General features: G+C 71.7%; 39 protein-coding genes, 3 tRNA genes and 1 pseudogene (1 of these 43 running past the window's edge). 19 read left to right on the forward strand and 24 right to left on the reverse strand.

What is annotated here, in order from left to right; all coding sequences use genetic code 11:
- Positions 1-565, reverse strand: the 5' portion of a protein-coding gene (locus IRY44_RS11490; RefSeq protein ID WP_194800438.1) for a transketolase family protein. The gene continues 311 nt to the left of window position 1, outside the view; the window shows 565 of its 876 coding nt (coding positions 1-565); it begins with the start codon at positions 563-565; its stop codon lies off the left edge, out of view.
- Between the two features lie 14 nt (positions 566-579).
- Complete coding sequence (locus IRY44_RS11495; RefSeq protein ID WP_194800386.1) at positions 580-1,263, reverse strand: transketolase; 684 nt, start codon at positions 1,261-1,263, stop codon at positions 580-582.
- A gap of 46 nt (positions 1,264-1,309) precedes the next feature.
- Between IRY44_RS11495 and soxR the strand changes: the two genes are divergently transcribed.
- Positions 1,310-1,762, forward strand: coding sequence for a redox-sensitive transcriptional activator SoxR (gene soxR, locus IRY44_RS11500; RefSeq protein WP_194800387.1), 453 nt, complete (start codon positions 1,310-1,312; stop codon positions 1,760-1,762).
- Positions 1,763-1,764: 2 nt separating this feature from the next.
- Here the strand turns inward: soxR and IRY44_RS11505 are convergent, their stop codons facing one another.
- Positions 1,765-2,739 (reverse strand): NAD(P)H-quinone oxidoreductase, encoded by a 975-nt coding sequence (locus IRY44_RS11505; protein ID WP_194800388.1) that lies wholly within the window; start codon positions 2,737-2,739, stop codon positions 1,765-1,767.
- Between the two features lie 183 nt (positions 2,740-2,922).
- Here IRY44_RS11505 and IRY44_RS11510 point away from each other — a divergent pair.
- The 3 genes from IRY44_RS11510 (at position 2,923) to IRY44_RS11520 (ending at position 4,713) form a co-directional block, all read left to right on the forward strand.
- A tRNA-Ser gene (locus IRY44_RS11510) sits at positions 2,923-3,012 on the forward strand.
- A gap of 437 nt (positions 3,013-3,449) precedes the next feature.
- Complete coding sequence (locus IRY44_RS11515) at positions 3,450-4,139, forward strand: DNA alkylation repair protein (protein WP_194800389.1); 690 nt, start codon at positions 3,450-3,452, stop codon at positions 4,137-4,139.
- A 40-nt stretch (positions 4,140-4,179) separates the two neighbouring features.
- On the forward strand, positions 4,180-4,713 hold the full coding sequence (locus IRY44_RS11520) for a YbhB/YbcL family Raf kinase inhibitor-like protein (protein ID WP_194800390.1): 534 nt from the start codon (positions 4,180-4,182) through the stop codon (positions 4,711-4,713).
- Between the two features lie 32 nt (positions 4,714-4,745).
- Here IRY44_RS11520 and IRY44_RS11525 read toward each other — a convergent pair whose 3' ends face one another.
- Positions 4,746-5,456 (reverse strand): class I SAM-dependent methyltransferase, encoded by a 711-nt coding sequence (locus IRY44_RS11525; protein WP_194800391.1) that lies wholly within the window; start codon positions 5,454-5,456, stop codon positions 4,746-4,748.
- A 208-nt stretch (positions 5,457-5,664) separates the two neighbouring features.
- On the opposite strand from IRY44_RS11525, the gene IRY44_RS11530 reads away from it, so the two are divergent.
- Positions 5,665-7,443 (forward strand): hypothetical protein, encoded by a 1,779-nt coding sequence (locus IRY44_RS11530; RefSeq protein ID WP_194800392.1) that lies wholly within the window; start codon positions 5,665-5,667, stop codon positions 7,441-7,443.
- 4 nt (positions 7,444-7,447) lie between these two features.
- On the opposite strand, the gene IRY44_RS11535 is transcribed toward IRY44_RS11530, so the two are convergent.
- Positions 7,448-8,230 (reverse strand): hypothetical protein, encoded by a 783-nt coding sequence (locus tag IRY44_RS11535; RefSeq protein WP_194800439.1) that lies wholly within the window; start codon positions 8,228-8,230, stop codon positions 7,448-7,450.
- 321 nt (positions 8,231-8,551) lie between these two features.
- Here IRY44_RS11535 and IRY44_RS11540 point away from each other — a divergent pair, with 321 nt between their 5' ends.
- The gene (locus IRY44_RS11540; RefSeq protein ID WP_194800393.1) at positions 8,552-10,084 is read left to right on the forward strand and encodes a peptide deformylase; all 1,533 of its coding nucleotides are present in this window, start codon (positions 8,552-8,554) and stop codon (positions 10,082-10,084) included.
- 69 nt (positions 10,085-10,153) lie between these two features.
- Here IRY44_RS11540 and IRY44_RS11545 read toward each other — a convergent pair whose 3' ends face one another.
- On the reverse strand, positions 10,154-11,275 hold the full coding sequence (locus IRY44_RS11545; protein WP_194800394.1) for a globin domain-containing protein: 1,122 nt from the start codon (positions 11,273-11,275) through the stop codon (positions 10,154-10,156).
- 122 nt (positions 11,276-11,397) lie between these two features.
- Between IRY44_RS11545 and IRY44_RS11550 the strand changes: the two genes are divergently transcribed.
- Positions 11,398-12,171, forward strand: coding sequence for a CPBP family intramembrane glutamic endopeptidase (locus IRY44_RS11550; RefSeq protein ID WP_030499361.1), 774 nt, complete (start codon positions 11,398-11,400; stop codon positions 12,169-12,171).
- Positions 12,172-12,271: 100 nt separating this feature from the next.
- Here IRY44_RS11550 and IRY44_RS11555 read toward each other — a convergent pair whose 3' ends face one another.
- Positions 12,272-12,874 carry a hypothetical protein gene (locus tag IRY44_RS11555; RefSeq protein ID WP_228531860.1) on the reverse strand — a complete coding sequence of 201 codons (603 nt, stop codon included), beginning with the start codon at positions 12,872-12,874 and terminating at the stop codon, positions 12,272-12,274.
- Between the two features lie 864 nt (positions 12,875-13,738).
- Here IRY44_RS11555 and IRY44_RS11560 point away from each other — a divergent pair.
- The 4 genes and pseudogenes from IRY44_RS11560 to IRY44_RS11575 all read left to right on the forward strand — a co-directional run bounded on the left by IRY44_RS11560 (position 13,739) and on the right by IRY44_RS11575 (position 15,457).
- Positions 13,739-13,829: transfer RNA gene (locus tag IRY44_RS11560), tRNA-Ser, on the forward strand.
- A gap of 36 nt (positions 13,830-13,865) precedes the next feature.
- Positions 13,866-13,938, forward strand: a tRNA-Arg gene (locus tag IRY44_RS11565).
- A gap of 228 nt (positions 13,939-14,166) precedes the next feature.
- Positions 14,167-14,557 (forward strand): annotated as a pseudogene (locus IRY44_RS11570) (LuxR C-terminal-related transcriptional regulator); the annotation flags it as partial.
- A 63-nt stretch (positions 14,558-14,620) separates the two neighbouring features.
- Positions 14,621-15,457, forward strand: a complete 837-nt coding sequence (locus IRY44_RS11575; RefSeq protein ID WP_194800396.1) for an LLM class flavin-dependent oxidoreductase — start codon at positions 14,621-14,623, stop codon at positions 15,455-15,457.
- A 70-nt stretch (positions 15,458-15,527) separates the two neighbouring features.
- Here IRY44_RS11575 and IRY44_RS11580 read toward each other — a convergent pair whose 3' ends face one another.
- A complete protein-coding gene (locus IRY44_RS11580) occupies positions 15,528-16,616 on the reverse strand; it encodes an alkene reductase (RefSeq protein WP_194800397.1) in 1,089 nt (362 codons plus the stop codon).
- A gap of 63 nt (positions 16,617-16,679) precedes the next feature.
- Entirely contained in the window at positions 16,680-17,612 is a 933-nt protein-coding gene (locus IRY44_RS11585) for an NADP-dependent oxidoreductase (RefSeq protein ID WP_194800398.1), read from the reverse strand.
- Positions 17,613-17,745: 133 nt separating this feature from the next.
- Here IRY44_RS11585 and IRY44_RS11590 point away from each other — a divergent pair, with 133 nt between their 5' ends.
- The 4 genes from IRY44_RS11590 to IRY44_RS11605 all read left to right on the forward strand — a co-directional run bounded on the left by IRY44_RS11590 (position 17,746) and on the right by IRY44_RS11605 (position 21,071).
- Positions 17,746-18,303 carry a MarR family winged helix-turn-helix transcriptional regulator gene (locus IRY44_RS11590; RefSeq protein WP_194800399.1) on the forward strand — a complete coding sequence of 186 codons (558 nt, stop codon included), beginning with the start codon at positions 17,746-17,748 and terminating at the stop codon, positions 18,301-18,303.
- 424 nt (positions 18,304-18,727) lie between these two features.
- A complete protein-coding gene (locus tag IRY44_RS11595) occupies positions 18,728-18,952 on the forward strand; it encodes a hypothetical protein (protein WP_194800400.1) in 225 nt (74 codons plus the stop codon).
- A gap of 164 nt (positions 18,953-19,116) precedes the next feature.
- Positions 19,117-19,551: a DUF6228 family protein gene (locus IRY44_RS11600; RefSeq protein ID WP_194800401.1), complete on the forward strand. Its 435-nt coding sequence runs from the start codon at positions 19,117-19,119 to the stop codon at positions 19,549-19,551.
- Positions 19,552-20,000: 449 nt separating this feature from the next.
- Positions 20,001-21,071, forward strand: coding sequence for a polysaccharide deacetylase family protein (locus IRY44_RS11605; protein WP_194800402.1), 1,071 nt, complete (start codon positions 20,001-20,003; stop codon positions 21,069-21,071).
- A gap of 168 nt (positions 21,072-21,239) precedes the next feature.
- On the opposite strand, the gene IRY44_RS11610 is transcribed toward IRY44_RS11605, so the two are convergent.
- The 3 genes from IRY44_RS11610 to IRY44_RS11620 form a co-directional block, all read right to left on the reverse strand.
- Positions 21,240-22,268, reverse strand: a complete 1,029-nt coding sequence (locus IRY44_RS11610) for a WD40 repeat domain-containing protein (protein ID WP_194800403.1) — start codon at positions 22,266-22,268, stop codon at positions 21,240-21,242.
- Between the two features lie 96 nt (positions 22,269-22,364).
- Positions 22,365-22,901: a hypothetical protein gene (locus tag IRY44_RS11615; RefSeq protein WP_194800404.1), complete on the reverse strand. Its 537-nt coding sequence runs from the start codon at positions 22,899-22,901 to the stop codon at positions 22,365-22,367.
- A gap of 388 nt (positions 22,902-23,289) precedes the next feature.
- Positions 23,290-23,700, reverse strand: coding sequence for a RidA family protein (locus IRY44_RS11620; RefSeq protein WP_194800405.1), 411 nt, complete (start codon positions 23,698-23,700; stop codon positions 23,290-23,292).
- Between the two features lie 78 nt (positions 23,701-23,778).
- On the opposite strand from IRY44_RS11620, the gene IRY44_RS11625 reads away from it, so the two are divergent.
- Entirely contained in the window at positions 23,779-24,156 is a 378-nt protein-coding gene (locus IRY44_RS11625) for a helix-turn-helix domain-containing protein (RefSeq protein ID WP_194800406.1), read from the forward strand.
- Between the two features lie 41 nt (positions 24,157-24,197).
- On the opposite strand, the gene IRY44_RS11630 is transcribed toward IRY44_RS11625, so the two are convergent.
- The 5 genes from IRY44_RS11630 to IRY44_RS11650 form a co-directional block, all read right to left on the reverse strand.
- Positions 24,198-24,881 carry an excalibur calcium-binding domain-containing protein gene (locus IRY44_RS11630; protein ID WP_269697821.1) on the reverse strand — a complete coding sequence of 228 codons (684 nt, stop codon included), beginning with the start codon at positions 24,879-24,881 and terminating at the stop codon, positions 24,198-24,200.
- 175 nt (positions 24,882-25,056) lie between these two features.
- Positions 25,057-26,100, reverse strand: coding sequence for a P1 family peptidase (locus IRY44_RS11635; protein WP_228531947.1), 1,044 nt, complete (start codon positions 26,098-26,100; stop codon positions 25,057-25,059).
- Complete coding sequence (locus tag IRY44_RS11640; protein WP_194800407.1) at positions 26,097-26,438, reverse strand: DUF1330 domain-containing protein; 342 nt, start codon at positions 26,436-26,438, stop codon at positions 26,097-26,099. The genes IRY44_RS11635 and IRY44_RS11640 overlap by 4 nt, the downstream gene beginning before the upstream one ends.
- Positions 26,439-26,486: 48 nt before the next feature.
- Entirely contained in the window at positions 26,487-27,017 is a 531-nt protein-coding gene (locus tag IRY44_RS11645) for a hypothetical protein (protein WP_194800408.1), read from the reverse strand.
- Positions 27,018-27,089: 72 nt separating this feature from the next.
- Positions 27,090-27,698 carry a bifunctional 2-polyprenyl-6-hydroxyphenol methylase/3-demethylubiquinol 3-O-methyltransferase UbiG gene (locus IRY44_RS11650; RefSeq protein WP_194800409.1) on the reverse strand — a complete coding sequence of 203 codons (609 nt, stop codon included), beginning with the start codon at positions 27,696-27,698 and terminating at the stop codon, positions 27,090-27,092.
- Positions 27,699-27,863: 165 nt separating this feature from the next.
- Here IRY44_RS11650 and IRY44_RS11655 point away from each other — a divergent pair, with 165 nt between their 5' ends.
- Together IRY44_RS11655 and IRY44_RS11660 are read left to right on the forward strand one after the other, a co-directional pair.
- Positions 27,864-31,277 (forward strand): NACHT domain-containing NTPase, encoded by a 3,414-nt coding sequence (locus IRY44_RS11655; RefSeq protein WP_194800410.1) that lies wholly within the window; start codon positions 27,864-27,866, stop codon positions 31,275-31,277.
- 34 nt (positions 31,278-31,311) lie between these two features.
- Positions 31,312-32,232 (forward strand): alpha/beta fold hydrolase, encoded by a 921-nt coding sequence (locus tag IRY44_RS11660; protein ID WP_194800411.1) that lies wholly within the window; start codon positions 31,312-31,314, stop codon positions 32,230-32,232.
- Here IRY44_RS11660 and fxsT read toward each other — a convergent pair.
- From fxsT to IRY44_RS11695, 7 genes are all read right to left on the reverse strand, one after another.
- Complete coding sequence (gene fxsT, locus IRY44_RS11665; RefSeq protein ID WP_194800412.1) at positions 32,210-36,145, reverse strand: FxSxx-COOH system tetratricopeptide repeat protein; 3,936 nt, start codon at positions 36,143-36,145, stop codon at positions 32,210-32,212. The two genes, IRY44_RS11660 and fxsT, sit on opposite strands and share 23 nt — an antisense overlap.
- Positions 36,142-37,332, reverse strand: coding sequence for a TIR-like protein FxsC (locus IRY44_RS11670; RefSeq protein WP_194800413.1), 1,191 nt, complete (start codon positions 37,330-37,332; stop codon positions 36,142-36,144). Before IRY44_RS11670 ends, fxsT begins: the two co-directional genes overlap by 4 nt.
- A gap of 129 nt (positions 37,333-37,461) precedes the next feature.
- Positions 37,462-38,268 (reverse strand): aminoglycoside N(3)-acetyltransferase, encoded by an 807-nt coding sequence (locus IRY44_RS11675; RefSeq protein ID WP_194800414.1) that lies wholly within the window; start codon positions 38,266-38,268, stop codon positions 37,462-37,464.
- Entirely contained in the window at positions 38,265-40,571 is a 2,307-nt protein-coding gene (locus tag IRY44_RS11680; protein ID WP_194800415.1) for an FxsB family cyclophane-forming radical SAM/SPASM peptide maturase, read from the reverse strand. The genes IRY44_RS11675 and IRY44_RS11680 overlap by 4 nt, the downstream gene beginning before the upstream one ends.
- A gap of 6 nt (positions 40,572-40,577) precedes the next feature.
- Positions 40,578-40,751, reverse strand: a complete 174-nt coding sequence (locus IRY44_RS11685; RefSeq protein WP_194800416.1) for a hypothetical protein — start codon at positions 40,749-40,751, stop codon at positions 40,578-40,580.
- A 273-nt stretch (positions 40,752-41,024) separates the two neighbouring features.
- Entirely contained in the window at positions 41,025-43,286 is a 2,262-nt protein-coding gene (locus IRY44_RS11690) for a hypothetical protein (RefSeq protein WP_194800417.1), read from the reverse strand.
- Positions 43,287-43,296: 10 nt separating this feature from the next.
- Positions 43,297-45,342 carry a hypothetical protein gene (locus IRY44_RS11695; protein WP_228531862.1) on the reverse strand — a complete coding sequence of 682 codons (2,046 nt, stop codon included), beginning with the start codon at positions 45,340-45,342 and terminating at the stop codon, positions 43,297-43,299.
- Between the two features lie 306 nt (positions 45,343-45,648).
- On the opposite strand from IRY44_RS11695, the gene IRY44_RS11700 reads away from it, so the two are divergent.
- Positions 45,649-46,380, forward strand: a 732-nt coding sequence (locus IRY44_RS11700; RefSeq protein ID WP_194800419.1) for a non-reducing end alpha-L-arabinofuranosidase family hydrolase, incomplete at its 3' end; no start/stop codon positions are given.

Below are 46,380 nucleotides of genomic sequence, written 5' to 3' on the forward strand. Positions count from 1 at the left end.
CCGGACCGACGGCCACCAGCAGCGGCGCGCCCGGCCCGGCATCGCGCACCACATGCAGGTCACCCGCCTGCGGGTACGCCTGCGCGTTGGCCTGGATGGACAGCCGCAGGTACGCCGGGTCCTGCCCGCACACGACGTCGCGCAGCAGTGGCCGGACCTCGTCCGGGTGCCCCGGCACGTGCACCGTCCAGCCGTCGAGCGTGTCCAGCAACGCCACGTCCGCCGGCCCGAGGTGGGTGCGTCCCGCCGCCGCGCGATCGTACGAGCCGCCGATGCCGACGAGCACCGCGCCGACGTCCTGGTGGTCGAGGTCCAGCTTGATCTGCTCGTACGCCCGCTCGACCAGGAACGGGGCGTAGCTGTGCACGATCGGCCGCTGGCCGGTCAGCGCCAGCCCACCCGCGACCCCGATCATCAGCTGCTCGCGGATGCCCACGTTGACGACCCGGTCCGGGTAGCGGGCGGCGGCCGGCTCGAACGCGGCGGCGGAGATGTCGGCGAGCACTACTGTCGTCCGCGGATCGGCGAGCACCTCCTCGGTGCTGGTGACGAACGCGTCCCGCATGGTGCTGCTCATTCTCACTCCCCGTCCGTGACGACCGCGACGACGACGTGCGGCCGGTGACCGTCGTGCCCGGTGAGGGCGGCGTGCAGGGCGTCGTGGTCGCGCCCGTCGACTGTTGCGGCGCTCCACCCGTTCACCGTGAACCGGCTCGCCGCGCCGCCCGGCCAGCCGTACGTGGCCGAGCGGTTGTCCACCACGATCGCGGTGAGGTTGTCCAGCCCGGTCGCGCCCGCGTACGCGATCGCCTCGTGGTTGGAGCCCTCGTCCAGTTCGGCGTCGCCGAGCAGTACGTACACCCGGGGTCCGGTGCGGCCCCGGGCCCGGAGCCCGAGCGCGGTGCCCACGCCCAGCCCGAGCCCGTGGCCCAGCGAACCGGAACCGATCTCCACACCCGGCACGAGTGTGCGGTCCGGGTGGTCGCCGAGCCGGCTCGCCGGGCCGCCCTGGTCGTCGAGCCACTCGGCCGGCAGGAAGCCGCGGGCGGCGAGCAGCGCGTAGTACCCGGCGACCGCGTGGCCCTTGGAGAGCAGGAAGCGGTCCCGGTCCGGGTCGTCCAGGGTGGCCGGGGTGATCCGGAGCACCCGGTCGTAGAGCACCTGGAGCACGTCGAGCGTCGAGTACACGTTGGCGCCGAACTCGCGGCCGGCGCGCACCCGATCCAGGAACGCGCCCAGGTCGGTGGCGGTGGTCGTCGTCATACCGATAGCCTCGGACTTGAAGCGAACTTCAACTCAAGGCCGTGTGATGCACGAAGCAACACTGACCATCGGACAGCTCGCCGACCGCAGCGGCGTCGCCGCCTCGGCGCTGCGCTACTACGAGCGGCTCGGCCTGATCCACGCCGCCCGCACCGGCGGGAACCAGCGCCGCTACGCCCGCACCGAGCTGCGCCGGGTCGCGTTCATCCGGATCTCCCAGCAGGTCGGCGTCTCGCTGGAGGAGATCCGGGCGGCGCTCGACTCGCTGCCGGCGGGGCGTACCCCCACCCCCGACGACTGGGCCGCGCTGTCCCGCGCCTGGCGGGACCGGCTCGACGAGCGGATCCGGCTGCTCGGCAAGCTCCGCGACGACCTGGACGGCTGTATCGGCTGCGGCTGCCTGTCGTTGCAGCGCTGCACGCTCTACAACCCCGGTGACTCACTCGCCGCCGAGGGCCCCGGCCCGCGCCTCATGCTCCCGCGCCCCGGCCAGGGCTGACCTCACCGGACCAGCAGCACCTTGCCCAGGTGGTCGTTCGTCTCCACCAGGCGGTGCGCGGCGGCGGCGTCGGCCATGTCCACCCGGGCGTGCACCACCGGCCGGATCCGGCCCGCCTCCACCAGGGGCCACACCTGCTCCCGTACGCCCCGGGCAATAGCCGCCTTCTGCTCGACCGGGCGGGACCGCAGCGCGGTCGCGTGCACCGCTGCGCGCTTCGCCAGCAGCATCCCCAGGTCGAGTTCGCCCTTGCGGCCGCCCTGCATGCCGATCACCACGAGCCGCCCGCCGGTCGCCAGCGCGGCCACGTTCCGGGGCAGGTAGGAGGCGCCCATGATGTCCAGGATCACGTCCGCGCCCCGGCCGTCGGTGATCCGGCGTACCTCGTCGACGAAGTCCTGCTCGCGGTAGTCGATCGTGTGCGCGGCGCCCAGCTCCCGCAGCCGGTCGTGCTTCGCCGAGCGGGCGGTCACCACCACCGTCGCGCCGAGCGCCACGCCGAGCTGGATCGCGAACGTGCCGATCCCGCTGCCGCCGCCGTGCACCAGCAGCGTGTCGCCCTCGGCCAGCCGGGCCAGGTCCACCACGTTCGACCAGACCGTGCAGGCCACCTCCGGCAGCGCCGCCGCGTCGACCAGATCCACCCCGGCCGGCACCGGCAGCAACTGCCCGGCCGGCACCGCGACCTGCTCGGCGTAGCCGCCGCCGGCGAGCAGCGCGCACACCTCCTGGCCCACCGACCAGCCGGTCACGCCGGGACCGAGGGCACGCACCGTCCCCGAGCACTCCAGACCGGGGTACGCGGACGCGCCCGGCGGCGGCGGGTAGTGCCCCTGCCGCTGCAACAGGTCGGCCCGGTTAACCGCGCTCGCCCGCACCTCCACGATCACCTCGCCGGGACCGGGCTCCGGGTCCGGCACGTGGGTCCAGACGAGCGCCTCGGGTCCGCCGGGTTCCGTGATCGTGATCGCGCGCATGACTCAGTCTTACCCGATCCGCCCGTCGCCGCGCAGGTGCACCGCCCGGGGCAGCCGCCTCGCCGGCCCTTCGGCCACTGTGGACCTGCCGGCGGCCATGATTCGGAGGTGGGACGGCGGCTTGCCCGGTACGGCGTTCGTGGCAGACTGGTCCCCGGTCGCGCACCCCTCGGGGGCGTGCCGGGAGGGTTCGCCTAGTGGCCGATGGCGCTGGTCTTGAAAACCGGTAAGGCAGCGATGTCTTCGTGGGTTCGAATCCCACACCCTCCGCCAGTAGTTGATCGCCTTTCACACAGCTCAGCCCATGCTCCAGGGGCGGAAGTAGTCGGCTGGTGGGCGGCCCCGCCGGGCGTGTCGGCTGGAGAGAAGTCATGACCTCTACGGCTTATGCCTCTCAGGCATAAATATGACCGAGAGGCATAAGCCTTAACGAGAGATGTTCTTTCTCCCGGGGCGCCGAGCATCAGACGTCGATGCTGCAACCGCGACTGCCAGCCGCCTCTTCGATCCCCCACTCCCCGATCACCCGTTACTGGGTCGTTGAGGGCAAGCGCGCATCCGTCGGTCAGCCCGGCATCACGACCAGCGCGACGGATATGGGATGCCGTGATGTGGCGACGGCACGACACGGCAGGGCGGCGGAGGGGAGAAACAGCGGGAGCGTCGCGCCGGTCGTAGGCTGCGGGTCGCGGCGACGGTGGGAGGCCGGATTGGCGGAGACGACGACGATGGCCGGGGTGACGGCCGAGCTGGCCTCGCTCGACGACCCGAAGATCCGTGCGATCAACGAGCGGCACGGCGACGACCACGGGGTCAACCTGGGCAAGCTGCGGGCGGTCGCCAAGCGGCTGAAGACGCAGCAGGAGCTGGCCCGCGAGCTGTGGGCGACCGGCGACAGCGCGGCGCGGCTGCTGGCGATGCTGATCTGCCGGCCGAAGGCGTACGGGCGGGACGAGCTGGACGCGATGCTGCGCGAGGCGCGGACGCCGAAGGTGCACGACTGGCTCGTGAACTACGTGGTGAAGAAGAGCCCGCACGCCGAGCCGCTGCGCCTGGCCTGGTCGGCCGATCCCGATCCGGTCGTGGCGAGCGCCGGCTGGGCGCTGACCACCGAGCGGGTGGCGCGGAACCCGGACGGGCTGGACCTGGCCGGTCTGCTCGACGTGATCGAGGCGGAGATGGCGGATGCGCCGGAGCGCCTCCAGTGGGCGATGAACCACTGCCTGGCGCAGATCGGGATCGAGCACGCCGCGTACCGGGACCGCGCGATCGGCATCGGTGAGCGGCTCGGGGTGCTGAAGGACTATCCGACGCCGCCCGGGTGCACGTCGCCGTACGCGCCGGTCTGGATCAACGAGATGGTGCGCCGGCAGCACGGTGGCGCGGACAACGGGGTATGAAGGGGCGCAGGACATTCGCGTACCCGGAAGGACCGTTTCGATGACCCTGGAACGACCGATCGCCCCGGACCCGTACGAGCTGCTGCCGACGGTGCCGTCGTTCGACCTCACCAGCGACGACGTGCACAACGGCGAGCCGATGGACGCGCGGTACGCGCACGGCAGCACCGGCGGCGAGAACGTCTCACCGCAGCTGTCCTGGTCGGGCTTCCCGGCCGAGACCAAGAGCTTCGTGGTCACGTGCTTCGACCCGGACGCCCCGACCGGCAGCGGCTTCTGGCACTGGGTGCTGGTGAACCTGCCCGTGTCCGTCACCGAGCTGCCCACCGGCGTGCGTGAGGCCGACCTGGACGGCGCGTTCAGCGTCCGCAACGACTACGGCGACACCGGCTACGGGGGCGCGGCGCCGCCGGCCGGGGACCGTCCGCACCGGTACGTGTTCGCGGTGCACGCGGTGGACGTGGACCGCCTCGACATCCCCGCCGGGGCCAGCCCGGCCTTCGTCGGCTTCAACCTGGCGTTCCACACCCTGGCTCGGGCGGTCATCCGCCCCACGTACCAGATCAAGGAGTGACCGGCGGCCGGGGGCCGTCGCGGCCCCCGGCCTCAGGCCGGTACGCGGGCGACAGCGAAGACGGACTGGCCGAACGGCGGCCGGACGCGCTGCTCGGCGGCCTTGGTGACCGGCAGCACGAGCGTGTCGTACACCTTGACCATCGGGCCCTCCTTCGGCATCAGCCGGAAGACCTTGGTGGCCATGAAGTAGCCGATCAGGCCGAGCGCGTTGGCGTAGTGGATCCGCTCGACGGTGAGGCCCGCCTCGGTCATCGCCGCGGCGAGCGTCTTCTTCGTGTAGCGGCGGACGTGGCCGGTGGCGATGTCGGCGGGGCTCATGGCGAACTGGAACGCCGGCACGATGATGACCACGGCGCCGCCGGGGCGGACCAGATCCCGCATGCTGCGCAGCGCGCCCACGTGGTCGTCGATGTGCTCCAGCACGTTGTAGGACACGGCCGCGCTGTAGTCACCGCGCTCGTGGTGCGGGAGCAGCATCTGCCGGACCTCGACGCCGGGGTGGTCGGACAGCCGCTCCTTGAGCTGGATCAGCCGGTCCGGGTCGGCCTCGGTGGCGGTGATCCGGGGTGCGTACGCCGCCCAGGCGGAGGCGTAGTCGCCGAGGCCACTGCCGATCTCGATCGGGTTGTCACCGAGGTAGGGCACCGCCAGTTCGACGAACCACTGCCGGTGGTTGACAGCCGTCGCCAGGCCTTCGAGCACCTCGGACTGGACGCGCTGATCCCCAGTGATTTCTGCCATGCGTCGATTCCTCACGATATGACTGACCCGCGCCTGGACCGTCAGAGTCAACCATCTGGATGGCTGAGGGGGAAATCGGGGGACGGAGGGGGGCCGAATTGTGATCCGGAGGGGTGCCTGTTCGGCGTTCGGCGAACTCGGCACATAGTACGTGATTCCCCGGAACATTGCACGTGCCCGCCATACCCTGACTACGCTCTGAAATGTCATGACTACTCCGGAAAGCGGCGCGAGTACGCCGAAATCGGGGCAGGGTAGGCGGATCGACGCGCTCGCCGTGCTCAGCTTCGTGCTGCTCGCGTTCTGGGTGACCGCTCGACTATGGGTCGATCCGCGCAATGGCATCCGGGACAACCGGACAGATCAGGCGCAATTCGAATGGATGATGGCACATGGTGCCCGCGTCGTCACTGATTTCGCCTATCCGTTCACCTCGGACCGGATGAATGTGCCGGATGTCGTCAATCTCGTGGCTAATACGTCCGTATTATCCGTTTCATTGCCGCTGACCCCGATTACGCTCTGGGCAGGTCCGCGCTGGTCCTTTCTGATTTTCCTCACTCTCGGGCTCGCCGCCACCGGCGTGTCCTGGTATTTCCTGCTCTCCCGAGTTGTCGTGAAGTCCCGCGGTCCGGCCTGGCTGGGTGCCGCCTTCTGCGCGTTCGCGCCGGCGATGATCTCGCACGCCAACTCGCACCCCAACATCGTCAGCCAGTTCGTGGTGCCGCTGATCATCTGGCGGACGCTGCGCCTGGCCGAACCCGGCCGGTGGCTGCGCAACGGCGTCCTGCTCGGCCTGGTGATCGTCTGGCAGGCGTTCCTCAACCTGGAGATCCTGCTGATGACCGCGATCGGGCTCGGCGTGGTGGTGCTCGCGCTCGCCCTCGGCCGTCCCGCGCTGCGCTCGGCGGCCCGCCCGTTCGCCGCCGGGCTCGCTGTGGCCGCGGTGGTCGCCGGGGCGCTGCTCGCGTACCCGCTCTGGGTCCAGTTCTTCGGCCCCGGCGCGTACAGCGGGCTCTCCACGCTGATCCGCGGCTACTCCACCGACCTCGCCGCGTACGTGGCCTGGTCCCGGGAGTCGGTGGCGGGCGACGCCCGGGGCAGCGAGCCGCTGGTCAAGAACGCCACCGAGGAGAACGCGTTCTTCGGCTGGCCGCTGGTGGTCCTCGTGGTCGCGCTCGTCTGGTGGCTGCGCCGCAACGCCGTGGTCCTCGGGCTGGCGGCGGTCGGGTTCGTGTTCGCGCTCTTCTCGCTCGGCCGGGAGATCCGCTACGACGGGCAGGACACCGGCATCCCCGGCCCCTGGGCCGCGCTGGAGAACCTGCCGGTCCTGCACTCGGTGGTGCCCACCCGCTGGTCGCTCGCGCTCACCCCGATCATCGGCGTGCTGCTCGCGTTCGGCGCCGAGCGGGTCCGGCAGTTGGCCGTACGGCACCCGGACACGCGCGACCAGATCCGGTTCGCCACCGTCACCGTGCTCGCCATGTCGCTGCTGCCGATCCTGCCCACCCCGCTGCCGGCGAAGCGCCTCGACCCGACCCCGGCGTTCGTCACCTCCGGCGCCTGGCGCCCCTACGTCGCCGACGGGCGGAGCATCGTCACGCTGCCGCTACCCGACACCACGTACGCGGTCCCGCTGCGCTGGTCCGCCGAGACCCGGCTGGACATGCCGCTGGCCCGCGGCTACTTCCTCTATCCGGACACCCGCCCCGGCGGGGACCGGATCGCCCTCTTCACCGCGCCGCCGCGTCCCACCAGCACGTTCTTCGAGACGGTACGGCGCACGGACGCGGTCCCGCCGATCACGCCGCAGGACCGGGTGGCCGCCGTGGACGACCTGCGCTACTGGCGGGCCGGCGCGGTGATCCTCGACCCCCGGCTGCCGCAGGCCGAGGCGCTGCGCCGGGCGATGACGGAGCTGAGCGGGATCACGCCGACGCGTACCGGCGGGGTGTGGTTGTGGGACGTCCGGCCGCTGGCCGGCTGAGCGGTCAGCCCTGGCGGACGCAGCAACCCTGGCACACCTTGGGCCGGGGCAGCGTGAACGCCAGGCAGCAGGTGCGCCGCTGCACCGTCGGCTCGCCGGCCGGGCCGGGCACCAGCTCGACCAGGTCGCTCAGGTCGAGCGCGGCGAGCAGCGTGCCGACGGCCGCCGTGGCCGAGCCGGGCAGCGCGTCCGACGCGCGCAGGACGCCGTGCGCGATGCCGGAGGCCACCGAGCCGAGCAGCGTACGGGTGCCGATCCGGACCTCGCCCTGGATGGCGCCGATCAGCGGCGCGAAGTGGGCGTCGAGCAGGGACGCGCGCAGCGCGCCGAGCAGCGCCGCCTCGTCCGGGACCACAAGTACGCCCGGAGCTCCGGCGAGAGCCAGCGGGTCGCTCGGCAGCACCGCCACCGGGGTGGAGGCGCGCAGCCCCAGCGTGAGGAGCTGGTGGTGGTCCTCGAAGTGCACGAGCACGTCGGCCGGGTCGAGCAGCGGCACCCGGCGGGCGGACGCCCAGCCGAGCACGGCGGGGAGCGCGGTCCAGTAGCTGTAGGACTTCCAGGCCAGCGCGGCACACGCGTGCGGGGTGCCGCCCCAGCGGCGCCCGGCGCGGGTCAGGAACTCGGACAGCAGCGCGCCGTCGATCAGGCGGGTGGCGGGGGACCAGCGGTCCAGCTCGTCGTGCACAAGCAGGCCGGGCGCGAGCCCGGGCAGATCGTCGGTGCCGAACATGGCGCGCAGGGTCGCTGTCACCGGGGCGAGCGGGGTGGCGGCGTCGCGCCCCGGCATCACCGCAGTCACCTGGCCGTCCCCTGTCCTGTCGCCCTGCGGTCGGCGCGTGCCGTCGACCCAAGCTAAGGCTAGCCTAACCACCCTCCCGGCGGGAGGGGAAGAGATGCCGCGGTATCGAGGGGAGGCCCCCGTCACTCCACGGCCGTCGGGTACTACCCGGCCTCGGAGACGGAAAACGCCGCCGGAGAACCGGCGGCAGACGGCATAAGGATCGATGTGTGCCGCTGAAAAGTCAAGGTGAGTGTCGAATACGAGGCAGTTTCCGTACACGTTCGGCCACTCAACGTGAAAATGGTCTTCCCGCGTACGAGGAAGCTGATGACGACCTCACCGATCGAGCGTGCCGCCGACTCGTTCGCGGCCGAACTCGCCCGGCACCGGACCGGCCGAGGGCTGTCCAAGAAGCAACTGGCCACGATGATGGGCTTCGACCCGTCCTACGTCAGCCACGTCGAAGGCCGCCGGCACCGGCCCACCGAGGACTTCGCCCGCCGGGCCGAGGCCGTCCTGGAGGCCAGCGGCGCGATCTGGCAGCGCTTCCGGGAGTACGACGAGCTGCGGCACGGCCGCACCGGCGTGGCCCACCGCGACCCGCCCGTCCCCGGCCAGTGGCTGCCCCCGGGGACCGGCCTCGTGGTGGAACGGGAGGTCGCGACGCTCACCCACACCGGTGACGGCTACCACTGCGCGATCCGGCGGGAGCTGTACAACGCGGGCACCGAACCGGTCACCCGCTACCTGGTCCGGGTCGCCGTCGACCGCTACCCCAACGACCCCGGCCGCTCCAACCGGCACCACCGGGAACACCCGCTCACCTTCGCCGAGCTGCAACTCACCGCGTACCGGGACGACGGCAACGGACGCGAGCCGATGCACTGGCGGGCCAAACACGACCGGGACGCGTTCAAGGAGATCTGGCTGCTGTTCGAGAACGACGAGGGACGCTTCCCGCTCTACCCCGGCGACCGGGTCACCATCGAGTACGCGTACCGCGTCGGCCGGGACAAGTGGGGCCCCTGGTTCCAGCGGGCCGTACGCCTGCCCACCCGGCACCTGGCGGTGCGGCTCGACCTGCCCGCGGACCTCGACCCCAAGGTGTGGGGCGCGGAGACCTCGCTGTCGGCGGAGGAGGGGCCGCTGCGTACCCCGATCCAGCGTTCGGTGGACGGCGGCCGGGTGGTCTTCGACTGGGGGACCGACGACCCGCCGCTGAACGCCCGCTACCGGATGCAGTGGCGGTTCCGCAGTCCCGAGCCGGACGCCGAACCGGACAGCGCGCCCACCGGCGGCGCCCGGGTGCGGGCCAGCGACCGGATGCGCGCGGTGGGCATCGTGCAGCGCGGCGACGACCTGCTGCGGCAGCGGGCCCGCCAGTTCGACCTGCCGGCCGACGAGGCGCACGCCCGGCAGGTGATGGACCGGCTCGCCGCGATGCTGGTCCGGCTGGACGAGCTGCACCCGTTCAGCAAGGGCGTCGGCCTCGCCGCGCCCCAGCTCGGCATCGGCTGGTCGGCGGCGCTCGTGCGCCCGGCCGACCGGGCGGCCGATCCGGTGGTGCTGCTCAACCCCCGGGTGGTCGACGCCGCCGCCGAGACCGACGAGCAGTACGAGGGTTGCCTGTCCTTCTTCGACCACCGCGGCCTGGTGCCCCGGCCGCTGCGGATCGACGTGGAACACGCCCTGTGGGACGGCAGCCGGGTGATCACGTCCTTCGAGTACGCGATGGCGCGGCTGGTCGCGCACGAGATCGACCACCTGGAGGGGCGGCTCTACGTCGACCGCATGGCGCCCGGCGTGCCGCTGGTGCCGGTGGAGGAGTACCGCGAGACCGGCACCCCCTGGCGTTACTGAGAAACGGGGGGGCCGGGTCGCGTGCCCCAGGGGGCGGGGGCACGCGACCCGGCTCGGGGGGAGCAAGGTTCAGAGGTTGCCGAACGTGTCGTACCGGATGTGGTCCGGCGGGACGTCGTCGGCGGCGAGCGCCCGCAGGGTGGCCCGGACCATCGCGGCCGAGCCGGAGACGTAGCAGTCGTGCGTGGTCCACGGGCCGTACCGGGTGACCACCTCGGAGACGTCACCGAGTTCGCCGCCGAAGTCCGGGTCCTCGCTGCACGCCGGCGTCACCGACAACCACGGGTGGGACGCGACGAGGTCCTCCAGGCCGGGCAGCCCGTACAGCTCGTCCGGGCGGCGCGCGCCGTAGAAGACGTGCACCCAGCGCGTGCGGTTGACCCGGGTCAGCTCCTCCACCAGCGCCTTGATCGGCGCCAGGCCGACACCGCCGGCCACGCAGAGCACGTCCCGGGTGGACCCCGGATCAAGCGTCATCGAGCCCATCGGCGCGGCCACCCGCAGCAGGTCACCCGGCTTGGTACGGCGTACCAGCGCGCCGGACACCCACCCGGCCGCACCCGGTGGGGTCCGCACGTGGAACTCCAGCACGTTCTCCTCGTTCGGCGCGTTCGCCACCGAGTACGTCCGCCACACCCGCGGGTGGTAGCGCGGCACCTCCACGCTCACGTACTGCCCGGCCCGCCAGGGCAGCGGATCCTGGAGCGCGCGCACTGTCAGCACCGCGGTGTCCGGGCCGTGCCGCTCGTGCGTCAGCACCTCGGCGTGCCAGTACGGCGGGTTCTCGTCCGCCTCCGCGCCGGCCAGCATCCGCTCGCTGATGCCCGCGTACGCCTCCCGCCACGCCTGGTCGTACTCCAGGTTCCAGCCGTCCCCGGCGGTGCTGCGCAGCGCGTCGAGCAGCGCGACGCCCATCGTCGCGTAGTGCTCGGCCGACACGTGGTACTTGCGGTGGTCCCGGCCCAGCGCGCGGAGGTACTCGTCGAAGCTCTCCGGGTCGCCCACCGTCTGGGTGGCTGTGACGATGGCCTCCAGGATGCGGTCCCCCTGGCCGTTCATCTGCACCGGGAAGAGCTTGCGCAGCTCCGGATCGAGGAGGAACAGCCGGGCGTAGAAGTGACCGCTGAGCCGCTCCCGGTGCTCCTCGACCAGGGTCCAGCTCTCCTTCAGCAGCCGCGCGAAGTTCTCCACAGGGGCACGCTCCTTCTCCGTACGGGCGGATCGGCCCGCATAGAATGTCCACGGAGCGTGTACGCCGGTCGCACAGGCTGTGCGACCGTCCGGCCCGGTCACCGAAGTGCTTTCATGGTCCGGTGACGGTTGACGAGCTGGCCCGTCCGGTCTCCCGCCGGATGCTGGGCACCGAGACGCTGCTCGTGCTCGGTCTGTCCCTCGGCCAGTCGGCCGTGTACGCCCTGGTGTCCCTGATCGCGAAGCTCACCGCGACCGGCGGACTGTCCAAGCAGACCGCGGCCCTGAACACCTCCGCGTCGGCCCGGCCGTACCTCGACCTCACGTACCAGCTGCTCGGGATCGTCTTCGCGCTGCTGCCGGTGCTGCTCGCCGTACACCTGCTGGCGCGCGACCCCGGCGACCCGGCACGGACGCTCGGTGTCGACTTCCGCCGGCCCGGCTCGGACCTGGCCCGGGGCGCGGGCCTGACCGCGCTCATCGGCCTGCCCGGGCTGGCGCTGTTCTGGGCGGCGGCACAGCTCGGCCTGAACGCCACGCTGGTCCCGGCCGCGCTGCCGGACCTCTGGTGGACGGTGCCGGTGCTGATCCTCGCCGCCGTGCAGAACGCCGTGCTGGAGGAGGTGATCGTGGTCGGCTACCTGATCACCCGGCTACGGCAGCTCAACTGGCGGATCGGTGCCGTGCTCGCCACGAGCGCGCTGCTGCGCGGCTCCTACCACCTCTACCAGGGCTTCGGCGCGTTCGTCGGCAACGCCGTGATGGGCGTGATCTTCGGGCTGTTCTACCTGCGCACCCGCCGGGTCGCCCCGCTGATCGTCGCGCACACGCTGCTCGACATCTTCGCGTTCGTCGGCTACGCGATGCTGCCGAAGTCCTGGTTCGACTGGCTCTGATCCGGCTGCCGGCCCGGCACGCGTTCCGTCCGCCGCCAGGTCGGGGAAGTGGCGGCATCGGGCCCCGCCTGACCACGCCAGCTCGCCGAACCGGTGTCGATCACACCCGATACCGGGCGACCGCCCGCGCGGCGAGGCGCTCCGCGGCTGCCGTACCGCCGGTCGCGGCCGCCAGCGCCGCCGCACCGGGCAGCAACCGGGCGGCCAACCGCAGCCCGAGCCAGCCACCCGCCTGCGCGGCCACCGGCGTGGCCAGCCGCCAGGCCGCCTCCGCCACCCGCCCCCACGGCCCGTCCGCCGGCGCGTCGGCAGCACGGGCCGCCGCCAGCGCCGCCCGCGCGGTGCCGTCATCCGGGTGCACCAGCGTGAGCACCAGCAGCTCGGCCGCCCGATCCGGGTGCGCCGGATCCCGCCCGTACGCAGCCGCCAGATGCAGCACCAGGTTCGCCTGCGTCCACAGCACCGACGCCAGCTCCGCGACCGGCGCGAACAACCCGGCGCCCGCCGCCAGCGCCCCACCCGTACCGGCCATCCGGACGAACCGCCGCGTCGCCAGCCGGGCCACCCCGTCGGCGTCCGCCTCCGGGTAGGCCCGCCGGACCTGCTCCGCCCAGGCCGAGGCCCGCGGCCCGAGCGCGTCGACCGCCGCCAGGGCCAGCAGCTCCGGCGCGAACCCGGGATGGTCCCGCAGCTGCGGCCCCACCGCCCGCCAGCCCGTTTCCGGGGTACGCGTGACGTCGGGTTGTCCGGGTGCCCGCGCGACGACCGTGCCGTGCGTCGTCTCGGCGGACTGCCCCGCGTGGGATGCCGTGGTGTCGGCGGCGGTGACCTCGAACTGTGGCGCTTCGTGTTCTGTGGGCTCCGGGGTAGTGATCGCCGTCTCCCGCCTCGGGGGCGACGCCTTCCGGGCGGCCTTCTTCACCGCCGGGGTCGCCTTCTTCGCGACCGGGGCGGCCTTCTTGGCGGCGGGAGCGCGGCGCGTCCGTTTCGGCGCCTCTGCCCCGACCGGTGGCGACCCTGGTGCTGTCGGAGGCTCGACGGCTTGATCCTGTTCCGCCGTGACTGGCCTCTCATCGGTCGGGGCCGTGCCCTCCCCGGCGCTCGGCGGAGGTTGTGCGGCAGTCGTACCCGAAGGAGCCGTGGAAGCCTCCGGTGTGGCCTGCTCGGCGGGCGTACCCGGATCGGCTGGTGAGGGATCGGCGGCCGGACGCGGGCGCGGTGCCGGCGGTGCGGCGGTGGCCGGCGTCGGCGGCTGGAAGACGACAGTGGGCGCGGACCGGCGCGGACGCCGGGGCGGCGGTGTGTCGCTCGTCGCGTTCTCCGCAGCGGGATCCGGTGTCGGTGGGTTGAACGTCGGTCGTGGGGAGCGGCTCCGCCGGGCCTTGGGGGCGGGCTCGCGACGGGGCGGATCGCTCGGCGGCTGCTCCTGCATATCGATGGAGCGTAGCCGTGGACGTGATCCGGCACACGACGGAAACGCGGTGGCGAGGGCCGGTCCCGGTATCCGCTTTGCCCCGGGCGGGTGCGGGCCTGTATCCTCGGGCGCGGTGACCTCGTGGGTCACCAGGGAGACTTCGCCTAGTCTGGTCTATGGCGCCGCACTGCTAATGCGGTTGGGGTCTTAAAGCCCCTCCCGGGTTCGAATCCCGGAGTCTCCGCGCGAAAGCCGGTTGTGTAGACTGGCCGAGCACCAGGCGCCCGTAGCTCAACGGATAGAGCATCTGACTACGGATCAGAAGGTTAGGGGTTCGAGTCCCTTCGGGCGCACAAGATCGTGAAGGGTCTGACCTGTGGAAACGCGGGTCAGGCCCTTTGTGCTGTCTGGCCTGGGTGGACGGTGGCACCTGTTCCCCGCCGGCGACGCACGGCGACGCCGGGATCGCGCTGCTCGCGCCGGTCGGCTACCTGGCGTGCGCCGCGCTGGCCCGGTTCTCCTTCGCCCGAGCGGAGCTGGGCCCCGACCAGGCCCTGCCCCACCGGCCCGGCATCGCCGGTGTCTACGGGGCACTGCGGGCCGGAGCCAGCGGGTTCCTGCTCAAGGACACCCCGCCGGCGGAACTACTGGCCGGCATCCGGGTGGTGGCCGCCGGAGAAGGACTGCTCGCGCCGACGGTGACCCGGCGGCTCATCGACGAGTTCGCCCGTCGGCCCGAACCGGCCCGGCCGCTGCCACGACGGCTCGGGTGACCGAGCGGGAACGGGAGGTCCTCACGCTGATCGGCCGGGGCCTGTCCAACGCGGAGTTGGCCGGGCACCTCGGTATCAGCCTGGCCGCCGTGAAGACGCACGTCGGGCGGCTGCTGACCAAGCTGGCGGTACGGGACCGGGCTCAACTGGCATCGTCGCCTACGAAACCGGCCTGGTCGGGCCGGGCGGCCCACGCTGAGCGGGTCGTCCTCCCGGAAAGTGCATGGATGGCGGGGCCCCTCCGCGGCTAGGCTTGGCCGTCATGACGACCCTCGGCGTGGTGTTCCGGCCCCAGAATCCACCCGAACGCCTCCGCTCCGTCGCACGCGCCGCTGACGAGGCCGGCCTCGACCAGTTGTGGCTCTGGGAGGACTGCTTCCTCGAAAGCGGCATCGCCACCGCCGCCGCGGCCCTGGCCTGGACCGACCGGCTGGCGGTGGGCGTCGGGCTGCTGCCGGTGCCGTTCCGCAACGTCGCGGCACTCGCCATGGAGGCCGCCACGCTGCACCGGCTCTTCCCCGACCGGGTGCTGCTCACCGTGGGCCACGGCGTCCAGGACTGGATGGAGCAGGTCGGAGCGCGGGTGGGCTCGCCGCTGACGCTGCTGCGCGAGCACGTCGAGGCGCTGAAGGCGCTGCTGGCCGGCGAGACGGTGACGACGTCGGGTCGGTACGTCAAGCTCGACAAGGTCAAGCTGGACTACCCGCCGGTGGGCACGGCCCGGATCTACGCCGGCGCGACCGGGCCGAAGACGCGTGCTCTCGTCTGCGAGGTCGCCGACGGGATCCTGCTGACCGCCGGCACGCCTCCGCAGGAGGTGGCCGCCGTCAGTGCGACGGCCAAGGCCGTCACCGTGTACGTCCATGCGGCGACCGGCCCCGACGCCGAGGCACGCATGGCACGCGAGCTGGAGTCCTGGAACGAGTCGGACGGCTGGGACGCCACAGCGGCCGGCGACGCAGCCGACATTGCCGCTGTCGTGAACCGCTACCGGGACGCCGGAGCCGACGCCGTGATCCTGCAGCCCACCGCTGACGAACCCGACCTCGAGGGCTTCATTCGATTCACCGCACAGCAGGTCGGTCCACTGGTGCGGTAGCCGGCCGATGTCGCTCCGCGCAAGGCCTGCCCGCGGCGTCCGGCGGGGCAGGCCTTGCGCGCGGCGGTGGTCAGCTCACCGCGCTCGGACTGCCGTCGAGCGTGGGGTAGTCGATGTAGCCGCGGGCGTCGCCGCCGTAGAAGGTGGCCGGATCGGGTGTGTTGTAGGGCCCGCCAGCGGCGAGCCGGGCGGGCAGGTCGGGGTTGGCGAGGAACAGGCCGCCGAAGCTGATCAGGTCGGCGGTGCCGTCCTCGATCAGCGCGAGCTGCTCGGGGCCGGTGACCGTTCCGGGCGTGAACGGGTTGAGGATCAGCGGGCCGTCCCACCGGCGGCGCAGCTCACGGGTGAGGTCGCGGTCGTCGGCCTCGGCGATGTGCAGGTAGGTCAGGCCGAGCGGGTTGAGAGTGTCGGCCAGCGCGGTGTAGGTGTGCTGGTGTGCGTCCTCGGTGATGTCGTTGAACGGGTTGGCGGGAGAGATCCTCAGTCCGGTCCGGTGGGGGCCGATCGCGTCGGCGACCGCGTGGACGACGTCGACGGTCAGCCGGATACGGCCGGCGACCGTGCCGCCCCAGCGGTCGTTGCGCCGGTTGGCATTGGTGGAGAGGAACTGGTGCAGCAGGTAGCCGTTGGCGCCGTGCACCTCCACGCCGTCGAACCCGGCGGCAACGGCGTTGCGGGCAGCGGCGGCGAAATCGCCGATGGTCGTGAGGATCTCCGCGTCGGTCAGCTTGCGGGGCGTGACGAAGTCCTGTGGGCCCTGTGCGGTGAGCACCTTTCCGGCGGCGGCGACCGGTGACGCACCGACCGGGACGAGGCCCTCGGGCAGCAGGCTGGGGTGACCGATCCGGCCGGTGTGCATGAGCTGGGCGAAGATGACCCCGCCCTGGGCGTGGACGGCATCGGTGACCTGACGCCACGCCGCGACCTGTTCGGCGCTGTGCAGGCCCGGCGTACTCGGGTAGCCCTGGCCGATCACCGAGGGCTGGATGCCCTCGGTGACGATCAGACCGGCGGAGGCGCGCTGGGCGTAGTAGGTGGCGGTGTCGGCGGTCGGCGCGGCGCCCGGGCCGTGGGCGCGGCTGCGGGTCATCGGCGCCATCGCGATCCGGTTGCTCAGCTTGGTGCCGGCGAGGCTGACGGGTTCGAATGCGGTCGTCATCGTGATCTGTCCTCCGTGCAGGGGGTGGGTCGTGGCAGACGCCCCGCGAAGGGGGCGGGTGACTCACGGAATGAGGACGGTCTTGCCGGCCAGCCGGCCGGCCTCGGACTCGTCGTGCACGGCGGCCAACTCGCGCAGGGCCCGCCGCTGACTGACGTCGATGCGCAGGTCACCGGCGTCGACGCGGGCCACCAGCTGGGCGAGTTGGGCGGCGTCGCTGCGGGCGAACACCCGTACCGTGCGGATGCCGCGTCCGGGCTGCTCCGGGCCCGGAGCGGTGGTGCTCACGAAGGCGCCGCCGTCGGCGACCAGATCCACGAGCTCGGCGCCCTGTTCGGGAGTGATGGGCACCAGGTTCAGCACCACGTCGAACCGTTCGCCCGCCACGGCGTCGGTGAGCGCGGTGGTGGTGTGGTCGACGATCCGGTCGGCACCGTAGGAGAGCAGCCGGTCGCGGCTGCGCGCACTGGCGGTTGCGGTCACCTCGGCACCGGCCTGCTTGGCCAACTGGACGGCGTATCCGCCGACCGCGCCACCCGCACCGTTGACGACGATGCGCTGCCCGCTGGTCAGGCCGGCGTGCTCGAACAGCGACTGCCAGGCCGTCAGGCCGGCGGAGGGCAGGGCCGCGGCGTCGGCGAGTTCGCCGGTACGCGGCGCGGCGGCAAGCGCTTCGGCGGGGACGACCGCGTACTCGGCGGCCGCTCCCGGCGCGGCCATCGGCGTAAACGCCAGGACCGCGTCACCGACGTTCCAGTTGCCGGCGCCCTCGCCCACCTCGGTGATGGTTCCGGCGACGTCGAAGTTCGGCGTGTGGGGGAAGGTCAGCGGGAAGACGTCCCGCAGGTAGCCGGCGCGGATCGCCACGTCCACCGGGTTGAACGAGGTGCCGGCCACCTGGACGACGACCTCTCCGGCTCCCGCCACCGGCCGTTCGGTGTCCTCATAGGTGAGCACGTCGCTGCCGCCGTGGGAGTGGTAGCGCACTGCCTTCATGGTGTCCTCCTCGGATAATCGCTTCGAACTCGAAGCATGACTCGACGCTAGGCCGCTTCGAGTTCGAAGCAAAGCCACGCGAGGCGTGACACCACTCACAATGCTGCGAGTTCGAAGCAGGTAAGGTGCGCACATGACATCCACCCGCACGGCGGGGGACGACAGCGACGACGGGGTGCCGCCGCTGCACCCCGAACAGCTGCAGACCTACTTCGCGCTCCTGGAGGCCGTCAGCCTGCTGCAACACCACGTCGAGCAGCAGCTACGCACCGAGGGCGGCATCAGCTACGTGCAGTTCCAACTGCTGGCCAACCTCGCGCGGTCCGAGACGCCGCTGACCATGACCCAGCTCGCCGACGGCGTCGTCTACAGCCGCAGTGGGCTGACCTATCAGGCCGGACTGCTGGAGAAGGCCGGCCTGATCACTCGCAGCAGCTTTCCCGGTGACGAACGGGCCACCCTCGTCGCCCTGACCGACGCGGGTGCTGCCCTGTTCCGCCGGATCCTGCCCGGCCACATCGAGGTGTCGCGGCTGCTGCTGTTCAACCCGCTCTCCGACGACGACGTACGTCACCTCGGCGACATCATGACCCGGGTACGCGACCACATGCGCGCGCTGCCGCCCCGCTCGGCCACACCACGCAAGCGCCGCCCCAGGTCCACGCCGGACACCCCGGCCCAGGCCGACTGACGCGCTCCGCCGTCAGCCCGCCCGGACGGCAGTCCCCGCCGCTTTCCTCGGCACTACGCCGACGTCGGCGACCCGGGCACCGCGACCCGGACCTCCGGGTCAGGTGGCGCTGGTGCGGGCGGGCTGCCGGTCGATGTCGAGTTCGAGGTAGATCGCGGTGGCGATGGGCAGCGCCCGCCGGATCCGCGCCTCGGCGTCGTCGATGGTGGCGGCGACGTCCGCCCGCTACAGTCCTCAAGAGGTCGAGCCCCGGCGGCTGGCGCCGAGAGATGCCGCGACGGTTTCCGCAGGCCAGCCACATTGGTGCAGGTAGACCGTGGTCAGCAACTTGATCATCTCGTAATTCGTAGGTCACTGCGGTTACGGTCAGGACTTCTCGGCTAGCTGTTGCAGCCCGTCCGCCGCCTGATCGATGCTGTCGAGCATGAGCACGGCCAGGAGGAAGAGCCCATCGTTGCGCGAGCGGGCAGACCGCCTCACGCTGATTGATCGCTGGCGCCACTTCGTACTGGACCAACCGGTCGTCGTGCATCCCGGCGAAACGATCTGGCGCGAAGACGACCACCTCTTGGTGGAGCGGCTCGATGGGCGAGTGGACGCGTACCGCGGCGTCATGAACCGCTGCGGGTGCCGGGACCGGGCGCAATGACTGACAGCAGCTGTTGACAGCAACAACTCGGACCACGGGGTACGGACGGAGCCACCCGGAGGGCTTTCTCGTATCCGTCCTCGGCGGGCTCGGTGTGGTTGTGGGAGCCATTGGCCCCCTCGCAGAGGCGAGGGCGTCAGTGACCCTGCATACTGCGAGCCACCATGACTGAGCCGTTCGTTCTGCAGCCCTACGGCGGCGCGCGATGGGTCGTCCATCCGCCGCAGGATCCGTACGGTGACGGCTACGTCTTCACGATCGCGACTGCGTTGCACGAAGAGGGTATGACCGCTTCGACGGTCGCCAAGATCGACGGCCGCTATGCCGACCTGGCGACGACGCTGCCGGCGTTCGTTGAGCGGCTCGCAGCGGACTGGCGTGGTTGGAACGGGACTCGTACCTGGACGTCCGTGGAGCGCGAACTCGCTATCGATGCCCGGCACGACGGACGTGGCTACGTGTCGCTGGGCGTGACTCTCCGGGCTCCTGGCCTCGATGTGGAGGACAAAGCCTGGTCCGCCAGGGCGGTCTTCGTGCTCGAAGCGGGGGAGGAGATGACCCGCTTCGCCGCTGACCTCACGCACCTCCTCCGTACGTAGCCGCCACGGCGACGACATGTCTCTGCGTGCCACTGGTGAGGGCAGACCGGTGGGGCAGACCACGTAGGACCGGAGCGACCAGCCCGCCGAGCCCCGGAACGGGCGATCGAGTTGCCGAGTGCTTGAGGACCCGGACCAGGCGACCCCCGGACGGCCTGGACATGCACTTGGGGATCACGTGGCCTTCTGGTTCTCGCAGCATGTGCAGGGCGGTTCCTTGCCGCCGCTGTTCGCTGCGCTACCGGTTAGGTGAGACGGTGAATGGCCAGTTCATGGGCATTGTCCAGGGAATCCGGCACGTCACCCAGGCACGTACTTCCGGAAAAATTCCGGAAAATCATTGACGTGCTCGAAACGCCGCTGCAATACTCCGAGCGCCGGCAACATCAATCTCTTTCGATTGACGCCATGCGTCGTCAGGTATCACCCGTCCCAAGGAGGACCTGCGCATGTACGCCAGCATCCGCGGCTCCCGCCGCCCGTCCGCACCTCGAACATCGCGTCTCACCGTCCGGTTGGCAGTGCTCGCCTCCACTGTGGCGCTGAGTGCCGCCGGTCTCGCGGTCGCCGCCACTCCGTCCAGCGCCGCCACCTGCAACGGGTACGTCGGCATCACCTTCGACGACGGGCCGACCGGCAGCACCAGCGCCCTGTTGTCCGTGCTGCGCGCGAACAACGTACGGGCGACCATGTTCAACGTCGGGCAGAACGTGCAGAGCAACCAGTCCGCCGCGCGGGCCCAGGTCGACGCGGGCATGTGGGTGGCCAACCACAGTTGGAACCACGCGCACATGACCTCGATGAGTCAGAGTCAGATGCAGTCGGACCTCTCCCAGACCAACTCGGCGATCCAGGCGGCGACCGGCGTCCGGCCGCAGTTGTTCCGCCCGCCCTACGGGGAGACCAACTCGACCCTCCAGTCGGTCGCCTCGTCGCTCGGCCTGCGCCAGGTGATCTGGGACGTCGACTCCCAGGACTGGAACGGCGCCAGCGTCAGCCAGATCGTCTCCAACGCCAGCCGCCTCCAGGCCGGCCAGGTGATCCTGATGCACGACGGCATTCAGAACACCCGCGACGCGATTCCGCAGATCATGGCCAACCTGACCAGCCGCAACCTCTGCCCGGGCATGATCTCACCGAGCACCGGCCGAGCGGTGGCCCCGGACGGCACTCCGCCGCCGACCACTCCGGCGCCGACCGGCACGCCGACCACTCCGCCGCCGACCACTCCGCCTCCCAGCGGCGGCGGGTGCACAGCGACGGCGACGACCCCCAACGTCTGGGGTGACCGGTACAACACCTCGGTGACGGTTCAGGGGGCCGGCAACTGGACCGTGGTCGTGGCTCTGACCCCGCCGCAGCGGGTCTCCACCACCTGGAACGGCTCCCCCAGTTGGGACAGCACCGGTTACGTGATGACGATGCGGTCCAACGGCAGCGGCAACACCTTCGGCTTCACCACGATGATGAACGGCAACAGCAGCGCCAGGCCCCAGATCCGTTCCTGCACCGCGGGCTGACCCCGGTAACCTGCCCAGGCCACTGGAAACGGCTCAGGGCTGGGCTCGGTCGAAAGCGGCGGACTTGACGTTCGGGCATCGCCCCATCGCGGCGTTCACGATGGGGCGATGTCGCCGTCGTCACCGTCTGCCACCACACCCCGTGCCGGAGGCCCGGGGCGGGCCGGCTCAGCCCGGGAGCGTGGCCCGCCTGATCTGCACGCTGTTCGCGTCGCCGACGGAGGCGATCACCAGGTCACCGCCCGCCTCCGTCCCGGCAACCAGGTCGACGGCCTCGCCGTCGTGCCCGTCGTAGGCGTCGCCGACCGGCCGGAGTCCGTCGTCGAGCAGCACGACACCACCCTCGTGGCCTGAGACGACCCAGGTCCGTCCGGCGGCGGTGATCAGCTCCACCGTGCTGCAACGGCCGTTCCCGTGATCGTCGAACTCGCGGAGGAGTTCGCCGGTCACGGCGTCCCGCAACTGCAGATCGTCCATGCCCGCCGGGTCGAAGTCGAAGTCGTCGGCGCCGACGTCCAGGCCCTGGACGAGCACCGCCCGGCCGTTCAGCACGCCGAGCACGGCGACGTCGGCGCGGTCGCTGAGCTGTAGCGGCTGCCTGACCCGCTCTGCGGCCCATACGTCCCACAGCGCAGCCATGGAATCCGCCAGGCAATCCGCGTCGCCGACAATGTCGCCGTGCACCATCGCCAGGAGTCTCTCGCCGGCTGCGGCCATCGACAGGGATCGGACGGTTTGGCCCACCGGAACCTGGGCCAGCGGTTCGGCCGTCACGATGTCCCAGATTCGCAGCGTCTGGTCCGCTCCGCTGACGCCGAGCAGGCAGCGGCCGCCGATGTCGACAGTGGCCGCCGCATACATCGGATGGTCGCCGTGATGCAGCGGGTCGCCCAGTTTCGCGCCCGAGTTGGCGTCCCAGCGCTGCACCAGCCCTTGGTCGGTGACACCCACCACGATGTCCAGGTCGGGCCCGCCGAAGGCCACCGAGGTGACCGCGCCGCCGGCGTCCAGGGAGTCGATGATTCCGCCGGTGGCCGCGTCCCACAGCCGGATCGTCGCGTCCTCGGAGCCGGAGGCGAACACCGGCTGACCGTTGCGGGTACCGGCGGCCAATGCGGTTATGAAGCCGCTGTCTCCGGTGTCCACCGCCACCGAGGTCAATGCCTGCCTGTCGTCCAGTTCCCAGTCCTGCGACATCCCGCTCCCATCATCCATGAAGATCGACGGGCCAGCTTCCCAGACGACGCCACGTGACCGTGGGCCGGTGGGGCCGACGCTTCCGGCGCCGTACATCTACGCCAGGGGGTCGGTGCTGATGGAGAGCACCATCCCGACCAGAGCCAGCACGTCCACCGCCAAGAGAACGAGGTGCACATACCGGTACCGGCGCGCCATCGTGCCGGCTACGAGCGTCGCCGGCGTGTGGTTCAAGAGCGCCGCGAGCCTGTTCAAGCGCGTCTGGTAATCCTCGGGACGCAGTCGGTTGTGGCCGCCCAGGGCCGGGATCAGGGCGGCAATCGGAATGGGCGCGTGCCCCGAGACCCGCAGCTCGATGTCGAACCCGTCGAGCCGGACTCCGTCGACCAGTGACCGGGGGACGCGGTATCCGACGAGCGGGTTAGCCACGACGACGTGCGTGTGGGTCACCGCCACGAAGGCAGCCGGCCCCGCGAGGTACATGAACAGTACGAGCGTGCCGAGCAGCGTGAGACCCATCAGCAGCGTCTGTGGGGTATGGGGGACGCGGGAGGGCGTCACGAGGACGAAGGCGCCGGCCGCCGTGCCCATGGCGATCGCCAACAGGGCGAGCGGGTCATTCCGCCGGATCATGGCCTCAACTTCCCATCAGGTCGGGTGACCGCCCCGCGCGGATCGGGTGACCTTGCAAGGCAGGATCATGATGTACGCGTGGCGTGGCCTGCGCGAGAGGCACCGGGCCGCCGACGTGGGCGGAGGCTCGGGAAGTCCGCACGGATCGGTTGGTCCCTCGCTCTCCTTGCCGGCTATGCGCTGTGGAGTTGGGCCGTGCACGGCTGGGCCGACGCCCACGGCTACCGCGGGTTGCTCGACGGATGACGTCCCTGGTATCTCGCCATCGCCGCCGTGACCTACTGGCCACCCGCGCACGTCCTGTGGTGGTGGATCTACCCGAGGGCAGGGCTCGTTCCATGGATGCGCGAATGACGATGGATGTGATGTACGTCGAGCAGAAAGCTGCTCAGTGTGCGATCGCTGTCGCCTCCAACTCCACCAGCACGTCCGGCTCGAAGAGGTGATCGACGCCGATCAGCGACGCCGGCGGAAGCGGCTGCGGCAGTCCGAGTTCCTCGGCGACCGACTCGATCCCGGCCATGAACGGCCCGATCTTCTCGGGCGTCCAGTCGGTGACGTAGAAGGTCAGCCGGACCACGTCCTCGAACGAGGCGTCGGCGCCGGCGAGGGCGCGGCCGGTGTTGCGCAGCACCTGCGCGACCTGCCCGGCCAGGTCCCCGGTGGCGACGGGTGAGCCGTCGCCCAGTCGTGCGACCTGGCCGCTGACGTGGATGTGGCGCGATCCGGTGGCGACTGCCACGTGGTGGTACGGCGTGTTCGGCTGAAGACCGGCAGGGCTGAGACGGGTGACGGACATCGGTGCTCCTCCACTGGGCAACTGAGGTTTACCATTGATACCTAGTTGACGGAGGACACTTCAAGGAGACCTGGTTTCATGAGCGATACCGCCGCCGCCGGTGCCGCCGAGCTGCGCGTCGACGCACCGCACCGCGAACTGCTCGATCAGGTGCTGGACAAGTGGTCGCTGAGCGTCCTGAACGAGCTGTGCGAGCGTCCGTGCCGCTTCAACGAGCTGCGCCGCGCGATCCCGGCGGTGACGCAGAAGTCCCTGACGGCGACCCTGCGGCGACTCGAACGCAACGGCATCGTGGAACGGCACGTCGTGGCGACGCGCCCGGTCGCTGTCGAGTATCGGATCACCCCGCTGGGCAAGACGCTGCGTGCACCGGTCGACGTCCTGCTCGACTGGGCCGACGCCCACATGGCGCAGATCGAGCGCGCCCGCAGGGCATTCGACGACGAGCTGGAGTGACCACCGGGGCGGCACCGTCCGGTCCGCCCCGGTGCCGGACGTCACTCGCAGACCATGCCGTCGTTGTCCCGGTCGATGTACCAGTAGTACTCCGGATCCTTGCCCTGCCGGTACGGCCCGTACCCGTTGGCGTTCGCCTCCTTGCAGGTGCCGAAGCGCGGGTCGTTGCCGCCGCCACCCGAACTGCCGCCACCGCCCGTGCTGCCACCGCCGGACTCGCCGTTGCCGCCACTCGGCTCACACGCCTCGCCGTCGAGGTCGCGATCCAGCCCGGTCCGGTACCCCGGCTGGCCGCGCAGCAGCGGCGCCTTGCCGGCTGCGCGTACGGCATCGCAGTTCTTGTAGTAGACGGCGGGCTTCGTGGTCTTGCGCGGGCTCGGCTTCGACGCGGGCTTCGCGGTGGCCGGCGCGGCCGTGGTGGGTGACGGCGACGGCTCGGGCGACACGGTGCTGAGCTCGGGCGCTGGGGCCGTGGTGGTGGGCGCCGCCACTGTCGGCACCCCCTGGGCCACCTTCTCCGGCGACCCGCTCGGCTCGGAAGTGGCGCATCCGGTCATGCCGATGCCCAGCAGCGCGCCGCTGCAGGCGAGGCCGAGGAACACCTTGATCGCAGCCGGTCGGCGGCTCCACCACGACGGCCGTGGCGGTGCCGAGAGCGGGATGCCGGGCTTGTCGGGCAGCGGCGCCTGTTCGCGCCGCGGATCCTGGGGAGGGAGTTCGGTCACAGCGGGCAGTGTGGAGCGACGCCTGCGGCCCGCAGTGTCACTGAGCCGACAGACCGGACCTTACCGGCGTGATAAGCGACGAAACGGTCGGCATCGGCCGGAACATCGGCATCGATGCGGCGGATGATCGGACTCGGCCCCTCGCCGAACGGCCGACGGCGAGGGGCACGGTGGATCAGGCGTACGGCCGGGCCGTGAGCCGTCCCGCTGCCGCCAGCCGCTCGACGGCGGCCCGATGGGGAACCGCGTGACTGGTACGGCCGCCCACACCGGTAGTGGTGACGGCGGTGAACAGCGAATTGAGCAGCGCCTCCTCGACCGTGTCCAGCACGCCGGCGAACACGGGATCGATTGCGGCGTCCGGGATCGGCTGCTGATCCGAGGTGGTGAACGCGATCGCGTAGTCCCCGCTGGTGTTGCTGAACGACGCACCCACCCGGGCCATCGCGAACACGGCCCGGCGGGCGAGCCGGCGGAGCTGGCGCGCGTCCACTGGTACGTCGGTCGCCACCACGATCATGCACGAGTTGCCGGGCGGCTCGGTCCGGTCGGCGGCCGGGACCAGCTCGTCGACCGGTAGCGGCACCCCGAGCGCGGTGAGGACGCCGCCGAAGTTGGACTGGACCAGCGCCCCGACCGTCCGCGTGTGGCCGGCGGTCTTGACCGTGCGGGACGAGGTGCCGATGCCCGCCTTGTAGCCCAGGGCGGTGGTGCCGGTACCGGCGCCGACGCAGCCTTCGGCGGGGAGTCCGCCGCTCGCCCCGGCGAGTGCCGCCAGGACGTGGGCCTTCGTGATCGGGCGGCGGCGGATGTCCGACAGGTGCCCGTCGTTGGTCTCACCGACCAGCGGGTTGAACGACAGCCCGTCCGGCCGGCGCTCCATCAGGTGCCCGAGCAGCGCGTCCGCCGCCCGGAACACCGACAGCGTGGCGGTCAGGACCACCGGGGACTCCAGTACGCCGAGCTCGTCCACCTGCGTCGAGCCGACGAGCTTCCCGTGGCCGTTGCCGGCGTACACCGCGGCGGGCAGCGTCCACCGTCCGGGGCCGAGCCCGCTCGGCACGATCGCGGTGACGCCGGTGTGCAGGTCGGCGCCGTCGTCGACGGTGGTGTGACCGACCAGGACGCCGGGCACGTCGGTGATCGCGTTGTCCGGCCCGGTGGGCAGCGACCCGACGACGATCCCCAGGTCGCGGGCGCGCCGGCCGGACCGACTCAGGACGCCGCCGACCGGATCGCCTGCGCCATGCCGGTCGGGGAGTAGTCGTCGGGGACGCCCTCGACCAGGATGATGTCGCCCTCGATGTGCCGCGAGCGCAGCGGCGCGATCTCCTGGTAGGCGGGCGAGTCCCACCAGGCCCGGGCCTCGGCGATGCCCGGGAAGCCGAGCATCACGACGGCACCGGGCCACGTGCCCTCCTTCACCTCGTGCGGCGTGGCGTGCACGAGGAAACGGCCGCCGTACGGGGCGAGGGTGCCGGGGAGACGCTCGACGTACTCGGCGATGTCCGGGTGCGGGGCGGCGTCCTGGAGGTGGGCGATGGCGTACGCGGGCATGGTGTCCTTCCGGCCGTCGAACTACGAACGCCGATCCTGACACGGCGGTCAGCAGTTGTTCTCGCCCATTTCCGTGAACTCGTCGAGCGGGACCGTCCGCAGCACCTCCCCGTCGTCGTCGAAATCGGTGACCAGGACCGACCCCGGCCGCAGCTCGGCCAGTTCGGCGATCCGGAAGTCCACGCCCTCGGTCCGGAAGCTGTTGTCGTGGGTGGCGCCGGAGACCCGGAACGCCGCCTGCGCGTCGACCACCGGCCCGGGCGGGAAACCCGCAAGGGGTACGAGGGCGGGCGCGGTCGCGTCGCGCGGCACGTCGTACTTCCGTCTCGGCCGGTACGACCGCTCCGGCGTGGGCGCACCGGGCGAGGCGGACTCCGCCACGGAGGTGAGCACCACGAGGTCGGGCGGCCGGTCCCCGCACCAGGCGAGCGCCGCGTGCGGCCGGCCACGGGCGTCCACTGTGAGGCCGGTGACGCCCTTCACCTCCGGTGTGCAGGCGCTCAGCCCGGCCAGCACGATCAGGGCGGCGGCCGGTGTCGCGACGGCCCGGCGTGTCCTCGTACCCCTTGGCGCGGCCATGCTCCGACGGTGACAGCGCCGTGTCACTCCGCGATCCGCGTTCGGTTGCGGCCTGGTGACGATGGTGCGCGCTCAGGCCCCGGACGCCACGGCCGCGACGGCGGCGTGCGGACGGTGGGCCTCGTCGTCGAGGCGCGTCAGGCGCTCGACCTCCGCGAACCCCGCCCGCCGCAGGCGCGCGGAGAACTCTTCCACCGGCCAGCGGTACGCGGTGGCGACCTTGTGGTCGAAGGTGCCCACCTCGTCGCCGACGAAGATGCCGGCCACGAGCCGTCCACCCGGCACGATCGCGCGGCGGAACTCCGCCAGCACGCCGTCGAGTTCCGGTGGCGGGAGGTGGATCAGCGAGTACCAGGCGAGGATGCCGGCGACGGAGTGGTCGGGGACGGCGAGGTCGTCCAGCGACCCGAGCCGGTACGCGCCGTCCGGATGTGTCGCCCGCGCGTGCGCGACGAACTCGGGAACCATGTCGATCCCGGTGGCGTCGACGCCGAGCGAACGGAGATGGTCGGTGAGGTGACCGGGTCCGCATCCGAGGTCGAACACCGGACCGGTCCGGACGGTCAGGTGCCGGCCGATGAGGGCGAGGTCGTCCGCGTGCACCTTGCCGGTGGTGCCGAACAGTTCGATGTAGAGCGTCGCGACCGCCCCGTACGCCTGCCGCACCCGTGTGTGGTCCACCCGTCGACCATAGAGGTCGGACGCCTTCGCCGCATTTACCGGATGAATGAGATGAATGAATGAAAAAGTCGTCGTAAAGCCGCCGCCCGGTGAGGAATCGATAGCTTTCCGTCACTGAAGTTTCTATCCTTGAAGAATCCGATCGCCAGCAGCGGAAGGGGCGGCATGCCGCGCCGTTCGAGCCTCAGCTATCGAGATGCGTTACGACTGCTGGCCCCGGGCAGCACGCGCATCACCGAGACCGACAAGGTCGTCAGCGCGGGGATCCTGGGCGCTGGGGCCCTCTCCCACGGTACGGCGCTCGCGTTGCTCGGCCCGAAGAACGCACTCGTGCAGCTCGTCCGGGACGCCACCGGAAACCAGGCCGGCCGCATCCGGACAACCGGCGGAAAATCGTATTACGAGCTGCTGGAGGCCAGCCACACCGTGCTGGCGCTCTCCGCGTTCTTCGACGGTTTCCGGGACGAGGTCGGGCCGGGTTTCGACAGGCTGGAACTGACCGACGAGGAAAAGGTCGGCATGGTGTCGGCCGAGCGGCGGCACCACACGCTTCCGCAGGAGATCGACGGCGGCTACTTCCCGTTGCCCTCCTCGGTGTACGGCATGGACGACACCCGCCGGGACGTCGAGGTCGCGTACGTCCGGCTCTACGACGCCACCATCGCGTTCTGCGAGGGCCTGGCCGCCTGGCCGTCGGTGCGGCGCGGGCTCGACCTCACGTCGCTGCGCTCCCGCGTGGTGACCCGGGCCATGTCGCACTACCAGGACCGCTTCGACCGGCTCGCCACGGACCTCCCCGAGTTCGGGTTCCGCATGATGCGCCAGGCGATCGAGCACAACCTGATCGACAACCGCACGCTTACCACCGAGGTCTCGGCCCGGCTGGACGCACTGGCGGAGCTCTACCGCAACCTCGCCGAGCTGTCCGGGCCGGTCGCCGCCGACCGGCCCGACCTGCTCCGCGAGTCCCTCGACCGGCTCACCGGCTCGCTCGCGGCGGTGTTCCGGCAGCCGCTGCTGCGGATCAAGGACGTCGACTTCCACCTGCGGCTGCCGAACGTCGACAGCGGCTTCATCAGCCCCGACTTCCGGGCCGCCGAGTACGGCAAGCACACGTCACCCGAGCGGGAGGCATGGTGGGACGACCAGCCGCGCCGGGGTGACCTCGTCGGGTTCCTCTCCCGGTACCTGACCGACCCGGCGAGCCTGCACCGTCCGCTGCTGCTCCTCGGCCAGCCGGGCGCCGGCAAGACGCTGCTGACCCGGGTGATCGCGGCCCGGCTGCCGGCGAGCCGGTTCACCGCGATAGTGGTGCCGCTGCGCCGGATGTCCGGGGACACGTCGCCGACCGAGCAGATCGAGGCCGCGATCGAGCAGGTGATGGACGAGCGCATCCGCTGGGCGGACCTGCGCCGGGCCACCCAGCACACCACCGTCGTGGTGATCTTCGACGGGTTCGACGAACTCGTCCAGGTCACCGGCACCGCCCACTCGCAGTACATCGACCGGGTGGCCGAGTTCCAGGAGGCCCAGTGGGACCTGGGCTACTCGATCATTCCGATCATCACGTCCCGGATCCTGGTGATGGACCGCGCCAGCGTGCCGCAGGGCACCGTGCTGGTCCGGCTGGAAGACCTGACCGACGCCCAGGTGACCGCCTGGCTGGCCGCCGTCAACGCGGCGAACGAGGACCGGCCCGGCTACCGCCGGCTGTCCGCCCGGGAACTGCTGTCGCACGGCGAGCTGGCCCGCCAGCCGCTGCTGCTCACGCTGCTCGCGATCTACTACAACGAGCACTGGGCCGACCGTCGTCCCGGCGCCGCCATCTCCCGGTCCGACCTGTTCACCGGCCTGCTGACCGCGTTCATCAGGCGGCAGGTCAGCGAGAAGGCGCCGACCGCGCTCGCGCACCACGAGCGGGAGGCCCGCGAGCACCAGCTCCGGCGCGACCTGGCGATCACCGCGTTCGCCATGTTCAACCGCAACCGGGAACTGGTGAACCGGGCCGCGCTCCGCCTCGACCTGGACTGCTTCGGCTCCCGCAGCGGTGACGGCTCCCGGTTCGAACTCGGCGACGTGCTCGGCCCGGAGCAGCTTGTCACCGCCGCGTTCTTCGTGGTGTACGGCCCGGACGACGTGCAGGGTGAGGACGCCCGGCGCACGTACGAGTTCCTGCACACCACGATCGGGGACTTCCTGATCGCCGAGTACGTCGTAGGGGCGCTGCGGAGCCTGGCCGAGCTGCGCCGGCACACCCGCAGCCCGGCCGGCTTCGGCTATCAGCTGGACACCGGTCAGTTCCGGGCGCTGCTCTCCCACCAGCCGCTGGTCAAGCGGGAGGCGCTGGTCGAGTTCGCGCGGGATCTCAGCTCCCGCCATCCGCAGGAGCGGGACGCGATCGTGGAGACCATCGCCGGCCTGCTGGCCGAGGCCCGGCAGCGGACCGACCTGGCCGGCGTGGACGGCTACCGGCCGGCGCCGTACGACCCGGTGCGGCTGCTCGCCGCGTACACCGCGAACCTGGTCGCGCTCGCCGCGCTGGTGTCACCCGACGGCGTACGCCACACCGACCTGATGGACGAGGCGACCTGGGTGTCCACGGTCCGGCTGTGGCGGGCGGGGCTGGACGAGAAGGGCCAGCTCGCGATGATCAGTTGGCTGAACCGGGACGCCGACGGCCGGATCATCGCCGAGCGGCGGCGCGAACGCCGGGGGGAGACGGTGAACGTGGCCGCCGAGGAGGCGCGGCTGCTCGGCGACATCACCACCTACGGCCAGTTGCAGGCGGGCGCGCGGACGTGGCGCGGCCAGCAGCCGGACAGTTTCGAGGCCGGCCGGTTCCACGCCGACCTGGTGTCGCTCGCCACCCGCCGCTGGCCGGTGCCGTCGCTGCACCAGCTCATCCTGTACGACGAGCGCAGCTACCGGCGGCTGTGGGCGCGTGCCGTCGAGTCACCGGAGGCGGTGTCCAGCACGAGCGCCACGGTCCTGCTGGAATGCCTCGCCGAGGACGGCGCGCAGTTGCCCCGCGAGGTGGTGTGCGGACTGACCCGGGTGGCGCTGAGCCGGCTGCCCGACTCGCCCACCGCGCCACCCGAGCTGATCATCTCGTGCCCGTACCTGATCGACGAGTTCCCGGAGCTGGTCGACTCGCTCGGCACGACCGACGACCACGCGGTGCTGCACGCCCTCATCCTGCGGCACGGGCTGCACCGGCTGCCGCAGCGGTACGTGCCCCGGGTCCGGCGGGTGCTCGCCGACATCGAGGACCGGCTCGCGGAGCTGCCGCTGGAGGACGGCGTGGTGTCGGCCGAGATGGCCGAGCAGTTCGCCGCCGCGCGGGTCGACAACCGCACCGCGCTGTGGCTGCTGATGGCGTTGGACGAGTACGCCGACCTGGCCTGGCCGAAGATCCCGCCGAAGACGATGCACGCCCTGCTCGCGCACCGGCTGCCGGACGAGTTCCTCGACGAGGCGAGCCTGTGCCGGCTGCTCGTGGACTACCTGCGGGCCCACGACCGGGTGCCCGCCGAGGTCTCGCTGGCGTCAGCCCTCGACACGCTGCGCGCCGCGGTGTGACCCCGTACCGCCACCACCCGTCCGGAGGCCCCGATTGGCACACTCGCCCAGGCACCGAGAGCACATCGTCCGGACGGGAAGGAGGAACCTGGCGGTCGACATCGCCGGGGCGGAACGCGGCTGGCCCGTGTTCCTCATGCACGGCACACCCGGCAGCCGCAACGGTCCACGACCACGGTCCATCGTGCTGTACCGGCTCGGTGTACGGCTCATCTCGTACGACCGGCCGGGTTACGGCGGCTCCAGCCGGCTGCCCGGCCGCCGCGTCGCGGACGCCGCGGCGGACGTCGCGGCCATCGCCGACGACCTGGGCCTGGACGGGTTCTCGGTGGTGGGGCGCTCCGGCGGCGGTCCGCACGCCCTGGCCTGCGCCGCGCTGCTGCCGGACCGGGTACGGCGGACCGCGGTCCTGGTCGGCCTCGCCCCGGCCGGCGCGACCGGGCTGGACTGGTTCGGCGGCATGACCGACGCCAACGTGCGCGACTACGGCGCCGCCGAGCACGACGTGCCGATGCTCGCCGAGCAGTTGCGGCTGCGGGCCGAGCGCACGATGGACGACCCGGGCTCGCTGCTGGCGCTGCTGGTCGGGCAGATGACCGAGGCCGACCGCCGGGTGGTGGCCGGGGTGCCGATCCGCCGGCAGCTCACCGACGCCTATGCCGAGGCGCTGCGCCAGGGGCCGCACGGCTGGATCGACGACGTGCTGGCATTGCGCGCCGACTGGGGCGTCACGCTCCCGGACATCCGGATGCCGGTACGTCTCTGGCACGGCGCGGACGACAACTTCGCCCCGGCCAGCCACACCCGCTGGCTGGCCGAACAGATCCCCGGCGCGCAGTTGCACGTGCAGCCGCGCAGCGCGCACTTCGGCGCGGTGGAGGTGCTGCCGGAGATCCTCGCCTGGCTGGCCGATCCGGTGGAGCGGGCCACCGTCAGATCGGATGCGGGTCGATGATGCGCCGCTGCAACCGGTTCTCCCGGAGGGTTTCGACCGCCGGGTGGCTCTCGCCCAGCCGGTAGGTCAGTTCGCGGGTGACCGCCTCCAGCTCCGCCCGCCGACCGCCCTCCACCCGCTCCTGCATCACCAGGAGGTTCGCCCGGCAGCGCAGTGTGTTCGGGTGGTCGCGGCCGAGCATCCGGTCCAGGCCGTCGTGGGCACGTCGCAACAGCGCCAGCGCCTCCAGGTCCGCCGCCTCCCGGCCTTCCGGCGGGTCGGGCTGCTCGGCGATGCAGATGGCCTGGTTCATCCACCCCGAGAGGGGGTACGGGTGTTCGTCGCCCAGCACGTCGGCGAGCGCGTCGGCGGACTGGCCGGCGAGCTGCCGGGCCTCGGCGAAGTCCCGGGCGCGGCGGGCCACCATGGCGAGGTTGACCAAGCAGACGAGCGTCAGCGGGTGCCCCGGGCCGAGGTTGTTCTGGTAGACGCGGTGCACTTCGGTCAGTTCCCGGCTGGCCCGCTGGAACAGGTCGACGGTGAGCAGGTTGACGGACAGGCTCAGCCGACAGGTCAGCGTCTCCGGGTTGTCCGGCCCGAACCGCTCGTTCAGCAGCTCGTACGCCGCTTCGAGGAGCTTGCCCGCCTCGACCGCGTGCCCCGCCGAGCGCAGCGACACCGCCAGGTTGGTCTGCGCGCGCAGGGTCATCAGGTGCTCGGCACCGGCCGTGCGCAGCAGGTCCCGGTGGACGCCGCGGAGCCGGGCGATGGACTGCTCGTAGTCGCCGGCGTCGCGCATGTCGATGCCCACGTACGCGGACGAGGCGAGCGTGTCCGGGTGGTCCTCGCCGAGGATTGCGCGGCGCCCGGCCAGCACCATCTCGTCGTTCTTGCGGGCCTCCCGGAAGTCGCCCATCAGGCGCTGGGTGGTGGCGAGGTTGTTCAGCGCGACGAGGGTGCGCGGGTGCTCCTCGGTGAAGTTCCGCTTCCACGCGTTGAACGTGATCTCGTCCAGGCGCAGCGCCTCGTTGTACTTGCCCATGCCGCGCAGGTCGCGTGCGAGCCCGCCGGCGGTCATCAGGGTGTGCGGGTGGTCCTCGCCGAGCAGTTCCCGCTGGGCCGCGAGGACCTCCTCGTCCAGCGCCCGGGACTCGGTGAACTGCCCGAGGAAGGCGAGGATGTTGGCGAGGTTGAACTGCAGGTGCAGCAACTGCCGGCGCAGGTCGTCGCGCGCCCGTGCGTCGGTCTCCTCGGCGAGCATCTGCTCCCAGGTCTGCGCGACCTCCTCACCGAGCCGCCGGCCGGTCTCCAGGTCGCCGCGCAACTGGAGGTAGCGGACCCGGTCGATCATCAGCGCCCGCACCTCCACCCGGTGGCTAAGCGGCGCCTTCGACGCCTCCAGGTGCGGCCAGATGACCCGGAACCGGGGCCAGCCGTCGGGGTCGTCCACCTCGCCCTCGGGACGGGCGGCGGCGAGCACGAGGTGGACCTGGCGGCGCGCCTCGTCGAGTTCCTCCTCGGTCATCCGGGACCGGACGGCGTGCTGGAGCAGGCGGTGCATGAGCACCAGGCCGCCCCGGCCCCGCTCGCCGCCGGACGGGCTCTCGGCCCGCAGGTCGACCCGGACCAGGGCGAGCCGGTTGGCCTGCTGCACCAGTTGCTGGCGGACCAGCCGTTCCTTCGCCTGCGGGTGGAACGGCACCAGCGCCTCGGCGAACTCGTCGCTGTAGACCAGGTCGGCGGAGATCTCCGGCGCGAACACCGAGCACAGTTGCAGCACCCGGTAGGCCGCCGGGTTCCGGGTCCGCAGGTGGTTGAGCGACAGCTCCCAGGTGGCCTCCACCGAGACGTTGCTGTTCGGTTCCATCACCGCGCCCGGCCCGAACTTGGCGATCTCGGTGAGGTAGCTGTCGACCGAGTGGCCGGTGTCGGCCAGCCACGCCGCGGCGGCGGTCACCGCGATGGGCAGGTCGCCCAGCAGGGCGGCGATCCGGTCGGCCTGGTCGACGCGCATCGTCGGCACCCGCTCGGTGAGGTGCTGGATGCTCTCCGCGCGCTTGAACACGTCGACCGGGATCGTGGTGGCCCGCTCTACCCACTGCAGGTTCCGGGACGTGATGACGACGTGGCCCTTGCCGTCCGGCACGTACGGCAGGACGCCGTCGACCTCGTCGGCGTTGTCCATGATCAGCAGCCACCGGAGGTCGGTGCGGCGCAGCGCCTGGAGCACCAGCCGGGCGTTCTCCCGGTTCGATTCCGACGACGGCACGCCCAGGTAGGGTGCGAGGTCACCGATGGCGGACTCGATGAACGGCACCTGGTCGGCGTCGATCCACCACACCATGTCGTACGCGGCCCGGTAGCGGTGGGCGTACTCCAGCGCGAGCTGGCTCTTGCCGATGCCGCCCATGCCCTGCAACGCCACCGGCCCGGTGCCGGAGAGCACCACCTTCGGGCTGCTGCGCAGCAGCGTCCGCAGCTCGCGCAGGTCCGCCTCGCGGCCGGTGAAGCGCTTGTTGCGGCCCGGCACCTCGAACACCGTGTTGTCCCGGCCGGGGAACCGGGGACCGGTAGGCAGTTCCAGGTCCGCGGGCACACCCTCGCGGCCGACCAGGCGCAGGATCCGCGCGGCGGCGGTCCGCGCCTCCAACCCGGCGACCGAGACGGTGTGCGCGGCCGGCACGTTCGCCAGGCGCCGCACGTCCGCCACGTAGACGACGAGCGGCACCTGGTCGGGCGAACGGTCCGGCGCGGCGAGCACCGCCTCCTCGTTGGCGTTCGCCTCGGAGACGATGATCAGCTCCCGGGCCGTCCGGGGCGCCTCGTCGTCGGTGAACCACGGGTCGGTCACCCGGACGTCCGCCGAGACCAGCAGGTGCCCGATCCACTCCGCCCACACCCGGTCGTACGGGGCGTGCCGGAGCATGATCTCGTTCTCCACCGAGTTGGAGGTACGGGTGAACCGCGCGTTGACCCGCTCGCGGATCGCGCTGCTCATCGGCGGCAGCGACTCCACCTCACCCCGGGTGATCTCCCGGGCCAGCAGCTCGTACGCGGACAGCAGCGACCCGTTGACGCCTGGTTGGTCGGCGAACGTGGCGAGCAGTTCCTCGTACGCGTAGAACGCCTGGTAGGGCACCTGCATTCGGGCCCAGTACCGGTCCCGTTCGGCCTCGCTCATGGCGCTGGGCAGACCGCTGAAGCGCTGCCGCGCCACCGCCCGCCCGGTGTCCGCCTTCACCTTCTCCGCCGGGTCGATGCGCATCGGCACCGGCAGCACCCGGATCCGCCGCGACCCGTACCGGTGCTCGACCAGCCGCGCGACCTTCGCCGCGCCGGTGATGCCCTGCTCGCTGAGGGTGAAGCAGGTGACAAGCACGTCCGGCAACTGGATGGTGCAGATGTCGGCGACGTCGGAGAACCCGGTGCGGCTGTCGATCAGCACGTAGTCGTAGTTGCGCTTCATGTCGGCGCGCAGCGCGTCGAAGAAGTAGCCGCCGCCCTGCCGCTCGTAGAACTCGTCCCAGTTCATCCCGGCGAGCGCGCCCGCGTAGTCGTTGTTCTGCTGGCCCGCGCCGAGGAAGTCAAGCGTCCCGTCACCGGGGAAGTTGGACCAGTTCAGCGAGAACGAGTACTTGTGCACCCGGGCGTACTGCTCGTGCCAGCGGTCGTCGCCCTTGTCCTGCTTGGTGGTGGTCGCCCACTCGTACTCCCGGATCAGGTCGATCACCCCGCCGGTGCTCTCCAGCGCGTCCCGGTCGATGAACGGCGCGAAGAAGCGCGACAGGCCGGGGGACTCCAGGTCCCAGTCGACGGCGAGCACCCGCTTGCCGTTGGCGGCGAGGATCCAGGCGACGTTCGCCAGCGCCATCGTCCGGCCGGTGCCGCCCTTGTAGGAGTAGAAGGTGACGACCTGTCCCTCACGTCGGGTCATGTGTCCACTCCCTCGTCGGACGGCGGGTTCTCCCAGAGCCGGGGCTTGTTGATGGGCGGTCCCGGTGGCGGGTAGGTCGGTCCCGCCTCCAGGTAGCGGCGTCGCATCCGGCGGACCAGATCGTGGATCTCGGTCCGCCAGTCGTCCCACGTGGTTATCTTCAGCGGGCGTGTGGTGGCGGAGAGCATGCTCACCGCCCGGTCGAGCAACCCGGCCGCGTGCGAGCGGTGGGCGTGGTGGGCGTCCTCGCTGATCAGCACGACCCCCACCCAGCCGTGCAGGCAGTCGACGGCCGCCTGGACGGCCTCCGCGCCGTCCGGCGTCTCGACCACCAGAGGATCGATCATGAGTACGCCCGGACAGGACCGGAACAGTCCGGCGTCGGGGACGAAGTCGCGGACGTCGATCGGCATCCGCAGTCGCTGCACCGCGTCGGTCACGTCCTCGATCACCGGTGGCCGGCCGCGGAACGGGCGCCACCGGCCGGCGTGGGTGTCGGACCGGCCGTTGAGCCGCCCCGGGTCGGCCGGCTGGTCGGGTGCGATCACCACCGCCCGGAACGGCACCTCGCTGGTCGGGGACGACGGCAGGTCGGTCGGCCCGGTCGGCGGCTCGGCCGGTTGCAGCGGCGTCTGCTCGGCGGTGTCGACGATGTGCTGCGCCAGGCGGCCCAGCACCTCCTTGTAGGCGTCCTGGAACTTCTGGAGCCGGCAGAGCGCGCTCATGCCGTTCGCGGCGTACACGTCCACGTCGGCGGCCATCGCCACGGCCCGGGCCTGGTCCGGCGCGTGGAGCGCGGCGGGCGACGGGATCCACAGGACCGGCAGGATGTTGTCGCCGTCCGGCGGGCGACCGGCCCGGATCAGCCGTTGCCGGAACCACTCCCGTTCCCGGCGCGAGTCGTCCCGGTTGAGGTAGTCCGGCGAATACAGCGGGACGAACACCTCCGCCTCGGCCAGCGCGGTGCGTTTTCGTTCCGTCCGGGCCTCCGGCGGCCGCACCATGAAGTCGGCGAAGCCCTGCCGGCGTACCCGGTCGCCGGGCCGGCCGTCGATCGCCAGGTTGAGATCGTGGTAGAAGCGGCGGACCCAGTGGTCGCCCGGGGTGCGGTCGTTGTGTGTCGGCGGGGGGACATAGCTGAGGAAGAAATAGGGCGGGCCCGGCAGCGTGGGCCGCTCAGAGGTCACGACGACACGACCGTTCCACGGGACGAGTGTCTGACCCCCAACCGGTAATGATCACGCGCTGCTCCCCAGTCGACACGATGCGGCGTCTATCGATCAGGGTAGAGAGGTTGCGCCCGGGTTACCAGGCCCTCACCGTCCGATGTGGGCGTCCATCCACGTGACGGCGGCGCCGACCGCGTCGGATATCGGCAGCAGCCGGGCCGGTGCGTCACCGACCGTCCCGCGCCGGGTGAACGCCGCCCGGTCGAGTTCCGCGCCGATCGCCGGAAAAGGGGCCGCATCCAGGTGCGGAGCCTCGAAGTCGAGCCGTTCCCGGCGGCCGTCGCGCAGCACGTAGCAGCGGTACGGACGACGCGGCGGCGGGCGCCGCAGCCGGTACTCGGCGAGGTGCAGCGCGGTGCATGTCGCATAACCGACACCGAGCAGCAGCGTCCGGGCGCCGGCCGCCTCCAGGGCGGCGAGCGGGGACCGCTCCCCGAGATGGGAGTCGAGGTCGTGGACGCGCATCAGCTCCGCCGCCCGCGGCCCCCACGCGCTGAACGACGTCTGCGGGTGCCGGCTGCGGACCGCGCCGGGCAGCCGGCGTACGTGCTCGGCGAACGCGCCGACCCCGAACGACGGCGTGACGGCCGGGTCGAAGCCGGGCATCCGTTCCTCGTACGCCAGACGTTCCTCGTCGGTGAGCCCGGCGGTCGCGGCGTGGTACGCCGGGCTGCTCACCGAGTTGTCAGGGGTCTGCGCCGGGACCACGACGGTGCCGGACGGGCCGACGGCGGCCCGCAGGGCGCCGGCCAGCGTGGCCGGCCCGCCGTCGACCGGTCCGAGCGCGCGCAGGGAGCAGTGCACGAGCACCACGTCGCCGGGGCCGAGCCCGAGCGCGCGCAGGTCGGCGGTGAGCGTGTCGACCCGGTACGCGGGCGGGACGGCGGTGGTCACGACGGCCACCCGGACATCGAGCGGGCGACCTGCCGGACCAGCCGCGAACCGGCCGGGGTGAGCGCGTCCGCCCGTTGCAGCGCGCCGATCGCCTCGGCCGTCCAGTCGCGGTACCGGCGGTAGACCGCCTGCGCGCCGTCGACCTGACGGTCGGCCCGGATCCGCCAGATGTCGGCCACCGCCACGTGCGCGTAGATGCCGTGCAGGACGGCCTCGGCGGGCCGCGGGTCGGGCCGCCAGCCCACTGTGATGTCGATCGGGCGGGTGCCGTCGACCAGGTCGCAGACGTCCAGCAGCGCGTTCATCTTGCTGTGCTGGAACTCGTGCACGAGCAGCACCGCGAGCGAGCCCGCGTCGGTCTCCGTGGCCGCGACGCCGCCGAACGCCTGCCGCGCGGTCGACGCCTCGCTGACACCCGCGCCGCTGCGCCGCAACGGGACCACGGCCCGCAGCCCGGTACGTAGCTCCTCGGCGTGGCCCGGCACCTCGTCCCGGATCACCTGCCACGCCGCCGCGAACGTCTCGGCCCAGCGCGCGGCGCCCGCGTCGTCGAGCCGGTCGCCGGCGGGCAGCCGGTGGCAGTCGCGGTGCGGATCGCCGTCCTCCAGCAGGACGCTCACGTCCGCGGCGGCGAGCACGCGGGTGGGCCACCACCGGGGCGCGTCCCCGGGCGTACCGGTGCGGATCGCCACGTTCACGTCTCCGGCGGTCACCCGCAGCGAGCCCGGGCCGGTCTCGACCCGCGCGGTGCCGTCGCCCACCTCGGGCAGCAGGACGGTGCCCACCGTCGGCAGGTGCAGGCGGCCGTGCCGCACCGGCACGTCGAGACGTACCGGGGTGCCGGCGTCGAGCGCGGCGGCGGCCGCGAGCGCGCTCAGGTAGTCCGGCCCCTGCCGGGCGCCGGTGCCGGTGCCGGCGAGGCAGTCGACAGCCCACGCCCGCACGTACGGGTGGGCCGCGATCCGGGCCACGGAATCCGGCGCACCACGGTCGAGCGCGGCCAGCGCCGCCCAGCCGTCGGCTCCGGCCCCGCCGGCCGGCAGCCGGTCGGCCACCTCGGCGAGCAGCGCGCGGACGATGGCGATCTGTGCCTCCACGAGCCAGGCGATGGCGACCCGGTCGCCGGTCGGCGCCGCGAGGCGGTCGAGGAAGTCGTCGGGCAGGCCGGCGTCGAGCCGGACGGGTGCCGGTGGGTTCTCGTTCACGTGCACGATCAGCTCTTTCAGATCGGCGCAGTAGACACTCGGATGGTCGAAGTGCCCGGCGCCGTACCGGTGGGCGAACAGTCCGCCGCCGCACTGGTCGACCACCGGACACCGCCGGCACTCGTCGCTGAGACCGGCCCGGCCGGAGCGGCGGCGGGCCAGGAGCGGGCTGGCCGCCACGTCGTCGGCCGCGTGCGAGAAGACGGTCATACCGGTGGCCGGCGCGCCGTCGTACGCGGTCTTGAGCGAGTCCGCCTGCTCCCACTCGCCGTCCGTCTCGATCACCGCCAGGTCGACCGGATCGAGACCGAGCCACTCGGTGCCGCTGGGTCCGCCCACGGCGGTGGACAGCAGCGAGTCGAAGAGGCGGACGGCGACCGGCCGGCCGTCCGCCCGCCAGCGGTCGTAGACGGTGCGCAACCACCCCGCGTACGCGGTGCCGCCGCCGGCCGGCCGCCACGGTGGGTCGTCCCAGGTGGCGTGCGGGAGCAGGAAGTCGATTCGTGGTGGTTCCTGGGCGAGCAACGATTCGTAGACCGCTATCGGGTCGTTGCGCACGTCCACCGTGCACAGCAGGCCGGCGTAGATCCCCCGGTACGCCGGGCGGCGCAGCAGCGCGAGCGCGCGCAGCACCTGGTCGTAGCTGCCGGCGCCGGACCGGAAGCGCCGGTGCCGGTCGTTGGCGGCCCGGTTGCCGTCGAGCGACACGCCGACCGCGACGTCGTGGTCGGCGAGCAGGTCGCAGAACCGTTCGGAGAGCAGTACGCCGTTCGTCTGCATGCCGATCCGCAGCCGGGTGACCGGGCCGATGACACGCCGCAGGTCGGCGAGCACCTGACCCAGTCGTTCGGGGCCGAGGAGCAGCGGCTCACCGCCGTGCAGGACGACAGTGACGTCCGGCAGCCGGTGGGCGGCGGCATGCTCGGCGATCCGTCCGGCCGCGGCCCGGAGCACGTCCGGCGTCATCCGCACCGGGCGGCGGCGCCAGCTCTGGTCGGCGTGTTCGTAGACGTAGCAGTGGTCGCACGCCAGGTCACACCTGGCGTGCACCTTCAGGACGAACTCGGTGAGCGCCGCGCGGGCCGGCCCGGGGGACATCGCAGATCAGATGAACGAGCCGAACTTCGCCGCGGGGACCCGGGTCTTGTCGAGATGAGCCGCCATCACCCGGCGCACTATCGGGGATATGTCCGCTGCGGAGAGCCGGTCGAGGGGCTCCGCGCGGACCCTGCCCAGCGACACCGGGGGCTCTTCCTGGCGCATGGGGACGGTTGTCATGACTTTTCCTTAGGTTCGTGTATGCGCCCGTCGAGCACAGCAGCGACGGCACACTATTAGCTCCGGGGGATCCAGCACAATGGACCCATCGGCGCGAAGGTGAATCTCTGGACGGTTCGCCGGCCGGCGTCGTCGTCGCCCGGGGGAGCGACCGTAAGGGATCAATTATGCGCCTTTTTACCGATCTAGGCTACGAATCAAAAGTCCAGACTTTTGCAGAAATCGTCCACCCCGATCCCCTGGTCAGCCGAGGGACCGGGGTGGACGAGCGGCTCAGACGGCCGGGCCGCTCCCGGACGGCGTGCCGAGGCGGATGTCGACGTCGGCCGGCTCGGTCATCTGGTCGTACGCCTTGGTCCGGAGCCGGTTGGTCTGCACCTCGCCGTCGAGCAGCGCCGCCCGCAGCGCCTCCGCGTCGCTGATCTCCTTGGCGGTCACCGCGTCGGCCGCTGTCGTGACGCCCTGCACCACCTCCAGGTGGGTGCCGTCGGTGGGCATCAGCTCGGTCCACTTCGCCAGGCAGTACACCCGCTCGGGCACGTCCTGGCACTCGGTGGTCAGCTCGGGCATCTCGTCGCCGGAGCCGAGGTGGCCGGTCCGGTACGTCGTCAGCTCGTCCACGAACGCCTCCAGCTCCCGCTCCACCGCCGGTGCCAGGCGCGTCGCCACCACCTTGCCGAAGATCCACCGCAGCGCGGTCAGCTCCATCCCGGCCCGTACCGGCAGGTAGAGCTTCGCCCAGCTGGCGTTGACGAAGTCGCCGGGGTCGCGCTCCGGGGCGCGGGCGTCGCCGCCGGACCACCAGCCGGGGTACGCCACGAACGACGCGCGCTCCCAGTCGAAGACGCGGTGCCAGAAGTCGATCTCCCACGCCTCGTCCCGCACGCTGGCCGGGAAGTGCGTCTCCACGATCTGCGAGACCATCTCGTTCACCGGCGAGAAACCGGCCCGCAGCCGCGCCTCGAACTCGTCCCCGGCCGCCTCTGCCGCGGCCAGCGCCTCGTCGCGCCGGTCCTGCCACTCCTGGAGATCGGTCAGGTGACCCGCGACGAGCGCGTTGTACGACGCGTCGTCGGCGGTCTGGTCCACCACCGTCGGGGTACGCCGGAAGCCTGCGGCGAGCTGCACGTCGGCACCCGGACCCGCCAGCCAGCTCCGGGCGCCGACGTGCACGCGTACGCGGAGCACCGGCCGGCCGTCCGCCTCGGTGACCACCGGCACGCCCACCACCCGGGCGGCGATCGCGTCCGGCGGACGGCGGGTGATCAGCGTGAGGTTCTGCCGGATCGTGTCGACGTCGCCGTCCCACTCCCAGCCGGCCTCGAACGCGACGTCGACGTCGTAGTCGGCGCTCATGTCGCCGGTGAATCCCCACTTGTCGAGCGTGACCACGGGGGAGTACACGACGCGCGTCTCCACCGCGGCGGGCGCGCCACGCGGCGGGCGCTCCGGCTTCACCGGCATCGGGGGCAGCGCGGCGACCGCGTTGTCGCGGATCCGCTGCCGTCCGTCGACGATCTTCTGGGCGAAGGCGAACGCCGGATCCTTGATCGTGGGGGCCCAGCAGACCCGTGCCCCGTACCGCTCGTGGGCCAGCTCCAGCCGTTGCAGCACCTTGAAGTAGTGCAGCGTGATCGGCGTGGCCCGGTTCGGGTTGCGGACGGTGCGCTTCGAGGACGACTCCGCGCCGGTCTCGGTGACCAGCTTGAAGTCGGTCTTGTGCTGGGTGCGGTAGCGCGCCGCGACCTTCGAGGTGGCGGTCCGGCTGTCCTTCACGGCACGGCGGCTCGTCTCCTGGCTCGCCGCGGTGACGCTGCTGGCGAAGCCGATCGTGTGGCTGGCGTTGAAGGTGCCCCAGATGCCGGTCGGGCTGGTGTACTGGCCGGTGTGGCTCGCGTTGAGCCCCCAGGTGTCGGTGAGCGACTTCTGCCGCTCGAAGCCCTCCTGGAGCTCGGTGGTGAGCGCACTGGTCAGCTCGACATCGGTCTGCTGTTCCGACTCGTTCTGCTCCTCCAGGGTCAGCTCGCGCTTGGTGTAGGTGCGCTGCTCCAGCACCGCCTCCTCACCGGGGGCGAGCGCCAGCGCGTAGACGTGCTCGCCGAGCGCGAAGCCCACCGGCCGGATCCGGGTGCGGTCGAGGAACGCGATGCCCACGTCGGACTGGAGCAGGCCGGCGAGGAACTCCGCCTGCTGGTCGCCGAGCAGCGTCTGGCGCCGCGCCGGCGGCTCCCGGTACGACATGCCCGAGTCGGCGCCCGGCAGCGCCTCGGTGGCGGCGTCCATGTCGTTGGCCTTCCACAGGTCGTAGAGGCCGAGTTCCTTGAGCAGGTGCGGCAGCCGGTCGCCGTCGAGCCCGCCGTAGCGGATCGCCTCGATCAGCGCCTGCTTGACGTAGAACGGCAGGATGGGCGTCTCGCCACCGCCGAACGTGAGCCGGACCGGTACGAAGTAGTTGGAGTAGACGTACCGGTCGGAATGCGCGGTGCTGAAACCAAGCGTCGCCGGATCGGCGTCGGCGACGACGACTCTGCCCATCGGTGCTCCTCTACAGCGGCAGGTTGAACAGGGCTTGCAGGCCCCGGTACGCCATCTCGTGCGAGGTGACGAAGAACCCGGGGAACAACTGGCTGAGGGCGGCCTGGCGGACGACCGTCTCGCGTACGGCGTGCGCGGTCAGCTCGTCGAGGCCGGCGACGACCTCCGCCGGCACACCGCCCTTCGCGGCCCGCTGGTACGCCTCCGCGACGGCCTCCCAGCGCCCGTCGAACGTCTCCCCGAGGTCGTCGGCGACGGTCCCCCAGGTCTTCTCGAAGCGCTCCAGCTTCGTCGAGGAGGTCCAGTCGACGTTCGTGACGCGGGCCGCCTCGGGGTCGACGAGCAGCAGGTCGGAGCGGAGGTCCCCGACAGTGGTGGACGCCTTCCACCGGAACCGTTCGGCGAGGTGGCCGGCGAGCGCCTTCTCCGCGCCGGTCGTGGCCGGGTTGCCGGTGAACCCGACGAGGCGCAGCAGCAGATCCCGGTCCGGGTGGCCGAGCAGCATCTGGGCGACCGTATGGCGCAGGACGGCCTCGGAGCCGCGCAGCGCGGGCGCCAGCTCCGGGTGGGCGGCGCGGACCGCCTCGACGACCGTCGCCAGCGACTTCTCCGCGAACGGCTCCAGGCCCGGTGACCGGCCGGCGAGCTGCGCGACCTCGGCGGCCATCCGCCGGTGCACCTGCTGACCGAGCCGCCACGGCTGCGCCTGCCCGGCCTTGCGCAACGCGCGGAACTCCTCGTACGCGACGGTTTGGAGCGCCCTGTTGAACGCGGTGGTCAGCCGCTGCTCCAGTTGCCGGGCGACGGCGGCGCGTACGACGGCGGCCCGGATGTCCCGGGGTGTCTTCGGTGGTGTCAACTCGCGCAGGTCCTCGACCCGCTTGATGATCTCGTCGAGCGCCTCGTTCAGTTCGGCGCGGGTCGCGGCCCGGCCGGCCGACGACACCGTCTCCGACATGCTCGCCATCAGCACGGGCCGGCCGTCGAGGCTCACCAGCGCGCCGAGCCGGGTGCCCGCCCCGGCGCCGGCGAACGCCTCGGCGTGCGCCGCCTGGTTGAACAGGGTCAGTGTGAGTTCGGCGTCGGCGAGCAGCATCCGGCCCTGCCGGAACAGCGCGTCGAGCACCTTCGGCGGGAAGAGCGTCCGCAGCATCGCGAGGCCCACCTGGGGCGCGGCGAGGATCGCTGCCCGGCCGATCGCCACCAGCAGCGCGGCCGTCCGGGCGGTCAGCAGGCGCGCCTCCCGGGCGCCCGCGAGCAGCAGCGGCACGTACCGGACGGCGGCGCGGACCGCGACGCCGCCGAGCAGCCGGGCGAGATGCACCAGCCCGGTGAGCACCTGATAGAGGTCGCCGGCGACGCGGCCGAGCAGGCGGCCGGCGGCGAACGGGTCGAGGTTCTCCAGGTGCCGGGCGAACTCGGCCGCCCAGCCGCGCCACAGCGCCAGCAGCCGTTCCGGAACCGTGGTCGGGTCCAGCGCGGCGACGATGCCGGCCAGCGCCTGGCGTACGACAGTGGCCTGGTCGGCGAGGCGCTGGACACCGGCGCGGGGGTCGACTGTGAGCACGATGAGCGTGGTGAACTGCTCCTGCTGGAGGCGGCCGATCAAGTGCACGAGCTTGCCGAGGTCGACCACCACCGTCGCCACGGACTCCCCGACGCCGACGGCGAAGCCGTCCAGGAACAGCTTCGGGTTGATCCCGTTCCAGGCCGCGTAGTGCCGCATCGCGTCGAGCAGCGCGGGGTCGAGACCGAGCAGGTAGCGACGGAACGTGCCGTCGGAGTCGACGTCGGAGGCGGCCAGGTCGAAGAACGCCTCGGCCAGTCGCAGTCGCGCGAGCATCGAGACCAGGTCCCAGACGTTCTCCGGAGTGATGCGGCCGGTCATCGCGGCCAGCACGCGCTCGCGGGTCATCGAGCGTGTGGCGTGTGCGTCCATCCAGTACTTGACGGTCAGCGCGACGAATTCCACCCGTGGGTCCTGGGTACGTGCGCCGAAGACCGCGACCCGGTCCTCGGCGGGCACCCGCGGCACGCTGAACCAGTCCCGGATCATGACGGATTCGTTCGCCGGCTGCCCCAATTCCCCCACCCCCTCCAGCCGTGTGCACTGTCGGGCCGTGGTGCGGGCGGCGGTAGTGCTGGGTCGAGAAGCTGACATGGTCCCCCGACGGCGCGCTCCCCGGTCCATCGACTGTTACGACTTGACGAACGACGTGTTATCGCTCACAGTCGATGGCACGGGACGGCGGCATCGATGGCCCACCGGGCGGGCGCGGGTGGCCGCGTGGCAGGCCGGGTGTGGGATCAGTGCGCTACGACAAATTGTTAGCGCTCACAACATGTGATCAGAGGGAGGAACATGTTTGCATTCGGTAGGTCCCCATCGACGGTGTCGCCGCCGCGACGGCGCGGATGGCTGCCGCGAGTCGTCGCGTCCGGCGCGACCGCGGTCCTCGTCGGCGCCGCCGCGGTGGCTGCCGTGTCCGCGCCCGCCGCCGCCGCGAGCGTCGACACGAACGCCTGGTACGTCCTGGTCAACCGCAACAGCGGCAAGGCGCTCGACGTCTACAACCTGGCCACGAACGACGGCGCGCGGATCGTGCAGTGGTCTCGCAACAACGGCAACCAGCAGCAGTGGCAGTTCGTCGACTCCGGCGGCGGCTACTACCGGCTGAAGTCACGGCTGTCCGGCAAGGTGCTCGACGTCTACAACTGGTCGACCGCCAACGGCGGCAGCATCGTGCAGTACTCCGACCTCAACGGGACCAACCAGCAGTTCCGGCTGGCCGACTCCGACAGCGGCTACGTCCGGCTGATCAACCGCAACAGCAACAAGGTGGTGGAGGTGCAGGGCGCCTCGACCGCCGACGGCGGAAACATCGTCCAGTACGACGACTGGAACGGCGCCAACCAGCAGTGGCAGCTCGTCCGGGTGGACGGTGGCGGCGGCAACCCCACCACGCCGCCTCCGACGACCCCGCCGCCGGGCGGTACGTGCAACCTGCCGTCGTCGTACCGGTGGTCGTCGACGGGTGCGTTGGCGCAGCCGCGCTCGGGCTGGGTGTCGCTGAAGGACTTCACCGTGGTGCCC

The sequence above is a fragment of the Micromonospora sp. ANENR4 genome (assembly GCF_015354395.1).
Lineage (GTDB): Bacteria > Actinomycetota > Actinomycetes > Mycobacteriales > Micromonosporaceae > Micromonospora > Micromonospora aurantiaca.

Excerpts from the sequence above, each read along its gene's own strand:
- IRY44_RS11495 (WP_194800386.1), bottom strand. The coding sequence starts at position 1,263 with ATGACGACGACCACCGCCACCGACCTGGGCGCGTTCCTGGATCGGGTG.
- soxR (WP_194800387.1), top strand. The coding sequence starts at position 1,310 with ATGCACGAAGCAACACTGACCATCGGACAGCTCGCCGACCGCAGCGGC.
- IRY44_RS11505 (WP_194800388.1), bottom strand. The coding sequence starts at position 2,739 with ATGCGCGCGATCACGATCACGGAACCCGGCGGACCCGAGGCGCTCGTC.
- IRY44_RS11520 (WP_194800390.1), top strand. The coding sequence starts at position 4,180 with ATGACCCTGGAACGACCGATCGCCCCGGACCCGTACGAGCTGCTGCCG.
- IRY44_RS11525 (WP_194800391.1), bottom strand. The coding sequence starts at position 5,456 with ATGGCAGAAATCACTGGGGATCAGCGCGTCCAGTCCGAGGTGCTCGAA.
- IRY44_RS11530 (WP_194800392.1), top strand. The coding sequence starts at position 5,665 with ATGACTACTCCGGAAAGCGGCGCGAGTACGCCGAAATCGGGGCAGGGT.
- IRY44_RS11535 (WP_194800439.1), bottom strand. The coding sequence starts at position 8,230 with ATGCCGGGGCGCGACGCCGCCACCCCGCTCGCCCCGGTGACAGCGACC.
- IRY44_RS11540 (WP_194800393.1), top strand. The coding sequence starts at position 8,552 with ATGACGACCTCACCGATCGAGCGTGCCGCCGACTCGTTCGCGGCCGAA.
- IRY44_RS11575 (WP_194800396.1), top strand. The coding sequence starts at position 14,621 with ATGACGACCCTCGGCGTGGTGTTCCGGCCCCAGAATCCACCCGAACGC.
- IRY44_RS11580 (WP_194800397.1), bottom strand. The coding sequence starts at position 16,616 with ATGACGACCGCATTCGAACCCGTCAGCCTCGCCGGCACCAAGCTGAGC.
- IRY44_RS11585 (WP_194800398.1), bottom strand. The coding sequence starts at position 17,612 with ATGAAGGCAGTGCGCTACCACTCCCACGGCGGCAGCGACGTGCTCACC.
- IRY44_RS11590 (WP_194800399.1), top strand. The coding sequence starts at position 17,746 with ATGACATCCACCCGCACGGCGGGGGACGACAGCGACGACGGGGTGCCG.
- IRY44_RS11595 (WP_194800400.1), top strand. The coding sequence starts at position 18,728 with ATGAGCACGGCCAGGAGGAAGAGCCCATCGTTGCGCGAGCGGGCAGAC.
- IRY44_RS11600 (WP_194800401.1), top strand. The coding sequence starts at position 19,117 with ATGACTGAGCCGTTCGTTCTGCAGCCCTACGGCGGCGCGCGATGGGTC.
- IRY44_RS11605 (WP_194800402.1), top strand. The coding sequence starts at position 20,001 with ATGTACGCCAGCATCCGCGGCTCCCGCCGCCCGTCCGCACCTCGAACA.
- IRY44_RS11610 (WP_194800403.1), bottom strand. The coding sequence starts at position 22,268 with ATGTCGCAGGACTGGGAACTGGACGACAGGCAGGCATTGACCTCGGTG.
- IRY44_RS11615 (WP_194800404.1), bottom strand. The coding sequence starts at position 22,901 with ATGATCCGGCGGAATGACCCGCTCGCCCTGTTGGCGATCGCCATGGGC.
- IRY44_RS11620 (WP_194800405.1), bottom strand. The coding sequence starts at position 23,700 with ATGTCCGTCACCCGTCTCAGCCCTGCCGGTCTTCAGCCGAACACGCCG.
- IRY44_RS11625 (WP_194800406.1), top strand. The coding sequence starts at position 23,779 with ATGAGCGATACCGCCGCCGCCGGTGCCGCCGAGCTGCGCGTCGACGCA.
- IRY44_RS11640 (WP_194800407.1), bottom strand. The coding sequence starts at position 26,438 with ATGCCCGCGTACGCCATCGCCCACCTCCAGGACGCCGCCCCGCACCCG.
- IRY44_RS11645 (WP_194800408.1), bottom strand. The coding sequence starts at position 27,017 with ATGGCCGCGCCAAGGGGTACGAGGACACGCCGGGCCGTCGCGACACCG.
- IRY44_RS11655 (WP_194800410.1), top strand. The coding sequence starts at position 27,864 with ATGCCGCGCCGTTCGAGCCTCAGCTATCGAGATGCGTTACGACTGCTG.
- fxsT (WP_194800412.1), bottom strand. The coding sequence starts at position 36,145 with ATGACCCGACGTGAGGGACAGGTCGTCACCTTCTACTCCTACAAGGGC.
- IRY44_RS11680 (WP_194800415.1), bottom strand. The coding sequence starts at position 40,571 with ATGTCCCCCGGGCCGGCCCGCGCGGCGCTCACCGAGTTCGTCCTGAAG.
- IRY44_RS11685 (WP_194800416.1), bottom strand. The coding sequence starts at position 40,751 with ATGACAACCGTCCCCATGCGCCAGGAAGAGCCCCCGGTGTCGCTGGGC.
- IRY44_RS11690 (WP_194800417.1), bottom strand. The coding sequence starts at position 43,286 with ATGGGCAGAGTCGTCGTCGCCGACGCCGATCCGGCGACGCTTGGTTTC.
- IRY44_RS11695 (WP_228531862.1), bottom strand. The coding sequence starts at position 45,342 with ATGATCCGGGACTGGTTCAGCGTGCCGCGGGTGCCCGCCGAGGACCGG.